Below are 55624 nucleotides of genomic sequence, written 5' to 3'. Positions count from 1 at the left end.
GCCGCTTTCGCTACCCCTATAGGACTCCCCTCGAATCTGAGCCACGTGATTCCAGACGTCCGCGCAGGTGGCGATCTCGAGGTTGCCCCGGTGGCGGCACTCGCGTTCGCCGTCCTCGCGGCGAGTACGAGCGCGATCCTGATTCGCTGGAGCGCCGCCCCGAGTTCGGTCGCGGCGTTTTACCGGGTACTGTTCACGACGGCTATCGTCGCCCCGGTCGCGCTGGGATTCCACCACGAGGAGTTCGGTCGGCTCTCGAGACGCGACCTCCTCGGTGCGACCGTCGCGGGGGTCGCCCTCGCGGCCCACTTCGCGTCGTGGTTCGAGAGCCTGTCGTACACGAGCGTGGCCGCGAGCGTCACGCTCGTCCAGACCCAGCCGCTGTTCGTCGCCGCGGGTGCCGCGCTCGTCCTGCACGAACGGGTGACGAGAACGACGGTCGCCGGCATCGTTGTCGCCATCGCCGGCGCGGCCGTCATGTCGTTCGGTGACGCCGGGCAGGCCCCGGTCGCGGACGCGACGCTCTACGGGAACGCGCTCGCCCTCCTCGGCGCGGTGACGGTCGCCGGCTACGTCCTCGCGGGACGGTCGATCCGCCAGCGCGTCTCGCTGTTTCCCTACGTCACCGTCGTCTACGCCGCCTGCGCGATCACGCTCTTCGTCCTCGTCGGCGTCCAGGGCCACGACTACGTCGCCTACCCGCCTCGAGAGTGGGTGCTCTTTCTGGCGATGGCCGTCGGACCCGGCATCCTGGGCCACACCGTCTCGAACTGGGCGCTGAAGTACCTCGAGTCGGTCGTCGTGAGCGTCGCCTGGCTCGGCGAGCCGGTCGGCTCGACGGTGCTAGCGCTCGCCCTGCTCGGAGAGATTCCCGACGTTGCGACGATTCTCGGTGGACTCGTCGTTCTCGCCGGGATTGGCTGGACCACGGTCGACCGACGTCGCCGGGAGGCGCGACTCGGTGAGGAAGGACAGGCTTAATACAGGGACTCGGGAACGTGGTTATAGGTATGGGGTCGGGGGAAGACAGCATGGTTTCGTCGTTTCAGACAGCGCCAAGCCTCGCCGTCGTCGAGGCGGTGGCTCGTGCGGAGAACGTCCCCGTCGAGGAACTCGCTCCACCGGCCTACCCGCCGCTTCACGAGGCGATCGATCCGCAGGCGCTCGATCAGTTGCTCGAGTCGACGTCACCAACCCGGCAGCAAAACGAGGTCACCGTGCAGTTTCAGTACTGTGGTCGTCAAGTCGCCGTCGACAGCACGGGTGAGATCACCCTCGAGTCCATCGCGGACTGAACTCTCACGAGACCGTCCTACCAATCCGGCGGACGGAACACTCTTTTTACCGAGTGACTTTCAGTGTGGTATATGGAGAGCCACTACGAGGTCCTCGGTGTGTCGCCAGAGGCCGACACCGAGGAGGTCCGACGTGCCTATCGGGCCCTCCTCAAGCGGCACCATCCCGACCAGGGTGGCTCTCGCGCGCGGTTTCTGCGAATCAAGCGCGCCTACGAGACGATCACGGGCGAGCAGGACGCCACACCGGACGGCGTGCACGCCGAGTTCTACGATACTACGACCCGAGACGTCACGCCACCGGTCGGCCCGACCGTCGACGGTTCGTTCCTGACGCTGTCGCTCGTCGGCCTCGTCGACGACGTCGGCCTCGGGGCGCTCCTCGAATACCCCTCGAGTTCGGAACGAGGGTGACAGCCGCGTTTTTCACTGCCCAGAACAGCAGTGACCGTCCCCTCGCGTGGCGTGGACGTTCGAACACCAGTTTCGTCGGCGACGACGGGTTCCTCTACCAGGGGTCGAACGTCCTTCGCCCACACGCCGCGAACCTCCCCTCGCGCTGGTGCGGTACCGACGCCGAGATCCCGCCGAACCTGGCGCTCGACGCGGTCGTCGTCACCCAGACCGTCCCCGAGGGCGTCTCCATCGAGAAGGTGGTCTACACCCAGTCGGGGCCCGACGGGAGCACGGAGCGATACCTGTTCGACATTCGCCCGCGGCTTCGCGAGACGCTCGATCGGGTGCCTTACGAGCGCGACCGGAAGGAACCCCGAGAGTAGCTACGCTCGCTCGGCGGCCCCCCGAAGCCGCTCGAGGACCGCCGGACGGCCCGTACATTCCAGGACGACCGTTTCGTCGCGGTACGTCACGTCCTTGACGGCCGTCCGATCGTAGGCTCGCGAGACCAGCGCCATCGCCTCGTCCCCGGCGGGCATCTCGAGGCGGAGACGTTCCGTCGGTATGTGGTCTTCGATGCGTTCTCGAAGCGCCTCGAGGTTCGTCCCTTCACGAACGCTGACCGGAATCGGGTCCAGGCCTACTTCGTTGGCGAGGGCGACGCGAGCCTCCCGTTCGCCGGGCTCGAGGCGGTCGATCTTGTTCAGCGCGGTGACGACCCGATCGGGGTCGACGTCCTGTTCGGCGAGTACGTCGAGAGACACCCGCAGCCGTTCCTCGACGGTATCGAGGTCGTCGCTCGCGTCGACCATCAGGACGACGACGTCGGCCGCGGCCGCCTCCGAGAGGGTCGCGCTGAACGACGCGACGAGGTCGTGGGGCAACTCGTCGACGTAGCCAACCGTGTCCGTGACGAGCACGGGCCGGTCGCCAATCGTGGCTCGTCGGGTCGTGGTCTCGAGCGTCTCGAACAGGCGGTCCGCGACGCTGGCAGTAGCGTGTTTGTTCGAGCCGTCGGTGGGCTCGTTCTCGGAATTGTCTGCAGACTCGGACGTCTCGACCGATAGCTCGTCCGCCAGTCGGTGCAACAGCGTCGACTTCCCGGCGTTCGTGTAGCCAGCGATGGTCACGAGGTCGAAGCCCTCCTCGCGGCGACGCTCGCGGAACTGTTCGGCCGGATCCGGGAGTTCGGCCAGTCGGCGCTCGAGCCGAGAGATTCGGTCGCGGACGTCGTAGACTGGCGTCCCGCTCTCGGTTACCCGGTTGAGCATCCCCTCGTCGCTCGCGGCGACCAGTCGGGGCAGATCGTAGCGAAGTTGGGCGAGTTCGACCTGGAGGCTCGCTCGGCGGGAACTCGCCCCCGCCTCGAAGATGTCGAGGACGAGTCGGTAGCGATCCAGGACGCTCGTTTCGTCGGGCAACGTCGATTCGATGGCGTGGTGTTGACCCGGGGTGAGTCGGTCGCCGACGACGACCGTCGACGCGGCGCTCGAGGCGACCGTTTCGGCGACGTCGTCGAGCCGACCCGCCCCGAGGTACGTCCCGGAATCGGGGTGGCCGGGCTGGGTGACCGCGTCGACGACGCCGTAGCCGGCGCTTCGGGCGAGCGATTCGATTTCGGCCGTTTCGACCGGCGTCGTCGGCTCGCGGGCGACGACGACGGCGGATTTTGGCGGGCGGTTCGTGGACGTGTTTGCACTCGGTCGTGACATGTGTCGACGGTGGGTGACCAGGTCGCCACGACCTGGTCGGAAACGGTTCGGCGGCGATAGATTCGTCGCAATCTGCGCGAATGGGAACGCTGCCGCTCGAGACGTCCTCGAGTCCGGGGTTCTCGACGCGAACGAGTCGTGCGGATCAGCGGGCGAGCGACTTGCGACCGACTAGCGATAGACTAGCGACCGACCGATGCCGCTACGGGCGGTAGCCGAACGCGCCGCGCGGATCCCGTCGGGTGAGAATCCCGGTCAGTGAAAAGAAAGGGTCTCCATTCGTCTCGACTCGAGCCTCGACGGGTACCGTAAAAACCGTTGGGGTAGTGTGCAATCAGTTTGCACGCTCTGGTCGGGGTTCACCGTCAAAAATTCGCTCGAGGCGCCGCTCACTCGCCGAACAGGTCGTCGACCGCCGACCGGGCGGCGAGGGCCGCCTCGTCCGCGACGGCATCCGGGTTCCGTTCGCCCGCGTCGTCCGGCACGTTCAGGTAGACGTCGACTTCGAGGACGCTCTCCTCGAACACGACGGTGACGTCGTAGTCGCGGACGGCCGACTGCTTGTACGCCGAGAAGATGACGTCTTCGGCGGCGTCAGCGGCGGTCTGGACGACCGCCTCGTCCTCGGGTGCCGATTCGCTGGTCGGCATCTACGCGCCGCCGGCGCCCGGGCCGCCCGGACCGGCGGGCCCGCCCATGCCGCCACCGCCCAGCAGGTTCTGGAGTTCCTCCTGGAGGCTCTCGAACTGCGTCTGGACGCGCTCTTCTTGCTTCTCGAGGGTTTCGAGACGAATCTCGAGGGTGTCGGTTTTCTCCTCGAGCTGGTCCTGGGCCTCGTCGTACTCGGTCTGGACGAACAGTTCGCCGACCTGGCGGTACATCGTGGTGTCGTCGTCGACGTCCTCGAGTTCCTCGAGGGCAGCCTGCGCGTCGTCGAGCGAGGACTCGGCTTCCTGCTTCTGGACGGCGACGGTCTGTGCCGTCTCCTGCAGGTCCTGGAGCTGTTCGATCTTCTCCTGTGCCTCCGGTGGCAGATTGCCTTGCATGTCTCGACGGTTGCCCTCCGCACTGATAAAGCCAAGCTTTGCGTCCCGTGAGTCGATTCACCTCCCGTCGCTGCGTTCGACGGGAGTCACGTCACCCCTCGAGACGGTCACGAACGGACGGTGGGACGGCCGCGACGACGGACGCGGATCGACCGCGGTCGAGCCACACAAGTGTCGTCTCGCCCAGCGACCGCGCCCGAACCCGTTGGATCGACGCCCGATCGATCTCGAGCGTCGTCTCGAGTGTGCCGAACCAGCGACTGCCGGCGGCCCCCTCGTGGGGAAACGACGTCACGACCAGGACGTCGTCGGTGAGGCGACTGGCGGTCGGCAGCCACCAGCGAACGGCGACGAGGATTGCATACACGGCACCGACGGGGAGCAGGTACCAGAACGAGGATCGCTCGAGACTGAGAACGAGTGCGAAGCCGCCCGCGTGGATCACGGCGCCGACACCGGCGAACGCGACGAGCGATCGGATCGGCGCGTGTTCGACGACGGATCGGGTCGGATCGCTCGGTTCCGGCGCGCGAAGTCGGAGGAAGGTGCGGCCGTGTCGACAGCGAACGAGTCGCGTGAGGAGCCAGCCAAATCCGGCGAGGGTGACGACGAGGGCGACGACCACGACGACTGTGAGACCCGGCATCGAACCTGCACGCGAAGGAACCGCACCCTCGAGGGCGAGAAACGCGGAGAGCGTGGCGAGCAGGACGACGAACCCACCCGAAATCGTCCAGGAGGCGTACAACAACCCACGGAGAAGTCTCGAGTTCGTCGGCGTCAGCTGCCAGGTTTCGATGGGGTGGGACGTCGAGTCCTCGGTCGGGGGCCGCTCGAACGGTGAGCGGGTGGCGTCGTCAGCCATCGCCGTCGTGGCTGTCGTGGCTGTCGTCGCCACCCGAACGATCCGTCTCGTCCGCCTCGTTCGTCTCGAGACTCCGGTATCGCTCCCCGACCGCCGTCGCTCGCTCCGCGACGTCGACCAGTGAGAACCAGGTGTTGAGCGCCGCCCGGAGCGCCGTCAGGTCGCGAGCGACGACCGAAACTGTCACCGTCTCTGTATCGCGGTCGATCGTCGTCCGCGAACGATCTTCGTCGATCTCGCCGACCTCGCGGGCGACGGCCTCGGCGACAGTCGTCGCTCGAGTCGGCGACTCGTACTCGAACTCGAGGGTGGCGTCGTGGGGAAACACCGGAAAATGCCTAGTTGACGTCGACGGTCTTGACGTCTCGACTGCGCTCTTTGAGGAGCACGCGGTGACCGCAGTAGGGACAGCGGACGCCCCCGTACTCGTCGAGCTGTACGTCGCGTTTGCAGCGGGAGCACTTGTAACTCATGTGAGGTGGTGTGGTCTGGGTTTCCGGACTACTCGTCGGATTCCTCGCCGAGAGCGGCTCGGATCGAGCGACGGACGGTCTCGCCGGCCGGGGTCTGGGGGCGGTAGGCACCGCCGGTGAAGACCTCGCCGGTCTCCTCGTTCTCCCAGATGCCGGGGCCGAGGCGTTTGACGTCGTCGCCGTCGACCTTCGAGGACTGCATGTCGTGTTCGATCTCCGAGACGCGTCGTCGAGCGACGCGTCCGTATCGCGCTCCGAATCGGCCGGCACTCCCGACCTTTCCTCGCTTCTTTTCGGCCATAGTATCGGTTTCTATCCCCCTCGTTCTGATAAAGGTGTTGAGTTGGAGCTGTCACTCCTCCCGCAAGCCCGCCTCGAGCAGCGCCTCGTTCAGATCGTCGCGGACGACCTCGCCCAGTTCACGGTCCCGGGCCGTCGTCACGATCCGGTTCTCCTGGACGCTCGAGCCGTCGCGCAGGAGCATGCGGACGTTTCCGCCGGCGTCGGCCCGGGTGACCTTCGCCCGGAGCCCCGACTGGGAGCCAGTGCCGCCGGCGTCGATGGGGCCGGGAATCACCTTCTTGACGTGGGGGTGGCCCGCGACGGTCTGGATCGCTCGCATACCCGCCCGCCCGCCGATGAGGGTGGTGTGGCTCCCGCCGAGTTTGTCCGCCGGCGCCGTCTCGACCACGTCGAGCGCTCGGTCACCGCGTCGCTCGAGGACGGCTTCGACGGGGTCGTCGTCCTCGACGCGGTAGAACGCGTAGTGGGTGTCCTCGCGAACCCCCTGGATCACGTCCCGGTCGCCCGCGGCGTAGACCTCCTCCGGGCGCTTTCGGCGGAGTTCGTCCCCGAGCAGGCTCGCGAAATTTCTGAATTCGACGACCTCGAGGTCCCCCTCCTCGGGCGCCGTCGTGATCGTCGTCTCCCCCAGTCGCGTCTCGTCGTCGAGCATCGTCAGCGTCGCCCGGTCGCGGGCGGCCTCGAGGACCACCGTGTCGGTGTTCCCGGTGCGACAGACGAGACAGAAGTCGCCGGGTTTCTCGAGGGGCGATCCGCAGTGGCGACACTCCATGGGCGTGGTTGCCGGCGAGCGCCTAAAACTGCGGTGTTTCGAGTCTGGGGCCGTGTCGGTGTCCGGAGCGGATTGCCGGCACGGAGGTCGCCACCTGTACGGGTCGCGGCCACCGCATCCGCGGACGATGCCGGGGGAACAGGTATCAGTAACCGCGTCGTTCACGAACGCATGCCACCAGAGTCCGGCGACGTACGCGCGTGGCTCGTCGAGCGCGGCTACACCGATCGCGACCTCGTGATTCTCAAGTACGCGACGCTCGAGGGGAATCGAGTCTACCGAAGAGAAATCGCCTCGCAGGCGCTGGGTGCGGTGACGGCCGCCAAAGACGTCTCGGCCGAGGACCTCGGCACCGTCGAGGAGCCCGACCTGCAGGAACGGTACGCCGCCGAGGCGAAACGGATGGAATCGACGCACGACCCTGACGACGAGGTCTGACCGCCGGCTTCGAGGGTGTCTTGACGCCGTTTCACGAGTCACGAGCCACGGTTAGTGAGTCGTGAATCAGCCTGGTGGGACCAATCTCACCCGAGTGCGAGCGGGTCGCTCTTGAGGTACTCGCGCATCACGACCGTCGCGTACGACCCCTTCGGCAACGAGAACGAGAACGTCAGCGGATCCGGTTCGACGGCGAGCGGCGTGCGAACGAGGATCGCTCGCCTGGTTCCGGTCGAATCGAACTCGCCGGGCAACTCGAAGTCCGACGGCTCGAGGTCGAGATCCGCGAGCACCCGCCGTTCGATCTCGCCCGGTTCCCCGTCGGCTAGTGTCGTTTCCGTGCCGACCAACGGCGCAGTGACGAACGCCCGGCCACGTTCACAGTGGCGAGTCACCGACCGTACCCGGCGCTCGTCGACGCGTTGGCTTCGGTCGACGTCGGGCAACTCGAGCCCCTCCGGCGCGTCGAGATCGGCGAAACAGACGACGTCGCCGGCGACCGGTCTGTCGAACGGGAGGCCAGCCTCGAGGCGTTCGCTCAAAATGCGGTTGAAGACGAACGACTGGGCGGCGTGGACGAACAGCCGCTGGAGGTTCGAGGGGAGGCGCTCGAGGGCGTTTCGGAACGTCTCGGGGGACGGTTTCTCGCTGCCGCCGCCGTCTCCGCTCTCTCCCTCCCCGCTCCCGTCCCCGCTCCCGTCCCCGTCGCCGTCACCGTCACCCTCGGCCAGCTCGTGGAGCATCGATCGCTCGTACTGGAGCCGGTTCGGAAAGCGCTCGAGCGCTTCCTGCCAGTCGCGAGTCTCCTCGACGAACGCCCGCGCGGTCTGGGTGTCTTCGGGTTCCGCGTCGGTCGGCCGGCCGAGGTAGGCCATGACGGCGCCTTCCCAGTCGCCGCGGACGATCTCGAGGCCGACCTCGTGGGTGATCGGGCGCTTGCTCCCGAAGCGTTGCTGGCCGAAGACGTTGGGGACGCCGATGGTCGGCTCACTGTCGTCGCTCCCAATCCCACCCCCGTCCTCGCCCTCGAGCCCCGCAAACGCCGCCAACTCGTCCGTGATCGCCTCGGCCCGCTCGAGCGCGCCCTCGTCGGGGTCGCTCACGACCAGTTCGAACGCGTTGCCCGCCAGGTCGCCGAACTCGAGGGAGCGTCCGGCTCGTCCGAGCACGTCGATGTCGGCGCGGTTGAGGTCGGGGAGGTCCGCGGGGTCGGCGCCATAGACCGAGAACAGCTGCGTCGTGATCGCCCGCTTGTCCTTCGTTCCGGCCCAGGACACTCGCTCGCGGGAGACACCGAGTTCGTTCGAGAGTCGGCGCGCGAAGTCGTTCGTGTCCCAGCCACGGAGCGTCGCCCGGAAGACCAGGTGCGGGTAGGCGTCGGTCGAGGCGTCGACCGGCTCCGTGGCGAACCGCTCGAGTTCGCGCACCCGAAAGTGCTCGTCGCGGTCGCGGAGGTGGCCGCCGATGCCGTCGGTCTCGGAGACATAGTGCTCGATGCCGACGGCCTGCTCTATGGGGTGGGCCTGGCGCATTCGTGCGTCGTTCCGTGGTGACGGCGCAAAGTCTCCACGGTTTTCGTCGGTTCCTCGCTCGCACCGAGACGTCACCGCAAGAGCAATTTAGTATCGCAACGCACGAGTTACCACTACCGTGAGGAGTCCCATCAGTAGCCCTCGGCCAGCCCCATTCGCCGTCGATACCAGTCTCACATCGAGCACAGGGACTCCTCTCGAATGACCGCCGACGACCGATCCCCTCGAGGCCGCCCCCGCGTGCTCTGCGTGAGCGAAGCCCTGGAGACGCGGGCCACCCTCACTCGAGCGCTCGCCGACGCGGCCGTCAACGTCGTGCTCGCCAGAACGGCGGACGCAGCGATCGAGCAACTCGAACACGAACGGGTCGGCGTCGTCGTCCTCGACGTGGAGACCATCTCCCGGGTGTCGTCGCTGCTCGAGACCGTCGAGACGCGGTGGCCGGGGACGCCCGCGTTCGGCTACTGCGGCGGGATCGACGCTTCGGGCGTCAACGATCACGACGACGGGTCTCTCGAGGGCGTCGACGACACCACCAACCTGCCGACGTTCGAGGAACCGCGAGCACTCACCAGCGCGGTCGCGGCGCATCTCGAGGACGGCGCCGCCCAGGTCGCACTCGTCACCAATCGGGTGAAACGACGACTCGCGGACGCCCGGACCGCGAGCGAGATCGAGCGGGCGATTCGGGAGCCGTTTACGACCCGGGATCGCTACCTGTTCGCCTGGGTCGGCGAGTACGACTCCGGCGAGCGGGCGATTCTCCCCTGGATACCCACCGAGACACCCGTCGACTGGCCGCTCCAGCGAACGTTTTCGATCGGGGACGGCACGCACCCGCTGCTCGAGTACGCGCTCCGATCGCGAACGTCCGCCGTCCGCCACGGACTCGACGAGCCGTCGACGGTGTCGGCCATTCCGTTCGGAGAGGTGGCCGTCGAACGCGGGGCATCCTCCGTTGCGGTCGCCCCGCTGGCGACCGCAGACGATCGGTACGGCGTCCTCGTCGTGTACGCCGAGGGTCCGCTGAGCGAACACGAACGCGAACGCGAGGCGATCGATTCGGTGGCCGAAACCGCGTCCTACGCCCTCGAGTCGATCGCGATCCGGGGCCAGCTCTCCCAGCAGACCCAGTCGCTTCGCCGGTACGAACGGCTGGTCGAGACGGCCGGCGACGGGATGTACGTCGTCGACGCCGACGGCCACTTCACGACGGTCAACGACGCGCTCGTCGAGATGACCGGCCACACCAGGGAGGGGGTCCTCGGAGAGCACCACTCGTTCCTGTTCGAGGAGCCAGACGACGAACACCAGGGCCAGGACGGGTCGTCCCCCCACCCGCTCGAGCGATTACCCGACTCGGGCGAGACGGCGACGACGTTCGAGACGGTCCTCGAGACGAGGGCCGGCGAGCAGATTCCCTGCGAGACGCAGGCGGCGGTCGTCGTCGACGACGACACCTTTCGTGGCACAGTCGGAGTAGTTCGCGACATCACCGACCGAAAGCGACGCGAACGTAAACTCCGCGAGCAATACGAGCGCCTCGACGCGTTCGCCCAGATCGTCAGTCACGACCTTCGAAACCCGCTCGGCGTCGCCCAGGGGTATCTCTCCCTCGCCGAGGAGACGGGCGCCCCGGAAGATTTCACACAGGTCCGCGACGGACTCGAGCGCATGGAGGCGATCATCGCCGACGTGCTCACCGTCGCGCGCGAAGGCGAGTGGGCGAGTGATCTCGAATCGATCGACCTCGAGACCGTCACCAGGGAGGCCTGGGAGAACGTCACTGCCGAGAACGCGACTCTGACCGTCGAATCGTCGGTGACGCTCGAGGCAGATCGGTCGCCGATGCTCCGGTTGCTCGAGAACCTGTTTCGCAATGCGATCGAACACGGTTCGGCCGACGACTCGAGCCCGCTCACGATCCGCGTGGGGCGACTCGAGTGGGGCGACTCGTCTGACGGATTTTACGTCGCCGACGACGGCCACGGGATACCCGAATCGCTCCGCAGCGAGGTCTTCGATTCGTCCGTGTCGACCGGTTCGGAGGGGATCGGCCTCGGCCTCTGGGTCGTCAGAGAGGTCGCCCACGGCCGGTCGGTCAACGCGGTCGAGAGCGAGGAGGGTGGAGCGAGGTTCGAGTTCGAGTGTGGGGTCGAGGCGTAACAGAGGTACGCCAAGGTTTCGCTTAGAAAGCGTAAGCGACGCCTTCAGTTTTCGGTCTGGAGGTCCTGGAACGCGCCAACGAAGTCGTCGTGGGTAGACATTCCGGAAATCGTCTCGTCGACCTGCTCTCGGAGCGTATCGACACGACTACTGAGTTCCTGGTACTCTTCGTGATCTGCGAGTTCGCGATCCGCCTTCTCGGACTCGAGGAGCGCTTTCTTCGAGACCAGGGCGTAGTACTCCTGGATGTCGGTCTTGTACTCGGATCGGGTCGATACCTCCTGGACCATCTCGAGGAGTTCGTCTTTCGAGACCGGCTTGACCAGATAGTCGTCGAAGCCCATCTCGATGATGTCGAAGTCGGGGTCGACGGCCGTAACCATCACGACGCGACAGTCGTATCCATCGTCACGGATCTGCTGGAGGACTTCGTCGCCGGAGAGCCCCGGCATGCGACGGTCGAGGAGTACGACCTCGACAGAGTCGGCCATCTTCTCGAGGGCTTCCTCGCCGTCGTAGGCGGTGGCGACGGGACGGTCCGCTCCGAGCCAGGCCGCAAAGAGATCGGCGAGACGAGACTCGTCGTCGACGACGAGAACCTCGGGCTCGTCGCTCACGGAAAGACCACTCCGTTCTCGTCTTCGATTGCAGGCACGCGTCACAAATGGTGGCTCTAGTTGATAAATCTCGCGACCACTAATCAAGAATTTGATGAATATCGACTATCTCGAGAGTGCCTGCCGAAATCCGTTTCCAGTAGGGGGGTCGAGCAGTCTTCACCCTCGAGCACTGCCATTCTCGTTCGCTTCATCGACCGAACCGATTCTAGCGGACGAAGGCATCGATAGAACCGCTTTCAGCGCGAGCAGCGAAGGAGGTGACACACCGTGCGTATCTGATTCCCTGCAATCTTCTCATTATTGGCATTCCTCAAAACTCAATGGCCAATATATTTTGGATTCACCTCCCGGTAGCGCTATCGACGCCTCGAGAATGGTGGTCGACTCGGCGCGGCGAACGCGATCGCCGATCGGTTTCGTGCGACGGACGCGACCGGCAGCAGATCGTCAACGGGTAGTGAGCGACATCAGCCCGCCCGACCGACGTCACGCCGCGATAGCGACAATCCCTCCAGAGCGACTTCGGGAAATAGTTACAACAACCGGCGACGGAGATGCTGTCAATGAGCCAATCATCGGACCGTCTCGAGCCGTCGCCGGGGGCCGATCGCGACCCTCAAGCGAGTCGGTCCTCGAGCGCCGAATCGACGGCCAATTCCCGGTCGACCGAGCCGATCCTCTCGGCAACCGGCCTCACGAAGACGTACGGCGACGGCGACGACGCCGTCGAGGCCGTCGACGGGATTGACCTCGAGGTCAAACGTGGGACCGTCGTCGGCCTGCTGGGGCCGAACGGGGCCGGCAAGACCACGACCATCAAGCTCTTGCTGGGATTGATCATCCCCGATGCGGGGACGGTTCGGGTCGACGGAACCGATCCCATCGACGACCCCCGCGCGAGCTACCGCTCCGTCAGCGCCATGCTCGAGGGCGCGCGAAACAGTTACTGGCGGCTCACCGTCCGGGAGAACCTCCGTTTTTTCGCCCGACTGGCCGATCGACCGGCCGACGCCGACCGGATCGACGCCCTCATCGAGCAGGTGGGGCTCACCGCGAAAGCGGACACCACGGTCAACGAACTCTCTCGCGGGATGAAACAGCAGGTCTCACTCGCGTGCACCCTGATCCGGGACACCCCGATCGCGTTCCTCGACGAGCCGACGCTCGGTCTCGACGTCGAGAGTTCACTCGAGTTGCGGCGCCAGCTCCGCGACCTCGTCGAACGAGAGTCCCGAACCGTCGTCCTCTCGAGTCACGACATGGACGTGATCGAGGCCGTCTGCGACCGGGTGATCATCATGAACGACGGCCGGATCGTGGCCGACGGGACGGTCGACGAACTCGTCGACGTGTTTCAGACTCGCACCTACCGGTTCACGCTCGAGGCCCTGGTACCGGACGCCGCGAGGCGGACCCTCGCGGAACGGTTCGGCGTCGACGAGTGGACCGAACGCGGCCCGGAGCGGTCGTTCGAGGTGGCGCTCCAGGGCGACGCGTTCTACGACCTCGTGGCCGTTCTCGAGCGGACGAACTGTACGTTCCTCGGCGTCGAGACCATCGAACCCGACCTCGCGGACGTGTTTCTCGAGGTGACCGGCGGCGGGGCTACTACCGACGACGTCGGATCGAGGCAGCGCCACACATTCGAAGGGCGCGGAACCGGACGGCCCGAGGAGTCCGGCGGAGAGCCGCGGGTCGAGCACAGGGAGAACCGATGAGCTCTGCAACCGGCTACGTCGGGCTGACGCGAGCCATCTTCGAGAAACAGCTCATCCTCTTGCGTCGATACTGGATCAACACGACGATGATGCTGGTCGGCTTCTACCTGTTTTTCGCCGTGATCTTTTTCGGCGGTCAGGCCGCCGCTGGCCCCGCCTTCGACGGCACCCTCGACGGGCTCGTGGTCGGCTTCTTCCTCTTTCTCGCGGTGACGGCCGCCTACTTCGACGTCGCCGGCAACGTGATGCGGGAAGCCCAGTGGGGCACCCTCGAGCAGCTGTTTATGTCGCCGTTCGGGATCGGCCGGGTGTTGCTCGCCAAGACGCTCTTCAACGTGGTCTTCAGCACCACTATTGCGATGGCGCTGCTCGCGATCATGTTGCTGACGACCGACCGAACGCTCACCGTCGACCCGCTGACGATCGTCCCACTCGTGCTCGTGACGATCCTCCCGGCGATCGGCCTCGGCTTTCTCTTCGCCGGACTCTCACTGTTGTACAAGCGGATCGAGAACGTCCAGCAACTCCTCCAGTTCGCCTTCATCGGGCTGATCGCCGCCCCCGGTGCGCTGGACTCGAGCACCCTGCTGGTCGTCCCGTTCAGTCTCGGGAGCGACCTGCTCTACCGGGCGATGGTCGACGGCGTCCCCCTCTGGTCGATGCCCGGACTCGAGCTCGCCGCGCTGGCACTCAACGGGGTCGCGTACCTGCTGGCTGGGTTCGCGGTCTTTCACCTTCTGGTTCGTCGGGCCCGGCGGCTCGGGGTGATGGGACACTACTGACGTTCCCTCGTCGAGAATAGTGAACCGAGGGAGTCACGGTCGTACCGACCTGCCTCGGAGCGGGCGTCTCAGGCCGCCGTCTGCCAGGTCCGGACGCGATCCTCGCTCACGCCCTCGACCGTGCTGGCGAGCGACTCCGGATCGGCCTCGAGCAAGTCGTCGATCGACTCGATCCCGGCCGCGGTGAGTTTTTCGACGGTCTTCGCGCCGATTCCTTCGATCGACTCCAGGGCCGACCCGCTCTCGGCCTCTCGAGCCTGGAACTCGCGGTAGTTACAGATGGGGCAGCCCAGTTCCCAGGGCTCGTCGCCGTTGTGGACGACGAGTTCGGGCAGGTCGTGTTCGTCACAGCGCTCGTCGGTGACCTCGATGTCCCCCCGGCGCGGGAGGGGCAGGGAGTACTCGCAGTCGGGGTAGCGGGTACAGCCGACCAGCCGGGAGCCGTTCTGGAGCGTCTTGATCGCGAGTTCGCCGCCGTGTTCCTCACCACAATCGGGACACGCACCCAGCACCGGCCCCTCGCCGGCCTCCTCGGCCTTGCAGAGCGGACAGCCGTGGACGAACGTCTGTCGCCCGGCGAGCATCTTCACCTCGTGAAGGTCGTGGTCGTCGCAGGTCTCCTCGAGGATCAGGGGCTTGCCCGTCGAGGGGAGCGGCAGGGTAAACTCGCAGTCGGGGTAGCCGTCGCAGCCGACGAAGTACGAGCCGTAGCGACTCCGACGAACGAGCAGGTCCTCGCCACAGTCGGGGCACGGACCGAGTCGCTTGTCTGCCTTCAGCGACTTACGGAGGTGATCGCCGACCTCGTCGCGGGAGGCCCGCAGCTGCTCGAAGACGGCCTCGAGCATCTCGCGGGATTCGTCCGTGACGTCCTCGAGGGTGGCCTCGCCCGTCGCGATGGCGTCCATGTCGGCTTCGAGCTGGGCCGTCATCTCCTCACTGACGACGCGGTCGGCGTAGTTCTCCGCGGCGTCGACGACCGCCATGGCAAGCTGGGTCGGTCGTGGTGGGTCGTTCTCGATGTACCCCCGGTCGTAGAGCTTCTCGAGGGTGTTGTGTCGGGTACTCTTCGTTCCGATACCGAGGTCCTCCATGGTCTCGATGAGGCGTGACTGGCCGTATCGCCGCGGTGGCTGGGTCTCCTTCTCCTCGAGTTCGACGTCGCCGATGGCGAGTTCCTCGCCCTCCTCGACGGCGGGGACGTAGTTCTCGGAGGTATTGAAGTACGGGTAGACGTCGTGGTAGCCCGCTTCGACGAGTCGCTTGCCGTTGGCCTTGAGCTGACGGCCGTCGGCCTCGGCGACCACCTTGAGGTGCTCCCAGATCGCCGGCTCGGCGACCGTCGCGTAGTACCGACGGACGACCAGTTCGTAGACCCGCCACTCGTCCTCGTCGACGTCTCCGCCGCGGGCTGGAATCTCGCCGGTTGGATGGATCGGCGGGTGGTCGGTCGTCTCCTCGTCGCCCTCCGTGGGAACAAGGTCGCCGTCGCCCTCGAGCAAGTCTTCGGCGGACTCGCCCAGGACTGGGTGACCGACGAACGAATCGAGCAGTTCCTCGGCCTCGAGGTCGTCGGGGTAAACGGTGTTATCAGTCCGAGGGTAGGTGATGTAGCCGGCGGTGTAGAGGTCCTCCGCGATGGACATGGCCCGCTTCGCGGAGAAGCCGATGGCGCTCGCCGCGCGGATGAACTGCGTCGTGTTGAACGGCGCCGGCGGTGTGTCCGTCCGCGTTCGTGCGTTGACCGACGTGACCGTCGCCGAGTCGGCACTCGAGAGCGTCTCGTAGGCGCCCTCGGCCGCCGATTCCTCCCAGACGCGTTCGGCCTCGTTGTCGTCCTCGTCGAGGTAGAAGTACTGGGCCTCGAACGGGTCGTCATCCTTGATCAGGTCGGCGAACAGCTCCCAGTAGGTCTCGGGGTCGAAGGCCTCGATCTCCCGCTCGCGGTCGACAATTAGCTTGAGGGTGGGGCTCTGGACTCGCCCGACGGAGATGAAGTCATTGCCGAGCTGGCCCGACGACAGCGAGAGAAACCGGGTGAGCGCGGCTCCCCAGACCAGGTCGATGATCTGGCGCGCCTCGCCCGCCGCGGCCAGGTCGAAGTCAATCTCGTCGGGTTCGGCGAACGCACTCTGGACTTCGTTTTCGGTGATCGAGGAGAATCGAACGCGGTCGATCGGAACCTCCTCGTTGACCTCGCGAACGATCTCGTAGGCTTCCTTGCCGATGAGTTCGCCCTCGCGGTCGTAGTCGGTCGCGATGGTCACGCGGTCGCCCTGGCGGGCCAGGATACGAAGCGTCGCGACGATGTTCTCCTTCGTGGGCGTCTTCTCGATCGAGGCGTCGACGAGTTCGACGGGTTCGACGTCACGCCAGTCCGAGTACTCCGGCGGGAAGTCGACGCCGACGACGTGGCCCGACAGCCCGACGCAGCGCTTGCCGCCCCACTCGTAGACGTTCACGCCGTTTTCGCGGGTCGCGTCGGCAGACTCGCCGCTCAGAATGTCCGCGATACGTCTCGCCGCGTTGTCCTTCTCCGTGATAATTAGCTCCACGGCGTCTCACCTCCCGGTCCTCGAGGCACGATCATTGGACCCCGGTACGACCGAGCCCCGGATAACCCTTTCGGGGAAACCGACGGACGCCGCGGCTGTACGTGCCTGCGAGCACGTGAAGCGTCAGTCGTCCGCCGGGGCCGGAGCCGACGCCGGATCGCTCGAGTCGGCGTCGGCCTCGGTCTCGATCAGGGCCGACCTGGCGTCGTCCGAGAGTCGATTGCGGACGGCCCGCCCGTCCCGCTCGCGGACGACGAAGCCCGCCTCCTCGAGCGTCGAGAGGTGGTGGGAGACGGTGCTCGGATCGAGGTCGAGCGCCTCGGCGAGGCGCCCGTTGGGTGCGTGTTCGAGTATGGCCAGTTCCTCGAGCACCCGTCGGCGGGCCGGTTCGGCGAGGATGGCGTATCGCTCGTGGTCGGCCCCGTCCGTCCTGCCCACTCCGTCCATCCCGTCTGTCCCGTCCGTCTCGATCGGGAAGTAGCGCCGCTTACCGCCGACCTTGACCGAAGTGAGCAGATTCTCGTCCTCGAGCACCCGGACGTGGTGGCGAACGGTCGACAGGGCGACGCCGCTTCGGTCGCTGAGCGCCGAGAGGTACAGTCCCGGCTCCTCGGTGATCGTGTCGAAGACGGTTCGCCTGTGGTCGTTCTCGAGCGGATCCGAGTCGTCGTAGCGGCTGTACCGGAGCAGAGCCAGCGCCTCGATCGGAAGCACGCCCCGGAGCAGGGCCAGCCATCGACGAGGCTGGCGGCCGGTCCAGCTGGCGACCGCGCTCGTTGCGCTCGCACTGGCACTAGCACCTACTCCGGCAGCAGCGCCGGAACCGGCACCGGCACCGGCGCTAGCTCCCATTCCCGACACGGCTATCGCACCGAGTAACCCAACGAGCACACCGTTGACGGCATTTTGTGACTCGGGACTCGAGGCGGAGCCGAATCCGGATCCGCTATCGTCGGTGATGGTCGTGGCGTCGTCGTCTCGATTCTCGCTGCCTTCGGTGGTTTCGTTCCTGTCAGGTGCCCCGTCGACCTCCGTCTCAGTTCCCTCGAGTGATTCGTCTGCGTCGTCATCGGAGTCCGTGTCACCGACGGACGCGTCGACGCTCACATCGGCGTCGAGTCGCGTCTCGAGCAGGGGAGTGCCCGTGAGCGTTGTCGTGGTCGTGGTCTCGAGTTCGATTACGGGGTCGATGGTCGTGGTGTCATCAATCTCGTCGGTCGTTTTCTCGATTGCGCCAGTGGTCTCGTTAGTCGTCTCCCCGATTACCTCAGTGGACGCGTTAGTCGTATTCTCGATCGAGTCAGTCGTCTCGTCGGCCGTGTCCTCGATTGCGTCGGTCGTCTCGTCAGTCGCATTTTCGACGGTGCTGACCGTCTCGTTGGCGGTGTCTTCGACGGTTTCAGTAGTGTTTTCTGCCGTATCGGCGATCGTCTCTATCGAATCGGTCGTATTCTCGACCGTGTCGCCGGAGTCGTTGGCTGCCTCAGTGGTCCCGTCGGTCGTGTTTTCGACAGTATCGGTCGTGTTCTCGACAGTATCGGTCGTATCGGTAGTCGTCTCTTCCGTCGTATTTTCGACGGAGTCGGTGGTATCGTCAGCACCCTCAGTTACGTTTTCGCTGACGTCAGTCGTGTCGTTGTCCGTCTCGTTCGTCGTCTCCTCGAGTTCGTCGTCCAGATCGTCGTCTAAATCGCCATATAAGTCGTCGTCCAGGTAATCGACTGACAGGGTCGCCGAGTCGAGGAGCGTGCCTGCACTCGAGCCATCGCTACTGTCGTCTTCCGCGGCAATCGCCGCGGCACCGGCGACGATTCCCGTGACACTGACCACGGTCACGACGAAGACGAGAAGAATACTGATGACGAGACGGGTACTCGACGAAACCATACCTTCAGATAGCCAGTTATTCGCTATCCACTATATGTTTTCTCTAGCGACCTCCCAGACAGATCACGAGGGAACGACGCTCTCGAGGCTCGAGGGGCGCACGACGGGTGCACCGATCGCGAACGCCGTGAACAGGCCTGCAACGAGACTCGCGGCCAGCGCGGGAACCCGGGTAAACGTCACGATGGCGAGGAGGGCTGCGCCCAGCGACAGCACCGCGATCAGCGCGCGACTCGAGACGGGGCGACCGAACGGCGTCATCCGGATCCGGCTGCCGTCGATTCGGGTCGCCTGCCAGCCGATGAACGCGCCGAGAGTGGCTCCGGCCAGGAGTACTGCGTCCGGCTCGGCGGCGCTGGTGTACAGGTAGAACCCGCTACACAGGATCGCCAGCCCGAAGGTCGCCGCGGGTTCGTCGGTGTCGACGCGAGAGAGGACGAGGTGCGTCCCGGCCAGCAGCGTCAACCCGAGGGCAACGCCGGCGACGACGTCCTGGAGGTAGTGGACACGGAGGACGACGCGAGTCGCTGAAACGATAGCGACGAGGGCGGCGGCAGCGGCGTATCGCGTCCGTCGGCTTCCGACGGCGAGGACGCCTGCCAGGCCGAAGTAGAGGATCGTGCTCGTGGTCGCGTGACCGCTCGGGAACCCGTAACCCGACGCGGTCGCGGTCGCCTCGTACAGCGGCTGGACCATCGTCGAGACCGTCTCCGGGTCCCGGAGCGGCTGATCCGGACGCGGAATCGCGAATAGCGACTTGAAGCCGCGATAGATACCGATACCCGCGAGCATCACCCCGGCGAGTGTAGCGACCTGGCGGCGTTTCGACGGGTGGAACCAGTACAGCCCCAGGAGGACGGCGACGACGAACCAGACGTCGCCGAGCTGGGTGAGCAGAGCAACCACGATGGCCTGCCAGTCCGGAATCGCTGACTGGATCGGATCGAGAGTATCGATTCCGAGGGTCATTGGTTCCTCCTTCTCGATGGAGCCTATAAACGCTTGTTCCAACCGGAACGACAGAGGAACCTTCTCACACGAGGCCCATCACGCCGAGGGCGAGAAACAGCATGCCGAAGCCCGCGAGAACGAGGCCGCTGACGAGCGCCACCGCAGGGGCGAAAGCGTCGACGCGTCGACCCGCTCGAGCCAGGGCCGCGGGGTAGGTCGTGATCCAGAGGACGATCCCGCCGAAAAAGCCGACAAGCAGGGCGAAACTGCCGGTTTCGACGACGAACGATCCGGCGAGCGCATCGCCGATTCCGGGTACGTGGGCGAGCACGTCGAGCGTGCCCGGCTTGATGAGACCGACGCCGACGGTGAGCCAGAAGCCGATCTGGAACGGGTTCGTCGCGGCGAGGACGAACGCCTTCTGGAAGCCGGTTGCTCCCGCCTCGAGGTCGTCGGTGAACGATGCGGCACCGCGGGCCTCCTGCCAGGCGCCAACCGCGAAGACGAGCATGAGGACGCCCCCGAGGAGGTAGAGCGCCGACTGGAGGGCGCCGTAGCGTTCGACGACGGCGACGACGCCGACGAACGCGAGGACGAGAAAGAGCACGTCGGCGATCATCGCCCCGAGGCCGGCCCTGAATCCGGCGCCCCAGCCTCGAAGCACGCTCTCTTCGGCGATAATCGCGTTCATCGGGCCGGGCGGTGCGGCGAGGGCGATTCCGAAGACGACGCCCGCAGCGAGTGAGGTGAGAGTCGGCGACACAGCTACCGTCTCTCGTGTCGGCAGCGATAAAAGTTCGTCGGGGTCGCCCGTTTTCGCCTCGAGTTCGTCCTCGCACGCCCGAATCCTCTTTCCTCGAGTTCGTTCTCGCTCGAGTGATTCCACGCAGCGCGACAAACCGTCGATACTTAGGCCCCCTCGATCGAATCAGTCTCCTATGACGAAGGCAGCGGCGGACGACGCAGACGGGGTGGCCACCGACGAGCCATCCGCCGACCGCGAGGGTATCGACCGGACCGCAGACGCGTCCCGCCCGGGGACGGACGAAGCCGCTCGAGACGCGGACGAGGGGTACACACGGAAGCGATGCGTCCTGATCACCGGCTGCTCGTCCGGAATCGGGCGGGCGACCGCCCGCGCGTTCCTGGACGAGAACTGGCGGGTCGTTGCGACCGCTCGCGATACGTCCGACATCGAGGACCTCGCCGACGCCGGGTGTGAGACGCTCGAACTGGACGTCACCGATCCCGACCAGGTCGCTCACGTCGTCGAGCGGACAGTCGACATTGGCGGCGCGATCGACTGTCTGGTCAACAACGCCGGCTACGCCCAGATGGGGCCGATCGAGGACACGTCGACGGCCGACCTCCACCACCAGTTCGACGTGAACGTCTACGGCCCACATCGCCTCGCTCGCGCAGCACTTCCGCATATGCGAGCGCAGGGGTCCGGCCGGATCGTCAACGTCTCCTCCGTACTCGGTCGCCTCTCCTTCGCCGGCACCGGCCCCTATTCGGGGTCGAAACACGCGCTCGAGGCGATGAGCGACGCGCTCCGCGCGGAGGTCGAGGATTTCGGGATCGACGTCGTGGTGATCGAACCCGGGCCGGTCGAGACCTCGTTCACCGAACGGGTCGAGGAGGAAGTGCCGGACGACCAAACGCCGGCGTACGAGTCGCTCTACGAGATCATCGAAGAGAGCCAACTTGTCGGCGGTGGCGGGCCACTCGCTTCCGATCCCGAGGATGTGGCCGCGGCCATCGTCCACGCGGGAACGTGTCCCGAGCCGCCGGCCCGGTACCCGGTCGGCCCGCTCGCCGAGTACGGCCTCTACGCGCGCTTTCTTCCCGACAGCCTCCGGGACGCCGCCTACGGGCTCGTCAAGAAGCTGGTCTGAGCTGATCTGTATATGTCTGAGCTGTCCTGAACAGCTCTCTGCTGGTCTGAGTGCCCCAACGCTCGCACAGAACTCTCGTGATGGTCGATTGTCGAACTCGATTCGCTCTCAACGTGGCGCCTCGAGTCCCCTGCCGACGCCGAGCCAGAGGACTCCACCCACCGCTCCGAGCGCCGCGACGACGCGGTGGCCGACCTCGATCAATACGCCCCGGTCAGCCGTCGGTTCGTGACGGAAGAGGAGCCAGTTCCCGTCGCCGTCAGCGAGTACGACGGCACCCGAATCGAAGGCGAGCGAGGCGAACACGAGGACGACGAGCGCCAGCGCGAGGACGACGACCGTTCCGACGGTCCCGACGAGAAAGGAGTGGACGACTCGAGCGGGCGACCTCGATTGGGGGATTGCGGAACGGCTGTAGATTGCGAGTGCTCCGTCCTCGTCCCTATTCTCGGCCCCATCTTCGTCGCCGTCTCCACCTTCGTTCCCGCCCCCATCGGCCGGCGGCGGCCCAACGCGAACGCACTCGGGGTACTCGAGCAGCCGGCTGGCCATCCAGCAGTCCCCGACAGATCCCGCGACGTTGGCGGCGAGGAGGACGAGCGGCCATCGGGCGTCCAGGCCGACCGCGAGCGCGAATCCGACGACCGAAATGACGACGATGGGGGCGACCAGGATCGCGACCATCTGGTTGCGGCCGTAGTCGGTTTGCGTTTCGGCGTAGGCGTAGGGAATCCCGAACCGGGCCGTCCGGATGCCGTAGCGCGGTCGGCCGCCGAAGTAGCGCATGACCGCGCCGTGGAGGAGTTCGTGGGGAACGGCGACGACGAAGAACGCGCCGACGACGAGCGCGACGACCTCGAGTCCACTCGCCAGGGCCGACGGATCGACGACGACGCCGTCGAACGGACGGCCGAGAGCGGCACCGTGGAGGTCGAGTGCGACGTACCAGCTGTACAGGAAGGCGACCGCCGAACAGAGCGCCCAGCGGCCGGCAGCCGATCGCGGAGCCCGCAGGCTCGAGAGGTGCTGGTAGGCCGATCGGTCGTCGGTAGCGGTCACGGCTGCGAACAGGTGGCAGTTCGTGACGAACGAGTTAGGGGTATCGGTTCGGATGGCTGTCGCTTCGACGAGACAGTGGTCGACTCGAGTGCGCTTGTGTCGCGCTCGCTGTTCGTGCTCTGGTGTCCGTGTTCCTGTCCGTGTTTTCGCGTCCACGACGAGTTCCGAGCGCCGGCTACGCGTCACCGCCGTCGGAAACGACGTCGATGGACCCGCGCTGGCCCCACGAAGCGTGCAGGTCGCAGACGTATGCTGCCGCATCCGCGGTCGCCTCGAACGTGAGCGACTGAGACTCGGCGTCCGTTGGTTCAGTTCGGTAGTCCTGGACGACGTCCTCGTTCTCGTCCCGGATTTCGACGTTGTGTACGTGTCCGTCCGCGTTGTTCCAGGTGATCGTGTACCGCTCTCCCTCGGTGAGCACGAGCGTTGGGTTCCGTTCGTCGGCGATGGCGGACGGCTCGAGCCCCGTGAAGTGAGACGTCCGGGCCTCGAAGACGAACTCGTCGACGTCCGCCGGGGCCCTCTCGTCGGAGCCATTCGTTTCTCCCGTTTCATCGCTGTCGCCATCCTCGGTATCACCGTTCGCGTCGGATTCGGAATCCGACCGGCCGTCGTCCTCTGCCGTTTCGCCGTCGCTATCGGATTCGTCGTCGCTATCGGATTCGTCGTCGTCCGGTTCGCTCTCACCGGTCGCAGAGTCGCCATCAGAATCGTTCGATTCGGTCGTTGTGTCGTTGCGTTCGTCCTCCGGACTGTCGTCGGATTCCGGGTCTCCCTCTGCCAGACACCCGGCCACTAGCGACGAACCCGCAGTCGCTCCGAGGAGGGCCACGAACCGGCGTCGCGAAACGAGTTTCGAGCGCGTCATCGGATCGACACTCGAGAGCCGGTCGAATAAGTACGGGATCCATACTCTCGTCAAGGACTGATTATCACGCGATTCGACACCACTGTCGAGACGAGTCGGTCGTTTGTCCAGGAACCCGGAACCGATACCTTCGCGTACCCGGCCCCGGAATCGCGTCGTATGACCGACGAGCGAGGGGATGGCGACGGCGACGCTGACGCCGAAACACGTGCCGAGGCGAACGGAATCACCGCGGCCTACAGCGAAACGGACGACGAACGGGTGCTCGAGTTCGACCGCGACGGAACGACGGCGGCGGTCGCCCAGAACCGCGAGGGATACGCGATGCTCAAGGTTCGACCGACCGCGACGGGCGACGAACTCGAGCGCTACTACGGGTTCGACATGGCCCTCGATCACGTCGCCGAGCGCCTGGGGGTGGCGCCACACGAGCTACCGGTTCCGGAGCCTGCAGCGGACATGGGGATGTAGGCGTTCGAGAGGCCCGCTACCGAGTCGCCGACTCGAGCACTGTCTCGATCCGTCGCTCGAGCCAGGCGAACGCCTCGTCGCTGACGGCGTGGCCGGTGTCCGGCGTGGCCATCACCTCGACGTCACCGCCTACTTCCTCGAAGATCGTCGCACTCGCTCGCGCGGCCGCCGGGGAGACGGACGGGTCGTCGTCGCCGAACGCGAGCAAGATTGGGGTTCCCTCGAGCGTGTCGTCGGGTGGCCGAGACCGCGGCCGAGACCGAGACCGCGAATGGCGATCCGGCGGTCCGTCGGACTCGCCCGAGGTGCCAGGAACGGTTCCCGCGAGGATGCCGGCACCGCCGTAGCGTCGAGGGAACTGGCACAGAAATTCGGCCACGACGCGAGCCCCCTGGGAGAAGCCGACGAGCACCGTTCGTTCGGCACCGACGCCGACACTCGCCGCTCGTTCGAGGCACGTCTCGACGCGGTCGACGCTCGCTGTGAGCCAGGGGTCGTCCGGCTCGAGTTCCGTTCCAGGCGTCGACGGATACCACCGGCCTCGGAACGCCTGAGGGGAAAAGACCGCGAGACCGTGGCGCGAGAGGGGCTCGAAGAGGTTGATTGCCCCCTGTGCGGTCGCGCCCCGGCCGTGAACGACGACGAGGGCACCACGGCTCGCTCTCGCCGGTGCTCCGGCCTGGAGAATCGGCTCGGTTGCGTGCGAGGGGGCTCGATCTCGGCTCACGACCGATCGACCTGGTCGCCGGTCTCGTCTGCCACCGCCTCGTCTGTCTCATCGGTCCCTGATTCATCCTCGGTACGCCCGTCGCCACCGGGGATCGTCACCGGTGGTAACTGGCTCTCGATGAGCTCACGGTCGGCCTCGAACCGAGGCGGCAGGTACAGCGCGTCGGGACTCGAGTCGGCGACGTCGAAGCCGGGCGACTCGGTCGCGAGTTCGAACAGCACGCCGCCTGGCCCGCGGACGTACAGCGAGTGATAGAAGTGACGGTCTTTCACCCGGGACGTTTCGTACCCGCGTTCACGGAACAGGTCGTGCCACTCGTAGAGTTCGTCGACGCTCGCGGCCCGGACGGCGACGTGGTGAATCGTCCCCGGGCCCTCGCGGCCGTAGGGCATGGATCGGTCGAGAATATCGATAACTCTCGCGTGGGTTCCTTCCGCGCGATAGCGAATTCGGTCCCCCTCCTGGCCGACTCGCTCGAGCCCCAGGGTCTCAAGCGTGGCTGCGGTCGCGTAGGGGTCGACCGGCGTGAGCGTCACGCCGTGGAGTCCGCGGATGCCGACGGACGACGGGACGGGGCCGTCCTTCCGGGCCTCGATCGGTGAGGACCCCGCGATCGCCGACGACCGCTCGACGAGTTCGATCGGCGTTCCGTCGGGATCAGTGATCGAGAGCACGCGTTCGTCGAACCGGGTTTCCTCCGCGACCTCGTGGCCCCGATCCGCGAGTCGCTGCCGCCAGGACGAGATCGAACCCGACGGGATCGTGAAGGCGACGGCCGTCGGCTGGGGCGCACCGAGGCGTCCTGGATCGACGTCGCCGTAGGGAAAGCACGTCAGGATCGCTCCCGGTGTCGCCGACGGATCGCCGAAGTAGAGGTGGTGAGCGAGGATGTCCTCGAAGTTGACCGTCCGACAGCACAGGGTCAGCCCGAGCGTCTCGAGATAGAAGTCGAGCGTCGGCTGGGGCAGGCCCGTGATCGTCGTGACGTGGTGGAGTCCGGGAGTGTCGGTGAGCATCTTCAGTTTGGTTCGTGTTCGAATTTCCCTCGAGTGACCTCGAGCGAACGCGGAATCAGGAATCCGTTCTCGGCAACTCCGCCGAGACGTACTCGAGGAACTTCTCCGGGTGTTCGGCGTGGGGCATCTGCGTCGCGTAGTCGATGACGACGAGGTCGAGGTCGGCGGCGTCCGCGAGCTCCCGGCCGTCCCGGAGCGGAACGAGTTCGGCGTCTCGCCCCCAGACCAGCGTGGTCGGGGTCTCGAGGGCCGCGAGTTCGGTCGCCAGGTCGAAGTCGGAATCGGGGTCGAGCGTGCCGGCGACGAACGAGGCCGGCGCGTACTTCGCCCCGGGCTGGTGGGCACTCTGCCAGGCGTACTCGAGGGCTGCGGGGTCGATCCGGTCGGCGTCGTAGTACCCGTCGCGTTCGTAGAAGTACCGGGTTGAGGGTTTGCTCACGAGGACGTTGAACAGCGCGGTGCCGACGAGCGGGGTCCGGAACAGGGACCGGATCCACGGCCGGCGCTCGGTGGTATCGGCCAGCGGGCAGATCAGGATCAGGCGCTCGAGGTCGAGGTCGACCTCGGACGCGGCGTCGACGGCGAACGACGCCGAGAGCGAGGAGGTGACGACGATCGGGGTCTCGGTCTGGTCGCGGATGAACTCCTCGAGAAACTCCGCGTAGAGTTCGGACGAATAGACGAGCGGCGGACGGTCGGAGCGCCCGAATCCGGGGAGGTCGACGACCGTCACGCGGTAGGTGTCCGCGAGCTCCTCGACGACGTCGGCGAACTCTCGCCCGCTCGCCGCGGCGTGGATGCCGTGGACCAGCACCATGTCCGGGGCGTCCGGCTCGCCGGCGACCGTGTACCTGACGTCCATCCCTCGCCAGTGGTAGGTTCGCTCGACGCCGGGAACGGGGTTCTCGAGGGGGCCGGCGCGGGACGCCAGGAGGCGGTTCCCGAGTGCGGTCAGGCCGACGGTTCCGACGGCCGCTCCGAGGGCGGATCGAAGCTTCATGGGGTATTCTTCGACGCCCGTGCCCTTATCGATAGGGTTTGTGTATCCCGGGCGTCGGTGTATAAGTAGCGTCCGAAAAGGGAACGCCCTTAAACCAGGGTGCCCAACAACCGGGTGCCTGCGTGGTTGGTCTAGCGGCTATGACCTCAGCCTTCCAAGCTGATGACCCGGGTTCAAATCCCGGACCGCGCACTTTTCGACGAACGGACGTGAGGAGAAAATGCGCGACTATGGTATTTGAACTACGCGAGACCGAACGGAATGAGGTCTCGTCATCGAGTTCAAATCCCGGACTGCGCAGTCGGTGGACGACACACATCTCAAGCAGTGGCCCTCTCTCGAGCGCGGGTGACACCTGAGAGTCCTGATCTCGAGTAATCGGGACTCGAGCAGCGCACGGATTTCGATTTACCGGTCTTTTTGAATCCCGCTACCAGATATATATTTCAGCGGTCGTGCTGAATACACAGCGCGAATGTTGCACAAGTCGAAGACTGATCAAATCGGATTGTGTTCGTTTAGTACCGGAGATTCGCTAATCGCTCAGTGGATAGGCAGCACAGCTTATGGGCCGAATTCTCGGCCTAGCGTACGATGCAGGTTGTGGTGTTTTGCGCCCGGTTTCTCGGTCACTATTCCGCATACACGAGAGTCCGCCGGCACGCGGGACAGACGTATGGAATTGGTGTGAGGGTTTCATCTGCCCGGAGGCTGCTAAGAAATCCGTCGTCTGATGCTTCTGAAACGATAGAGAGTGTTCCCATGACGTCGGTTCCTCGTAACTCCATTTGCTCTAATGATTCCTTGCAGTCCGGACAGACCTTCTCGGAGGACATATGTATAGTACTCCCACTACTTCCAAAGATTGTTTTGATTCGGCTTCTCCCTCAGTTTGGCTTGACCTGTCTCACGCCAATCGATACGCAGGCACCATCGTTGCGGTCGAAACAATTCAGGCAGTCTGAAATAACCGAACCGTTATGCTGCAGACCCTCTCTGTATCTCGCACTCCGTTACTGACAGCAGTTGAGGAGTTTATTCACCGTCTGCTGAATACAGGGCGCGGGCCGTGTTTAGACGCCGCTCAGTTGACGTCTCGACCGGGATTATGTGGAGTTGAGCGAGGAAGTAGCGAGTATGCCGTCTCAACTTGCCCGTTTCACCGACTGCTGCGTCGATTTGTCCCAGAACGCTGTCATCGACGAGCCAGCGCCAGCGATTGAGAAGGGTGATGGCGGCTACGCTGACTGGGTAATCGTCTCGATCCACTGCCTCCGAGAGTACCTGAACCAGCCCTACCGCCGGTTGCTCGACATGCTGCACGAGATGCCCGGAATCACCGCGAAACTCGGACTTTCGGTGGATCAGCTACCGGATTTCACGACCGTCTGTACGCGGAAACAGGATCTCAAAATGCGGATCTGGCGGGTGTTACTGCGGCTGTCTGTCTCACTGCACGACCTCGGCGATGTTCAAGCGATCGACGCGACCGGGTTCAAACGCCATCAAGCCAGCCGTCACTACGTCCTCCGCGTGGGCTACAATTTTGACGACATCAAAACGACGGCGCTCGTCGATTGTGACACCAGTGCTATCCTCGACATTCACTGTTCGATGAAACAGCCACACGACACACAGGTTGGACGGCAAGTGCTCAGGAGAAATCTGGCACGACTGACCACGATCACCGCCGACAAAAGCTACGACTGGGACGCTCTCCGGCACGAACTCAGGGAGGCTGGCATCCGCCCGGTGATCAAACATCGTGAGTTCTATGGACTTGACAAAGCGCACAACGCTCGCCACGACGAGAACGTCTATCACCGCCGCTCGATCGTCGAAGCGATCTTCTTTGCGCTGAAGCATCGGTTCGGCGAGACGGTGCGGGCGAGAACGTGGTTTGGCCAGTTCAGAGAGCTCGTCCTAAAGGCTGCCGTCAGAAACATTGAGCAAGCCGTGAGGCTCTGAAACCACTGATTTCGCGCGTCTAAACAAGACCCAGGGCGCGAATGTGGCACAAACTGAAAGCTAATCTGCGAGGGTAATGGTCGATAAGTACAGAGGATAAGTCTAACAGCAGGAAATCACTGAGCAACGGGTCGGGAGCAATAACTATACCTTTATGGGACTCTCCGAAACGCGGTCCCTGCCCTGCGAGCAGTTATTTCGTCACTGTCTGAGTCTCCGACAAAGAGCGTTCGCTCGGGAGTCGCTCCCAGTTTATTGACGGCGGCAAGTAGTGGCTCGGGATGCGGTTTTCGTTCAGTGACCGAGTCTCGACCGACAATCGCTCCAACGTCTTTAGAGATGCTGTGTGCATCCAACGCATCACGACACGCTGCTTCACAATTGAGCGAGCAGATGCTGACTGGAACTGTTGATTCAACGAGTTCATCCATGACCGGAAGCCGCTCAGACCGGCGTGCGCCGTCGCGTTCTGCCGAAGCTAAGTGTGGCTCAATCTCTTTTGTAGCACCAATTTCATCTACGATGGGCAAAAAGTCCAATGCATCGTCAGCATCCGTATCCCCACCGTATTGTCGAATTATCGGCTTAATCTGCTCGGCAGTCTCCTTCCAATCTACTGTGAGTTGAACCAAAGTCCCATCGAGGTCATAAACGACGGCGTCGTACGAGTCAATCATCTGTGATAATGATGTGAGGAGTATACAAATACATTCTCATCGTTCAGCCATAGTGCGGAATAACGGGTATCTCCGCACGTGTAGTGAGCGGACGGTTCACCGCTTTCGTCGTGAAACAAACGAAGTTGACGTGCTGCATCCATCCTCTCGATTCAGCAGGCAAATAGTACCATCTACGAATGATCTCAACGAAGCTGCTTTACTGGTGAACAGTCTCGAGCGGCGATTCACGATCAACGGCCAGAGCCACTTGAGTTAGAGGTCGCGACTCTCTACTGAATGCTTTGTACGAGGCTCCCGTACAGCCCGTATGAACGTCCTCGTTACCGGCGCGAACGGTACAGTCGGCACCGCGCTCCGTGAACACCTCGAGTCCGAACTCGACGCAACCCTCGAGCCCACCTGGATCGACATCGAACCCCACCCCGAGTACGAGACGACAATGGGGGACGTCACCGACTACGCGACCGTCCGAGAGGCGATGGTCGGCCAGGACGCCGTCGTCCACCTGGGGATGCCCGACTTCCTCGGTGGTCCGGGTTCGCGCTCGCTCGCCTGGAGCGAGGGATTCGCCGCGAGTTGCCAGGCGATCGGCAACGTCCTCGAGGCGGCGACCAGTGAGGGTGTCGACACGGTCGTCTACGCCTCGTCGAACCACGCGGTCGGCATGTACGAGGTGCAGAACGCTCCCGAGATTTACGGCCTGGATTTCGACCTCGAGATCGATCACACTGCCCCGCCGCGGCCCGACTCCCGCTATGGCATCGTCAAGGTCTTCGGTGAGGCGATGGGACAGCTGGCGGCGGACGCCCACGGGGTGAACTGCTATGCGATTCGGATCTGTTCGGTTCGGGACCCGGAGTACGACCACCCCTACGGGGACGCCGAGCGCGGCGTCGACCGGGGCGAGTACGAGCGAGACAGCGGTGCCTACGAGGAGCAGGTCGCCCGCCAGAAGTGTATGTGGCAGTCGCGTCGGGACCTCGCCCGGGAGGTCGCTCGCTGTCTCGAGCGTGGGGCGGAGGTCGCTCGAGCCGAGACTGACGACGAACGGGGCGAGTTCGACGTCTTCTACGGCCGCAGTGCGAGCGACCGGAGCTGGTTCGACCTCGAGCACGCACGCGAGGTCATCGGCTATGACCCGGCTGACGACGCGACGGCGTGGCAGGGACCACCGGAGTGACGATCGAGGAGATCGACGGGCGGTGACTGACGTTACTCGTCGACCGCCTCGGCCTCGAGCACTCGTCCGACCATCGACCAGCCCTCCTCGTCCCCCTCTTCCCTCGACGCCCGCCGACCGACGAGTACCGACTCATTGTCGGCGCTCGAGACGAACCGGTACTCGGCGTCGGGTTCGTCCTCGCGGCTTCCTTCGGCTTTGAACTCCTGCTGGAAGAACTCGACCCAGTCCATCTCGAACACGGCCTCGGTGCCGTCCTCGAGGGTGAGTCGAACCGGCCTGGGCGAGACGTTGTGGATGCGCTTCGCGATGGGATTCAGATCGGCCATGTGCGGGTTGACGAACGGATTCAAATAAACGGTTCCGGTCGTACTCGGGTGAGGTTCCCCGCTCAGCGTTCCCTCGAGGGGGCTCGAACCGCGGTGATTCGAGTTCGCAGCCCCTATCGACGTCCGACGACGTGAAGCAGGTAGGCCGCCCAGATCGCGAGCAAGATGGCGTACCCGGGGGCCTGGATGGGCGCCGCCCAGAACTGATCCTGGTAGAAGAAGCCGATGCCCACGGCGACGACGGCGACGTTCCAGAGGACCACGGTCCAGGTGGTCATCACCGAGGAGACGCCGTTGTCGAGACGGCGACCGCCACGTTCTCCATCGGTTCCATCGGTTCCAACCAGCGGTCCGCTCTCGTCGACGAAGAGCAGGACGCCCGCGAGCGCGATCGGGAGCGCCCACCCCAAGAAGAAAAAGTGGAGCGCGCCCGTTTCGATCCACGGTTCCGGAATTCCGAGCGGGACGCCGAACAGGATAAACGGGGCGAACCCGGCCGGGCCGAGGATCCAGAGCTGTGCGACGAGCACCGAGAGGGCCGTCCCGTTCGACGTCCCGGCCCGGTACGTCTTCGTGAGCGTGTAGACGTAGAGGAGGTACCCGGCGGCGTACAGCACGAGTCCGGTTCCGGTTACAGTCTTTCCCATGCCGAGCACCGGGCCGATGACGAGGGGGAAGATACCGAGTGCGAACAGCGGGAGGGAGTAGCGCTTCAGCTGCTCGCTGTACAGGTCCGCGTCGACGAGTCGGGGAAAGACGTCGTACAGGGTGCCGATCGCCGCGAGTCCCAGAAAGCCCCAGGCGTTGGCGTGAACGTGCGCCTCCCGGAGTCCGTACCAGCCGCCGGGAACGTCCCAACCGTGGCTGAACAGGCCGAACGCGAAGAACAGGCCGATCAGGTAGACGAACGGAGAAAGGACGTAGAATCCGACGGTCGCATCGCGCGTCCGGTCGCCGTCGCTCCGACGAACCATTCGAAGCAGCGTGAGGAGGAGCCAGAGCGTGAGGAGCCAGAGCGTCGCGAGCCCGACGTCGAACCACAGCGAGTGACCGAAGGCGCGACCGTACCAGGCGACGACGAGGGCGCTGTTCAGTCCGAGAAAGATTGCTCCGTTGACTCGCGGCGACGGAGTTGGGTGCTCGAGTTTTTGGGCCATCAACTGCGGGAGGGTGCCGAAGAGCAGTTGGGTGAACGCGCCGACGGTGACGAAGTGGATGTGCGTCCAGGTGATCCACGACACGCGCGGCACCAGTCCGAACTGCTGGAGTCCCTGATAAAGCGCCAGTCCGAGACCGACGAGCAGGAAGCCGATACCAGCGACGTGAAACGGAGTCATCGTAAGCGGCGATCCGTCAACACGTCGATGTCCAGTGGCGAACACGCGTCGGCGCTCGGTCGAGCCAGTGGTCATACGCGTTCGTTCGAGTAGCTTGCCCGTATCGGTTCCCGCGGACGCGTCACCCTCGATCGAACATGTTCGAAAGGTCGGTTACCATCGTCGGCGTCCAAGCGTCGGTATCGATGCCACGAGCGAAGCTCGCCGTACACCTCCCGGAAGGTATCTGGATCCACGGGATTTCGACGGCCAATCCCGACGTGACGTTTCGAGTGAGTTCGGTAATGCTGGGATCGAACAGCGCAACTGGAATCGTCGAGCTGACAACCTCGAACCCGGTTCCAATACTCGCCGCGATCGACGACCGAGCGGACGTCGAGAAACTCGAGCTTCTGTGGAAACACGACGAGATGGTAATTCTACAGGTCGAAACGACGGATCCGTCGCTGCTAACGCCGATGCAGCGAGCGGGCGTCCCGATTCGGACGCCGTTCGAGGTCGAAGACGGGACGGTCCGCTGGGAGCTGACGACGAGCTCGGATCGGCTCTCCGCGCTCAATACGGCGCTCGAGAAGAACGGAATTCAGTACAACCTCGAGTACGTTCACGAACTCGAGTCGGGCCGCGCTCGTCGGCTCCTGACCGACCGACAACTCGAGGTCTTTCTGACGGCGATGGAACTGGGATACTACGACGTCCCACGGGGTGCAACGCTCACGGAGGTGGCGTCCACCCTCGACGTCACGAAGTCGACCTGCAGCGACGTGCTCCACCGTGCCGAGTCGGCGGTCGCTCGCTGGTTCGCTGAGGAGTGTGTCGACTAGGCGTCACGATAACTCGGCGTCACGGTGACGGTCGAACGACCGCGTAGCAGTTCCCGCTCGAGATTTCGAGGGAAACGATCTCGAGAGCACTCGCCTCGAGATCGGCCTCGAACTCGCCGGGGTCGTAGATGTGATAGAAGCGGTCGACCGCCTCACCGCCGGGAAGGGTCCACTCGACGGTCGTGTCGAAGCCCGCGGTCTCGTCGAAGGCGTCGTGGGCGGTGCTCCAGGCGCTCACGAGGGCTATGCCCCCGGGGGCGAGCACGCGAGCGAGTTCGTCGAGGCTCGCCACGCGCGCCCTCCTGGTCGGCAGGTGGTGAATCGTCGCGACGTAGACGGCGGCATCCACGACGTCGCTTCGGAGCGGAAGGGACGCGGCCTCGCCCTGCACGAGATCCACCGAGAAGTTACGCTCGAGGGCGCGATCCCGACCGGTCTCGAGTAACCCGCGGCTGACGTCCAGACCGACGACGCGCTGAATCCGCTCGGCGAGCACCTCGGCGTGCCGGCAGTTGCCACAGCCGAGGTCGAGACCGAATTTCGGGCTGTCTGCACCGCCGACGTCCTCGTCGACGAACGCTTCCACCTCCGGCCAGGCGTACTCGCGCGTGGACGCGAAGTGGGTAGCGATCCGGTCGTACGTCTCCCGTACCTCGCTCCGTCTGTCCATCTGGCTCGAGGTCAGTGGCGTCGAACCAAAAACGTTCGTTCCTGCCATGATAGGGCACGTTCGAACGCGTCGGTCGGTGTGCAGCGTCGACACTGCCAGAAGTCGTGGACTCCATCGACTTCTCCAGCGGGTAGCTAACTGCTCCGTTGCAAGCACAATCCCTACACCCGCTCGTGGCGCACATTTGCCCATGACCGACGCTGTCGACGACGACCTCGAGATCCAGCGCGATCTCGGCGAGGCCACGATCGTCTACGAGGAACCGGACGAGGGAACCGTCAGAAAGACGATCCCGAACGAACACGTCGCGTACTTCCAGGACCACTGGATCATCAAGACCAACGAGGACGAGGAGGGCCACGACATCGTCCGGCGGATCCCGACCCGTCGCGTCCACTACGTCGAACGATCCGTCGAGGAGTTCGAACAGGAAGTCGAGACGCTGCTCGACCGGGTGCAGTCGTTCGCCAGCGAGTTGCAGACGAAGATTCCGGTCGGCGGGAGCAAGGGCGGGAACGACGAACCCGTCGAGCCGCGGCAGATCACCGTCGACGATTCCGATTCCGACGGTCACACTAAAGAAGAGTGACTCGAGTACGCCGTCGTGGAGAGCGTAGAGAGGGTGACTCGAGTACGCCCCCGACGAACGGGAGGCGGTAGCGGCAGCTCTGGAACGACGTCCCTGACCCAACTCTCGTTAACTCCCGACGGCGACGCAGGCTTCAGATCACGACCACGAACGCTACCTCAAATAACGACCACGAACAGCACGAACGAGAGCGCGACCATCGCCACGGCGTGTTTCACCCCGGCTTTCAGGTCTCCTGTACTCAACTGCCCGGCGATCAGCCCCGAGAGCGCCCCCTGAATGAGCGTCGCGTGGTAGAACAGGAGCGTGTACGTCGAAGCATCGACGTTCCCGAGCCCCGACAGCCCGTCGACCTGGGACGCCTCGAGCGACTCGCCGCCGCCCTCGACGGCGGCCGCCTGGAGCGTCGGGAGCATGTAGCCTGCTAGGACGGCGATGATGAACAGGAAGACGAGAAACGAGATGTAGACGACGACCATGTACTCGAGCATCGCCTGCTGGCGGGCGCGCTTGAGCCGCCGGTCGGCCGCGGCCTGCCGGGCGGCGATTCGCAACACGGTGGCGAGGTTCCCGCTGGCGTTCATCGCCTCCGTCAGGAGCGTCACGACGCGGGAAGCCGCCCGCGTCCGAACTCGCGCACCGAACCGGACCAGCGCCGTCTCGAGGTCGGCCCCCCACTGGACGTCCGCCCAGATGCGCTCGAGTTCGACGTCGAGCGCGCCGAGGTCCGACTCGCGAAGGCGACCGATCGCCGAAACGAGCGCCACCCCGGCCTCGTTGACGCTCGCAAGGCGGTCGAGGAAGTCGGGGATGGCCGCTTCGACGGCGTCGACCCGCCGCCGGTGAATCGCATACAGGACGGCGAACGTGGTGCCCACGAGGAGGCCGGCGACGACCAGGACATCGTCGATGACGGCCGCGTCGATTCCGGTCTCGGTCGTCGCCTCGGGGAGTCGCCAGGCGATCAACCCGAGCGCGACCGGCCCCGTCACCAGGAGCGAGCGTGCCGGCCGCTCGAGTAGCGTCTCGAGCGGGGATCCCAGTCGCTCTCGAACCGCTCGGAGACGCTTGTAGATGTGAATTCGCTCGACGTTCGGCGGGGTGTCATTTCGGAATCCACCGTCGGTTTGGGCGAGGGCCTGCTGGTACGGTCCCGGGTCGTCGACGTCGCCCTCGTTGATCGTTCGGCCGGGGTTGACCGAGTCGGTAACCATGCTCAAGTAGACGATGAAGGCCAGGTTGCCAAACGGCAGGATGACGTAGATCAACCCCCGCATGGGGCCGAGGGTGTCGCCGACGGAGATGCCGATGACGAACAGGATCGTGATGAGAAACAGCGGCCCGGCGACGAGGACGGTGACGTACGACTCCGCGAGCGTACCGAGCAAGTCGAGCATGCGTTCTTGCTGGGACTCCGACTCCTCCTGGTAGTCATGATACTGGCGCTCGAGGAACGACGAGAGGCTGTGGCCGCTCTTGAGGACACTGATCAGGTTCTCGGAGAACTCGCGGAACTGGGGGCTCGGGGAACGTCGGTTCATCGTCTGCAGCGCCGTGATCACGTCCGTCCCGAAGGTGTCCATGTTCCGGACGGCGACGCGAAACTCGCTCGCGGCCTCCCCATAGGTGTCGTCGTGAGCGGCGACGATACGGACGACCGTGGGGAACTCCATCCCGCTCTGTGAGAGAGCGTAAATGAACGCGACGGTCGATGGCAGGGTGTACTCGATCCGTCGTGCGCGGTTGTCGGCGACGTAGCCCGGGTACCACCACCGGAACCAGTAGGTGCCGACGCCGGCGAGCACCCCGAGGGTCAGACAGGAGACGAGCAGGAGCCCGAATAACTCGAGCGCCGAGAGCGCCGGGATGCCGGCGACGTTCGCGAGAAAGAAGAGCGCACCCGGCAGCTGCTCGCGCATCACCGCGGGTTCGATCGAGAGGACGAGCAGGAGTCCCCAGCTGACGTAGATGCCGAGAATACTGCCGACGACGGCGAGCAGGCCGGCGTAGAGGAGGGACTTCGCCCCGTACTCGCGGTAGGTGGTCGGGATGTGTGCCGCTCGAAGCGCGTCCTGTCTTCCGGGGTGTTCGGACCTGAACTCCTCGACGTAGGGGCCGAAGAACCGGTCCGCCATCCGGGCGAGGAGGGTGTCGACCCCCCGGTTGACGGCCGCAAGCAGGATCGGCGAACAGAGAACGACCGCGAACGCGAGCGGGAGGAAGTTTGCGCGGGTCATGGTTGTGGATGCGGTCGATCTCTCCGTGTCAGTTCGTCTCGAGCGAGTCGCCCGGTCGGTTCGGTGGTGTCGCGTCCGTGTCGTTCTTGTTTTCGTCGCTCTCGGTTTCCCTGCCCTCAGTTTCGCTGTTCTCGCTCGCGTCCTCGATCCGCTCGAGTACGCGTTCCTGGTCGGCGTAGTACTCGTTGACGAGCGCCGTGAATCGTCGGTAGTCCGAAATCTCGTGTTCGAGCGCGTACTCGAGGAATCGTTCCCGGTTGCGTCGTTCGGTCAGGAGTTCCCGCTGGGTCCACCCGCGTTCGTGTTGAATCTCGGCCACGACGTGGCTGGTTTCGGCGGTGAACGTGTCCGTCTCGCCGTCCCAGGAGTAGGCGGTGGAGTAGTCCAGTTCGCCGGTTCGCTGGTCGATGCCCTCGATCTCTGCGAAGACCTTGTTCCGCCGGACGCGCTCGCCGCCGAGCCTGGTGAGCGTCTGCACCGAGAGGATGTCCAGGCTCTGGACCATCGCCCGGGGCACGTTGATCGGCTCGTTCTCGAGGCGGTTGATGACCGTTTGCACGGAGTCGGCGTGCATCGTCGAGTAGGTCGTGTGGCCGGTGTTCATCGCCTGGAAGAGCGTGATGGCCTCCTCGCCGCGAACCTCCCCCACGACGATGTACTCGGGGCGGTGGCGAAGGGCCGACCGCAGGAGGTCGTACATGGTGACGTTCTTTCCCTCGTGGATGCGCTCGCGAGTGACCGAGGAGAGCCAGTTGTCGTGGTGCAACTGGAGTTCGCGGGTGTCCTCGATGGTGAGGACCTTCGAGCGCGGCGGGACGAACATCGAGATGGCGTTCATGCTCGTCGTCTTCCCCGAGGCGGTCCCGCCGGCGAAGAGCAGGCTCTTGTTGTGCTCGATGGCCAGCCAGAGGTAGGCCATCTGCTCGACGCTGAACGTCCCGTACCGAACGAGGTCGACCGGCGTGAGCGGTTCATCGGCGTACTTCCGGATAGTGAACGCCGACCCGCGCGGCGTGACCTCCGTTCCGAGGGCGAGTTCCGCCCGGGAGCCGTCCTCGAGGGTCGTCTCGACCATCGGGTCGCCGATGGAGATGTGGCGCCCGGAGTGCTGGGCGAGGCGGACGACGAACCGATCGAGTTCGTCCTCGCCGAAGCTGACGTCGGTCTCGACGTCCGTGTACTGGCCGTGGTAGACGAAGATGGGGAGGTCGTACCCGTCACAGGAGACGTCCTCGACGTGGGGGTCGTGCATGATCGGGTCGAGCCGTCCGTATCCCCGGAAGTCCCTGAAGATGTAGTAGAAGAGCCGGTAGAACGTCGCCATGTCGACCTCGGCGCCGTAGCGTTCGAGGTACTCGCGGACGGTGGATCGAAGCAGTTCCTCCACGTCTTCGTCGTCCGTCTGTCGGTAGAGGAGCGGATCGCGCACGTCCTCGAGCAGCGTCTCGAGCACGAGTCGTTCCTCGTCGGTGAGGATGGGTTCGACCGTTCGGTAGCGGTGGTGGTTGGCCGCCTCGTCGTACTGGATCACGACGAACGAGAAGGGGGCGTTCACCCAGTAGCGATCGACTTCCTCGAGGTCGTCCGCGTCGTCGAACGTGACGAGCGGGCCATGCGCCGCAGGATCGTAGGCCGTCACGTCGATGTGAGAGCCCTGCAGTACGTCGACTACTCGACGTAGCGTGCGCCGAATCTGGTCGAATGTGAACTCGAGCGTCGAGTCGGGAGGGTGTGTCGCGTCGTCATCGACGTCCGAGGGGATTTCGTCGGTTCCGGCGTTCCCGCCGCTCCCGGCATCCTCGGCGATTCCGACATTTCCGGCGTCCTCGAGGCCCGCGGCCGTCGCATCGTTGGCACCGCTCTCTTCGTTCGCGTCGGTTGCCGACCACGTGTCGCTCGCGGGGGCATTCGCGTTCTCGGTAGTGTCCGCGGTGGTGTCGAGTTCGGCCCCTGCATCGGTGTCGCTGTATGGTTCCATCGTCTCTGTTCGCAGTCTCTTCTAGGGAGAGACCGTATCGTCTTAAATCAGATGGCCACCTGCCGAGTATCCGACGCACGGATTCGACGGACGTCAGCACCGTCTCCCCGCTGGACTGTTTTGTCCGGATGTGCAGAAAACGCACAATGGGCGTTACGTTCATACCCCGTGAGTGCGAAGTCGTCGTTGCGTAATGAAGCGCGAGCACTTCACGCTAACTGCCAGCAACGTCGACTGGATCGAGACCGACAGTGATCCGAAGAAACCCGCCGTAACAATCGACTGTACCGGTCCAGCGACACTTCTCCAAGATCGTCTCACTGACCCCGATGGCGAGCCACTCAAGGCTAGCCAGACGGACGCCGCGCTTCGACTCCAGGGTCCGGTCGATGCCGAGGATACCGACGGCGTCGTCAGCGTCACGAACCGCGTGACCGGCGAGTTCGTCCTCGAACTCAACGTCCCCGCCCAGGACGTCTTGCAGTTCATCCGGGCCGCTCGCGGCTACGGCGAGGACACGACCGACGACGGCGGGCGCTACCACGTCACGATCACCCTCGACGGCGAACCGTTCGTCGAGTACGACAAGCGCACGTTCCTCGTCTACGACGACGACGGCGACCTGCTCCGGCATCGGAGCCTGATCCCGAGCGGCGTCGAACTGTAGTCGCTCGCCGGGACTCAGTTCCGACCTGCCGGGAACGGACCGGCAGCTATAAGTGATTTAGGGTAGCCTAAACTAACGAAGACAGCGGTTGCCAATGGCTCACGAATCCCTGCTCACGTCGACGGCCGACGACCGACTCGCGGACGCACCGCCGACCAGCGACGTCGTCCTCGAACTCGAGGGCGTCGCGAAGCACTACGGCTCCGAGGCGGTCATCGACGACCTCTCACTCACCGTCCGCGAGGGCGAGATCCTGACCCTCCTCGGCCCGTCCGGCTGTGGCAAGACGACGACGCTCCGGCTCATCGCGGGCCTCGAGCGACCCAACGGCGGCCAGATTCGTCTCGACGGAACGTCCGTAGCCGGGAACGGCTCGTTCGTCCCGCCGGAAGAACGTGGCGTCGGCATCGTGTTCCAGGAGTTCGCGCTCTTTCCGCACCTGACGGCCAGGGAGAACGTCGCGTTCGGGCTCACCGACTGGCCCGCGGACGAGCGGGAGGCCCGCGCCGACGAACTGCTCGCCCTCGTGAACCTGAGCGAGCACGGCGACGACTATCCCGAGGAACTCTCCGGCGGCCAGCAACAGCGGGTCGCGCTCGCTCGCTCGCTCGCCCCCGAACCCGAGATGTTGCTGCTGGACGAACCGTTCTCGAACCTCGACGTCGACCTCCGCGTCGAGATGCGTGAGGAGGTTCGGCGCATCATCAAAGAAACCGGCGTAACGGCCGTCTCGGTCACCCACGACCAGGAGGAGGCGCTCTCGGTGTCCGACCGGGTGGCCGTCATGAACGACGGCGACCTCGAGCAGATCGACGAACCCGAACGCGTCTTCCAGCACCCCAAATCGCGGTTCGTCGCGGGCTTTCTCGGGCACGCGAGTTTCCTGTCGGGAACCGTCCGCGGCGATCACGTCTCGACGGCCCTGGGTCGCGTCCTGCGAGCGGACGTCGACGGCCTCGTCACCGAGTACGACGGGACTGACGTCGACCTCCTCCTCCGACCCGACGACGTGACGGCTTACCCCGCGAGCGGCCCCGAGGCCGACGGGACGGTCGTCTACCGGCGCTACCTCGGCCCGACGATCCTCTACCGCGTCGAACTCGACGACGGCGAGACCATCGAGTGCATGCACAACCACTCGGATCGGATCGACCTGGACGAGCGCGTCGCCGTCAGGGTGACCGCCGACCACGACCTGGCGTGGTTCCCCGCCGACCAGCGCGTCGACGCCGTCGAATCGACCTCCGAGACGGCCTCGAGTTCGGCAGACTGACCGCTGCTTAGATCGAGTCGGTCTCGTGGCGAAACGTCTGAAACTCGAGCGTCCGCCCGTCCGGATCCTCGGCGAAGAACTGGTAGATTCGATAGCGGTCGTTCTCGACCGGTTCGCCGAGTGCTCGATCCGTGAGGCGGTCGTACATCGCGTCGACCTCGTTCACGGTGTCGAAGACGAACGTGATCGTGCCGTCCATGTCGGCGTTCTCGCGGGCACAGAACCCGATCAGGAGGTTGTCGTAGGTAAGGATCGTACAGTCGGGCTGTTCGAGCCACCGTTCCGCGCCGATTTCCGCGACGTAAAAGTCGACGATTGGCTCGAGCGATTCGGTGCCGAAGAAGACGATGCCAGCCATGGCCAAATCGAGTGCGGGTGACGGAAAAACCGTTGGGGTGCCGGAGTATTTATACGACGTCCATCGACAGTGACAGGTATGACGAAGTCGGGAGGGCGGCGGATGGCGACGCTCGTCGTACTGCTGTCGGTGGTGCTCGCCGGCTGTGCGGCGCCGATGGCAGACGTGGGTAGCGTCGACGGCTCGACGGGTGACGACCGCGCGACCGGCGAACGCACCCTCGAGGTCCACGGAGACCTGCCCCTCGACGCGAACGCGACGTTCGACCGGGTGCAGTCGCTCCTTGCAATCGATCTCCGGCCGCCGACGGTATACGTGGACGAGCCCATCGAGCGGCCGCCACGAGCCGTCCAGGACCCCTCGAGTTTCTACGCCGTGATGGGAATCCCGGCACCCGATCCGACCGACGGGGCCGAGGAACTCCGGGTCGGTGGCGTCTCGAGTGCGATGCAGGCGGTGTACCTCCTGCCCGAGGCGGACGCCTCGCCGGCGGAGATCGAACAGGTGTTCGTTCACGAACTGGTCCACACCGCGCAGTTCCAGCGAGGAGCCCCGCAACGAGTCCAGGCGGAGATCCCGGCCGAACACCGCGGAACGACCGACGCCAGGCTGACGGTGACGAGCCTGATCGAGGGAAGCGCCGTCTACGTCTCGAGCGCGTACACCGAGGCCTACGACCTGCCCGTGACGCCCGAGGACGACCTGCTCGAGTCGCTGTATCCGAACGCCAGCCCGGGAACCAGGCTTTCCTGGGGGCCGTACCACCACGGCGGTCGGTACGTCGCAGCGGCCGCCGACTCGCCGGCGACCCACTGGAGCGTCTACGAGACGCCGCCGGTGACGATGCAGGAGGTTCGCCGCGGCGAGCCCGCCATCGCAATGGGCGAGGCCGAACTCGAACCGTTCGAGATCGAGGTCGGCGTCGACGCCGAATCCGCTGGCTGGGAGAGCGACCCTACCGGGACGGACGTCGTTGGGTCGTTCGTCCTCGAGCAGGTACTCGCGACGGAACTCGACACGGACGCGGCGAGAGACGCTGCCGCTGGCTGGTCGTACGATCGCGTGCGACGGATCTCGAATGACGGGGCCATGGCTGGCGACGATAGTAGCGGTGACGAGGTCGACAGTTACGCCTGGGCGATCAGATTCGAGGACGAATCGAACGCCTCGCTCGCGACGGACGCGATGGCCACGGCGCTTGAGCGCCGGGCGACGAGCCTCGAGGCCGAGTCCGGAACCCACACATCGAATCGCACGCCGACGACGACGCGCTGGCGAACCGAGTCGTACGCCTTCAGCCTCGAGCACGCCGACGACCAAACGCTCGTCCTGTTCGCCGGTGACGAGGCGTTCGTCGAGTCGGTGAGCCTCGAGGAGGTTTCGGCGACCGGCGACGTCCAGGTCGCGTTCGACGAGCGGGACTCGACGGCGTCGTCGGCCGATTCGAGTCGACGCCTGTCCTCGAGCGAAGTGACCGAAACGACCCAACCGGCAGTACGGCCGGCGCGTCCTTCGCCTGGCGACGCGCTGTCGGACGCACGATCGACGGCTCGCGACGCCGTCCTCGCCGGAGGTGCGCGATGACCGATCGCCGGACGCTGGCGATCCGCTGTGGCGTCGCCGCTCCGAACGTCGCGCTGGCCGGAATCGTCCTGTCGACGTTCGTCGCGGCGCCCGAGACGTTCACCTGGCAAACGCGCGCGCTCTCGGACATGGGCCGAGTCACCGCGCGGACTTTCTGGCTCTTCAACGGCGGGCTGATCCTCGGCGGCCTCCTCGGTACACCGTTCGTCGCCTTGCTCTGGACGGGCGCTCGCAATCGGCTCGAGCGAATCGGCATCGTGCTCACCGGCGTCGCCGTCCTCGGCATGGTCGGTGTGGGAATCTTCTTCCTCGGACACACGGCGTACTACCTCGAGTCGAGCCTGCACGGCCTCGCCGCGCTGATGGTGTTCGGCGTCGCCCCGATCGCTCAACTGCTCACCGGGACGGGACAGGTGCTGGCCGGCGATCGGTGGATCGCGGTCGCGTCGATCTGGCTCGGCGTCGCCCACCTGGCCGGCTGGCTCGGCTGGCTCCTCGTTCGATCCGCGGCGGCAGACCCGGGACACTGGTTCGCCGTTCCAGAGTTCGTCGCCGCCGTCGCCTTCGGCGTCTGGATACTGATCCTCGCGAAAACGGCCGCTGTTCGGTCGGGGACTCGAGACGGCTCGAGAACGACTACTGGTTCGCGCCGAACCGGGTGAACAGCCCGGAGAACCCGATGCGATCGGCCCACGAGGACTGGTCGTCGCCGAGGGCGGCGATGCCGCCGGGGCCGGCGGTACACAGCAGGCCGCTCGCGACCGTCAGCCCCTCGAGGGCCGCCCCGGTTTCGGTGTCGTATCGCCACCGGGCCGCGCCGTCGGTCGCATCCAGCGCGTAGATGACCCCCTCGTCGGTACCGACACAGCAAGTGCCGTCGACCACGGCCGGCGCGGTCGGCGTCGCGCCACCGGTGTCGAACCGGAACCGCTCGGCGCCCGAGACCAGGTCGACCGCGTACACGCTCAGATCGCCGCTGGCGACGTAGACTGTGCCGTGGGCGACCGCCGGGGCCTCGAGGGCGCCGCCGGTGTCGAATCGCCAGCGAATCGTGCCGTCGGCCGCCTCGAGGGCGTAGAGACTGTCACCGTCCGTGGCGACGACGAGATCGCCCGTGGCGGCTATATAGTTGGTTCTCTCGTCGCCTGGGCCAGCGTCGACGTCGCCGTCACCGTTGCCATCGACGTCGACCGCTATCTGGAGGTCGCGCGTCCACTCGAGCGAACCGGTTTCACCGTCGATGCGTCGAACGACGCCGTCAGTGGTTCCGGCGAAGACGCCACCGCTGGTGACGGCGACCTCCGCGACGGCCGCGGTCTCGTCGGTCGCGAGCGTCCACTCGACGCGTCCCGATTCGGCCTCGAGAGCGTACACCGATCCGTCGTCGTCGGCGGCGTAGACAGTTCCGTCGGCGACGACTGGAGCGACCCGGCAGGTCGCGTCCAGCCGGTACTGCCAGCTTCGTTCGCCGGTCTCCCGGTCGAGCGCGTACACCGTCCCGTCCGCGCTCGCGGCGTAGACCTCGTCGGCGACGACCGCGGGCGACCCGGTCACGATGCCGTCGGTCTGATACCCCCAGCGCTCGTCGCCGGTCTCGAGCGAGAGCGCCAGCACGCGACCGCTGTCGGTGCCGACGTAGACGGTGTCGCCGACGACGGTCGGTGCGGCCGTTCGCACGTCCGGGTCGAACCGCCACTGGACGTCGACTGCCGACGAGAGCGGGTTGCCGTCGGGAACGGCCCCGGTCCGCGCGGCGTCGGCTCGAGCGGCGCTCCAGTCGCCCCAATCGTCGTGGTCGTCGATTGGTTCGCGCGCACTCGTCGCCCGGTTCTGTGCCCGCACGGCCGCCTCGGCGACGGACGGAACCGGATCGGCTCCGAGCGGGTCGAGGGTCGACGGCTCGACGGCCACGAACCCGAGGCTGTGACACGCCTGTTCCCTGACGCGGCTATCGGGATCGGCCAGTCGAGCGACGAGGACGTCGACCGCCTCCGCGAGGTCTACGTCCCCGCGAGGCGCCAGTGTGGAGAGCGTGCGAGTCGCGAACGCTCGAACGCTGTCGTCCTCGTCCTCGAGCGCGTCGACGAGTGCCGAGACGCTGGAGTCGAACCCGTTGGAGTCCTCTTCGGCGACCGCCGCGAGGGTTCGGGCCGCCGTAACCCGAACCACGGGTGAATCGACGGCGAGTCCGGCGGCGATTTTCGAGATCGCCGTGGGTCGCAACCGCTCGGAGCACTCGGCGAGCACCGACAGCGCCAGCACTGCGATTCCGGCCGCCCAGGGGTCGCCATCGACGCGGCGGCCGAGTCCAGAGAGTTGATTGTTGATCGCGTCCGTGTGCGTCGGCGTCTCCCCACCGGCTACGAGCGACGCGGCGTCGACCAGTCGATCCTCGACGGCGTCGGTTTCCGTCTCGAGCGTCGAGTCGTCCTGGAGGACGGCGACAGTTGCGAGCGAGAGCGTCGCGTAGCCGCGAACGGCCGGCGTCTCGTGCTCGAGGAGGTCGGCGACGGCGTCTGCGCTCTGGCTCACTGCCTCGGGTTCGACCACGGCGAGCGTTGCGATGTCGGCCGCGACTGCCTCCATCGGTCGATCACCTGGGCGATCGAGGAGGAGCGCCACGACGGACCGACCCGACCCATCGGCGACGGCCGAGAGGGTTCGAAGGTGGGCCTGGCGTTCGAGTCGTCCGGCGTTCGCCAGTCGCTCGAGCAGGCTCGAGGCGAGCGGTTCCACGATGGCTGTATCGACGCGAGCGAGGTCGGCCAGCGAACGGGCCAGGGTGGTCGTCCTCGCCGTCGATCCGTCGTCGAACTGGTCGAGAACCGCCTCGGCCGGCGTCGGATCGGTCTTGATGGGTCTCGTGAGGAGGGTTTCGAGGGCCTCGAGCGCGGCACTCCGTTCGGCTGGTCGACAGTCGTCGGCCAGTCGATCGAGGACGGCGTCGACGACGACGGCCGTCTCGTCGCCGGTCTCCGGGAGCAACACGCCGAGGGCCTCGAGTGCGCCGGTTCGAATCGTCGCGTCGTCGGCGGTCGTTTCGGCGACGGCCAGTGATCGGGCTGGCGAGCGAACGTGATCGCCGTCGGGACCGATCGTGGTGAGCGCGGCGACGACGTTCGTCCGGACGGTCCGATCGGGGTCGTCCACCGATCCGAACAGCGCGCCCAGCGCCGACCGGACGTCCTCGGGGTAGGCCTCCCCCAGTCTCCGGAGGGCGATCGCGGCGTTGTTGCGGACGCTCGCGTCGTCGTCCTCGAGGCGAGCCGCCAGCGGTTCGACGGCCGAACGGACGTCTCGCGGCCGTTCCGTGGCGACGCCGGCGAGGTCGCGGGAGGCCGCTCGCCGAACGGTGACGGCGTCGGCTGCGAGTCGGGTCGAGAGGGATCGAACGGCCGGGTGGACGCCCGCGACCTGCTCCTCGGCGACCTCCGCCAGCGACCGGGCGGCATGGCCCTGTCGCCACGCGTCGGTCTCGTCGCCTCGCTCCTCCTCGAGCCGTGCGAGGGACCGTTCGACGACCGCCTGGTCGACGTCGCCGTCGCTTGCGACGGCACCGAGCGCGTCGGCAGCCGGTCGTCTGACCGACTCGTTCGGCTCGTCCAGACACGCGGCGAGGGAGGGAATCACGACGCGAACGGCATCGGGGTCGGCCACCGCGACGGCGGCCAGGGCTCGAGCGACGTCTGCCCGCACCGACGTCCCCTCTTCGTCCTCGTCCTCGAGGCGAGCCGCGAGCTCCGCCACGACGGGCGCAACGGCGTCGGGATGTTCTTCGGCGACGGCCTCGATTGCGGCGGCAGCGTGTTCGCGGGTTTCGATCGCGTCGTCTTCGAGAACGGCAGCGAGCGCGACGACCGACGACCGAACGGTGGCTGGCCGTTCGTCGGCGACGGCGCGCAGGGTCGCCGCCGCGTCGGTTCGGACGGCCGTCTTGACGTCGGCCAGGCGATCGGTGACGGCCGGAACGGACGACTCGAGGCCCGCCAGCGTAGGATCTGCAGTGGCGACGTGCCGGAGTGCGCGGATGGTCGGTTCGCGAATCGAAGGGGCATCAGCGAGCGCCGCCGTGAGCGGATCGAGTGCGGTCGACGCTCGCTCCGGCGTCTCGGTTGCGACCGCCATCAGCGTGATCGCGGCGTCCTCGCGGATACCCTGGCTCTCGTCGTCGAGCCGTTCCGCGACGGGTTCGACGGTGATCGGTGCGGGATCGTCTTCGACCGCGAGCGCGCGGAGTGCGGCCATCGCGTCGGCCCGGATCACTCCGTCGTCGCCGAGTCGCTCGAGCAGGGGCGAGGCGGCGTCGGTCGTCTCGGCGAGCGCGGTCGGGTCCGATTCGGCGACGGCCCGCAGGGCTCGTACGGCGTGTCCGCGAACTGCCTCGTCCTCGTGGTCGGCGGCCGCGGCGATCGAGGCTGCCACGGGCCTGACCGCCTCGGGGTCGACGTCGGCGACGGCCGCCAGTGCAGCGGTCGCTCGCCGGCAGACGAACGTGTCCTCGTGTTCGTCCTCGTCCTGGTCCTCGCCGGAGACGATCGCCGCGAGCGCGTCGACCGACTCGAGCAACGTCATCGGTTCTGCGTCACCGATCGCTGCGAGCGCGTCGACGGCGTCGGCGCGGACGACGGTCGATCCCTCGAGTCGATCGGTCAGCGCCGGAACGGCGGCCTCGACTTCTGACGGGTGGTCCCGGGCGATTGCCGCGAGCGCCGCCGTCGCGTGGGAACGAACCGACGGTTCGTCTTCGAGTCGATCGATCAGTGCCGGAACCGCCGAACAGACCTCGCGCGGTCGATCGGCCGCCTCGTCGGCGAGCGTGCTGGCCGCGTACGTACGAACGTCGGGGTCGTCGGCCGAGAGAAAAAGCTGTAACTGGTCGATCCCGAGGGTGACCTCGAGGTCGTCGTCCGGCTCCCCGAGCACGGGGTCGTCCGGGTTCGAAGGGTCGTTTCGTGGCATAGATGCGTGATGGACGCGAACCGTGCTGGTCCAGCACGGTCCACAACTGATTGGGAATCCGTCCGGGGGGAGTTAATTCTATCCCCACCGTTTTGGTGCCTAAGACTGTCAACCAGCGCTGTACCTCGAGTCTCGGGATGCGATTGATCGTCTCGAAGTATGGATTTAGGCGTGAGCGTGGCTGTGAGCATCGGTGTGAACGTAGCTGAACGCGTTGGCTATCCATTGACGACGGGGGCGAGGCGCAGAACGGGCGAAAACGTCTACTTCCGCCAAAACGGAGTGGGGAGGTCGCTGGATGGGGAGACCGTCTGCTGGTCGGCGTGCTCGACGTAGCTCCGGGTCAGATAGTACGCCGCGACGTAGCCGACGCCGGCGAGCACCACCGCGAGGATGAGGTTCCCGATGAGGAGCAACTGGATCACGAGCAGGGCCGTCTCGAGATGACTCCATTCGGTTACGATGAGTGGGTCGGTGCCGAAGAGGACGGCCCCGACGTAGATGCTCCCGGCGTAGACGGCAGGTTTGATGGCGGGGTTCAACACGGCCACGGAGGAGAAGATCGCGGGCTTCGAAATCCAGGACCACCAGTACGCGAACAGGAAAAACGAGCCGATTCCGAGCCCGCCGGTCGGCAGGGCTGTAACGAAGATGCCGATAGCGAAGCTCACTCCGACCTCGTGTGGCGTGTGGTCCTCTTCCCACGCCTCTCGGAGCGCACGGCGTACTCGGTCCTGTACGCGCATCACTCGGTCACGGAGCATCTGCTAACAGCGCCACCTCAGCCGCGGAGAGAGAAAAGCGTATCGTCAGGTGTCAACTGTTCGCACTGTGCGGGATCGGCCAGTACGTTTCCCGCGAACGTTCCCCGCCCCGTTGTTCGAGTGAACCCACGTCGACGGTCTCAGGAGTCGTTCCCCTCCCAGAGCGGATACAGGTCGTCCATCACCGGGTCGGTGATCGATTCCCCGTCCAGGACGAGCGACGGTCGTTCGGCGTCATCGAGAGCCCGAACGCGACCGACGACCGCCGCCTCAAGGTCGGCCGCCGAAAGCGCGTCGAGACACGCCTCGAGGTCGTCGTCGGGGACCGTCGCGAGCAGGGTTCCCGAACCGAAGATTCGCAGCGGATCGACGCCGGCGGCCCCACAGAGGGTCGCCGTCTCCGGCCGGACCGGAATCGCGTCGCGGTCGACCTCGAGTCGAACGCCCGAGGCCTGCGCGAGTTCGAGCAGGCCGGCCGTCACGCCGCCCTCGGTCGGGTCGTGCATCGCGGTCGCGTACTCCCGGAGGACTCGGGCGTCGGAGACGACGCTGACCTCCGCCAGGAACGCCTCGGCGCTCGAGCGCGTCGCCTCGTCGACGTCGAGTTGCTCGCCGAAGTCCGCCGCCAGGATGGCCGTCCCCTCGATGGCGGCGGCCTTCGTCAGGAGTACGTGGTCGCCAGGTCTGGCGCCGCCGGTTTCGAGGACGCGTTCGGCGGCGCCCATCGCCGTCAGCGAGACTAGCGGGCGCTCGAGGGCGTCGACGTACTCGGAGTGGCCGCCGACGATGGTCGCCCCCAGCGAGCGAGCGGCCGCGTCCAGGTCGCGGGTGACGATCTCGAGGGTGTCGTCCCCGTCGTCGGCCGCCGACGGGGGGAGCAAGATGACGGTCGTGAGCCAGCGGGGGTCGGCCCCGCTGGCGGCGACGTCGTTACAGGCGACGTGAACGCCGAGGGTGCCGACTTCGCTGGCAGCGAGCGAGATGGGGTCGGAACTTACGACGAGGTGGCCGCCGGGCCAGTCGATGGCCGCCGCGTCCTCGCCCGTCGCCGGACCCTGCAGGACGGCGTCGTCGGCGTCGCCGGTTCGGCCGAAGACATGTGCCACGAGGTCGTCGGGGTGGACTTTGCCGGGCATACGACGAACGTGGGCGATGGACGGCTTGTAGCTGTCGAAGGACTCGAGTCGGTCGTCAAATTCAGGATCAGCTTCTGTTGCAGTCCACAACGCGTACCTGTTTGATACTGTCAATTATCAGTAGAGCGTGTTCAGCGAACGGTTGCCTATTCCAGCCCCGCTTTTAGGCCGTAAGATGCTGGAACAGTGAGTGATGGTGTTAACTCAAATCGACCACGTAGGTGAGAACGACCAGATGGGCGAGTGCATCGATACCTGTCTCGAAGCCGCGCAAGCGTGTGAATGGTGCGCTGATGAATGTGCTGGTGAAGGCGAAGGGATGGCCGAGTGCCTCCGTCTCTGCCGGGATGTCGCCGATCTCACGACGCTGCACGCACGCTTCATGGCACGGAACTCGAACTACAGCACGCAACTCGCAGAGGCCTGTGCTGGTGCATGCGAAGAGTGTGCCGAGGAGTGCGAACAACACGATGAAGAACACTGTCAGGTCTGTGCTGACGTGCTTCGCGAGTGTGCCGAATCCTGCCGGGAGATGATGTCGACGTAGAACTCGCAACCATTCCTGCCCGTCCACAAACCCCTTTGTTTTCGTCACCAGCGCATTGTCGGCCTGAATAACCCTGTACGATGCTAGAAATCATACGCTATGGCTCGTGAGACAGCACCACCCACCCGAGAGGAGATTGAAAGTCGCATTCAACAGATTGGGAAATACTCCCGCGCGGTCCGTATAGGATTGATAATCATCCTCACTGCGTTTCTGTTGGCCGTTGGTGTCGTCCTTCCTGCAAATCTTGACAGTCCATCACAGGCAATCGAGTCGATACTGATGCCGCTTACGTTCGTTGGACTGGGGACCATCCTGTACGGCATTGGAATGCACCTTCACTTGATGCATTTGAATCTCGTCCGCCAGTTACAGCCAGAGCCGACGGACGACCAGCGGTCAGCACCCGACTCAGATGACTGATTTCAGGCGAAAGGCAGTATCGGGTATGCACAGCTCACATCCGCAGTGACCGGAAATCCACCCCGTGAAGCATCTACCGAGGAGAGTTTCGACGGAGCCCAAAATCTATCGAAGGTCGCGCTACGAGCGACGAACGGTCACTCGCTGATCGTCTCGAGTCCGTCGACCGGATTGACCGAGTAATCGACCGAGAGCACGTCCTTGGTCGCCCGGATTTTGCCGACGAACGTCGAGATGTCCTCGAGCGAGCCCTCCAGGACGAACAGTTCCATGCAGAAGTGATCGCCGACGTGGCTGTGGAAGTTCGAGGCGACGAGCGACTCGTGTTCGTGGCGAAGGCGCATCATCCGCTCCTCGACGCTGGTCGTCTCGTAGTCGAACATGACGGTGACGATGCCCATGAGTTCGCGACCCTCGAGTCGAGTGTCCTCGAACTCGCCGAGGAGGTTTCGGGAGGCTTCCCTGACGACTTCGCTCCGACCCGTGTACCCGTGATCGTCGGCGAACTGATCGATTCGCTCGAGCAACGCATCCGGCATCGAGACGCTTACGACGGCCATGTAATAATTCGGCACCATGGAATTGTTAAGCCTTATTATTCCGGCGTAATTCGTGTTCAGCGTCAGAGACAGGTCCGGATTGAGATTTGAAACCGGATTTGGATTGGGTAGTCGGCATTACCGCTCGAGTCGACGGGTCGACGAACGATGAACGATAATCGAGACCGATAATTGGCAACCGACGACCGAAAACTAGCAATCGACGACCGACGGTTCCGTAGTCCCAGAGAACCTCTCGTTACACTTCCTCGCTGATGTCCAACGGTATCTTGTCCGGAAATCTGTCGACAGCGACGGGCGTCGACGAACGACGTGAGCCGAACACTCCTGGCGAAACGCGGGGTCGGAACCGTTCCATTCCGTCCTCGAGTCGGCGTCTGGATTTCTCGACGAGTAACTCGAGATTACACGCCGGAAGCGACGGGGCTGGGACGTGTATTCTCTCTATTACAATGGCCGGTCCCCGCACACGAGTGCACGTTATGTCTGGAAATCGGCCCCGAAACGCGCCACGCTCGCGGGTCTCCCGTCGGACGTTCGTCGCCGCAGCGGGTGCCTCCGGTGCGGTAGGACTCGCCGGGTGCATCTACGGCAACGGCGGTGGCGACGGCTCCGAGGGAGCCATCTCGTTCGGCTTCGACCCGAGCGCGGCGAACGAAGTGGGTGACGAGATTGAGAACCTGTACCACGAGAACGGGCTGAGCGAGGACATCGAGATCGAGTTCCGCCCCGGGGCGGATAACAGCGACGAACGCCGGGACAACTACCAGACGGCCCTCGACACCGGCGAGGCCGAACCCGACCTGATGCTGATGGACAACGGCTGGGTCAACGTCTTCATCCAGCAGGGACTCATCGCGAACCTGACCGAGGAACTCGAGGAGGAGGACGTCCAGCGCGTCAGCGACGAGTACTTCGAGGGGTTCACCGCGACGGCTCGCGATCCCGAATCCGGAGACCTCTACGGCGTACCGCTCTTTCCGGACTTTCCCGTGATGATCTACCGGAAAGACTACGCCCGCGAGGCCGGCTACGAGGACGGCGACTTCGAGTCCTGGGCCACTGAACCGATAACCTGGGAGGAGTGGTCGAACCTCGTGGAGGAAGTCGTCGGCGCCTCCGACGCCGAGTTCGGCCTCTCGACGCAGTGGGACGTCTACGAGGGGACCTCGTGCTGTACGTTCAACGAGGTGTTGAGTTCGTGGGGCGGCGCCTACTTCGGCGGCCGAGAAAACCTGTTCGGCCCGGTCGGCGAACGGCCGGTCACCGTCGACGAACCGGAATTCGTGGACTCGCTCCGGATGATGCGGACCTTCGTCGATCCCGAGTACGGCGACGCGCTCGAGGGCTACGCATCCGGCGTGGCCCCCTCCGACATCACCTCCTGGACCGAGGACGAGTCCCTCCCCGAGTTCGAGAACGGCAACGCGGCGTTTCACCGCAACTGGCCGTACGCGATCCGCGCCGCCGCCGAGGAACACGGGGTCGACAACGTCGGCACGATGCCGATTCCCTACGCCGTCACCGAGGACGAGGCGAACCAGCCCGGTACCGGCGGCACAACCTCCGCCCTCGGGGGCTGGCACATCGTGCTCAACCCGAACTCGAACCGCCTCGAGCAGGCCCGCGAGGTATTGCGGGTGTCGATGGAGGACGGCTTACTCCTCGGCATCCTCGACATCTGGGGCTGGCTCCCGCCCAAACCCGAACTCTTCGAGTCCGAGGAGGCCGAGAGCGCCGAGCCGATGGGCGCGTACATGAACACGCTTCGCCTCGCCGGCGAGAACACGATGCCCCGCCCCGTCACGGAGGTCTGGGGTACCGAGTCGACGCGGATCGCCGAGGAGGCCAACAGTGCGGTCTCCGGCTCGAAGGATCCAGAGGCCGCCGCCGCTGACCTCCAGTCCGCGCTCGAGGACATCGAGTCGGGGTGACGTAACCTATGAGCACCGAACAAGGATCGAGCGGCCCGACTCGCGAATCGAAACGATCGGGGCCGCTCGTCGCACTCACCAGGTGGATGGAGAACCTCGGCGAGACCGGGTTCGCCTACCTCCTGTTGACGCCCGTCTTCGTCCTTCTGGGGGCCATCGCGCTGTACCCACTCTTGCGAACCTTCGAGATGTCGCTGTTCACGGACCTCATCGGCGCGGGATCGGGAGAGTTCGTCGGCCTCGATCACTACGTGAGTCTGTTCACCGGCGATGCGGACCGGTGGCTCCCTGGGTCGTCGACGTTCCTGCCGACCGCTCTCACCGGCAGTGCGATTTTCCGGAGCGCCCTGATGGTGACGCTCATCTTCACGTTCGTGAGCGTCTTCTTCGAGACGATCATCGGGTTCGGCCAGGCGCTCGTTCTGGACCAGGACTTCCGGGGCCGGAGCTGGGTTCGCGTGGCGATCATCATCCCGTGGGCGATCCCCATCGTCATCCAGGGGATGATCTTCTACCTCATGTTCCACCCGAGCACCGGCTTCGCCGCCGACCTGGTCGCCGCGCTCGGCATCGTCGCCCAGGAGAACACGCTGAACGATCCCTCGAGTGGGCTGATCATCGTCACCGTCGCGGACATCTGGAAGACGTCGGCGTTCATGGCACTGTTGATTCTCGCGGGGCTCCAAAGCATCGATCGGAGCCTTTACGACGTCGCGAAGGTGGCGGGCGCCACGCGGTGGCAGCAGTTCAAGCTCATCACGTTCCCGCTCATCGTGCCGACGCTGGGAATCGCCATCCTCTTTCGAACGATCGACGCCATGCGCGTCTACGGGCTGATCGACTCGACTGCCGGCTGTACGGCCGTGCCCTCGCTGACGTGCATGGTCGTCGCGACGTTCACGAACCAGCGCGGACTCGCCTCGGCGATCGCGTTCGTCACGGCGGGCATCATCGGCGCGGTCGTGTTGATCGTCGTCTACCAGCAGTACAAGGAGGGATTGTAGATGGGGTCCGAATCAGGAACTGGAACGCCGCCTCGAGCCGAGTCCGGAACCCCCGACGCCGTGTCGGAAACCCGGCGCAGACAGGACGAAGATGGCGGAGGGGGGCCGCTCGAGCGCTGGACGCAGTCGGTGCTCACCGACTCGGGGAGTCGGGACCGCCTCTACCGGGCGCTGTTTTACGTCGTCGCGATCTTCTTCCTGGCGACGACGCTGTTCCCGTTCTACTGGCTGCTCGTACTCGCGCTGACGCCCAACACGGAGATCATCGCAGGCGACTGGACGCTCTCGTTCCTGGGCCTCGAGATCCCGTTCCCGACGCCGCAGGCGTTCCGCGTCGAGTCGTTCGTCCAGGTCTTCGAGGTGATCCCGTTCCACCTCTACGTCTTCAACAGCTTCGTGCTGGCATTGATCACGACCGTCATCGTCATCATGATCGCGAGCCTCGCCGGCTACGTCTTCGGGCGCCTCGAGTTCCCCGGTCGGGGGGCGCTGATGCTCGGGATCCTGGCGATTTCGTACTTCCCGCCGGCGGCATTTCTGGTGCCGCTGTTCGAGGCGTTCACCGGCAACGCCGTCGTGATTCCGTTCCTTGGCGTCGAACTGTTCCAGTCGCCGCGGCTGGTCAACAGCCCGCCGTCGATGGTCCTGCCGTTCAGCGCGCTGTTCTTGCCGCTGGCGATCTTCATCCTGACGACGTTCTACGCCCAGATTCCCGACGGCCTCGAGGATGCGGCGCGCGTCGAGGGGACGACGCGGCTGGGAGCGCTGTTCCGGGTGATCATGCCGCTGTCGGCGCCCGGCGTGGCGACGGCGGCCGTGCTCACCTTTATCGCCGTCTACAACGAGTACTTCTTCAGTTCGATCATGGCCATCGGGAACGAGCCCCAGAACTGGTCGCCGCTGGTCGGGGGCATCCTGAGCTACCAGACCCAGTACTCGACGGAGTTCAACCTGATGGCGGCCGCGAGCATCATCGGGGTCCTGCCCGTCGTGATCCTCGTCGTCGTCGCCCAGGAACGCATCGTCAGCGGACTGACCGCCGGCGCACTCAAGGAGTAAATCATGGCACGCGTAACACTCGAACACGTCACGAAACGCTACGAAGACGTCACCGCAGTCGACGACATGAACCTCGAGATCGAAGATGGGGAGTTCGTCTGCCTCGTCGGTCCCTCGGGCTGTGGGAAGTCGACGACGATGGAGACCATCGCTGGCCTCACGAAGCCCACGGAAGGGACGATTCACATCGGCGACGTCGACGTCACGAACTTGCCGCCGAAGGATCGCGGGGTGTCGATGGTCTTCCAGAACATCGCGCTGTTCCCGCACATGGACGTCTACGAGAACATCTCGTTCGGCCTCCGGCTCCGGAAGTACGACAAGGACGAGATCGACCGCCGGGTCGACCAGGCCGCCGACATCGTCCAGCTCGAGGGCATGCTCGATCGGATGCCCGACGAGATGTCCGGCGGACAACGCCAGCGTGTGGCAATTGCGCGGGCAATCGTCCGCGAACCGGACGTCTTCCTGATGGACGAGCCGCTGGCGAACCTCGACGCCAAGCTCAGGGTACACATGCGGACCGAACTCCAGCGCCTGCACAAACAGCTCGAGACGACGATCATCTACGTCACCCACGACCAGGCCGAGGCGATGACGATGTCCGATCGCATCGCCGTCATCAACGCGGGCGAACTCCAGCAGATCGATCCGCCGCTGATCTGTTACAACGAACCTGCCAATCTGTTCGTCGCCGGCTTCATCGGCTCGCCGTCGATGAACTTCGTCGAGGGCGAACTCGCCGAGGACGGATTCCGAAGCGAGTGGTTCGACGTCTCGTTCGACCCGTCCGCGGTCGAGGGCGTCACGGTGGGCGACCCCGTGACGCTCGGCGTCAGGCCGGAGGACGTCCACCTGGCCGATCGAACCGAGTCGCTCTCGACCGCCACACGGGAGATCCCCGTCACCACGGACGTCCTGGAGCCGATGGGCAACGAGGTGTTCGTCTACCTGCGCCTCGCGGACGGTCCGAGTCGAACGATGGACCAGGACGTCGCCGGGGCATCGATG

The 55624-nt window shown here is 65.3% G+C and carries 54 protein-coding genes and 1 tRNA gene (1 of these 55 only partly in view); 25 read left to right on the top strand and 30 right to left on the bottom strand.

Going from position 1 to position 55624, the window contains the following annotated elements:
- Nucleotides 1-45 precede the first annotated feature (45 nt).
- The 4 genes from NGM29_RS15540 to NGM29_RS15525 all read left to right on the top strand — a co-directional run bounded on the left by NGM29_RS15540 (nt 46) and on the right by NGM29_RS15525 (nt 2074).
- Complete coding sequence (locus NGM29_RS15540; RefSeq protein WP_254157383.1) at nt 46-981, top strand: DMT family transporter; 936 nt, start codon at nt 46-48, stop codon at nt 979-981.
- Between the two features lie 29 nt (nt 982-1010).
- Complete coding sequence (locus tag NGM29_RS15535) at nt 1011-1295, top strand: HalOD1 output domain-containing protein (RefSeq protein WP_254157381.1); 285 nt, start codon at nt 1011-1013, stop codon at nt 1293-1295.
- A gap of 72 nt (nt 1296-1367) precedes the next feature.
- Nucleotides 1368-1709, top strand: coding sequence for a J domain-containing protein (locus NGM29_RS15530; RefSeq protein WP_254157379.1), 342 nt, complete (start codon nt 1368-1370; stop codon nt 1707-1709).
- Complete coding sequence (locus NGM29_RS15525; RefSeq protein WP_254157377.1) at nt 1706-2074, top strand: hypothetical protein; 369 nt, start codon at nt 1706-1708, stop codon at nt 2072-2074. The genes NGM29_RS15530 and NGM29_RS15525 overlap by 4 nt, the downstream gene beginning before the upstream one ends.
- Here NGM29_RS15525 and hflX read toward each other — a convergent pair whose 3' ends face one another.
- The 8 genes from hflX to NGM29_RS15485 all read right to left on the bottom strand — a co-directional run bounded on the left by hflX (nt 2075) and on the right by NGM29_RS15485 (nt 6862).
- On the bottom strand, nt 2075-3403 hold the full coding sequence (gene hflX / locus NGM29_RS15520; RefSeq protein WP_254157375.1) for a GTPase HflX: 1329 nt from the start codon (nt 3401-3403) through the stop codon (nt 2075-2077).
- A gap of 389 nt (nt 3404-3792) precedes the next feature.
- Nucleotides 3793-4053, bottom strand: a complete 261-nt coding sequence (locus NGM29_RS15515; protein WP_254157373.1) for a DUF3194 domain-containing protein — start codon at nt 4051-4053, stop codon at nt 3793-3795.
- Entirely contained in the window at nt 4054-4449 is a 396-nt protein-coding gene (locus NGM29_RS15510) for a prefoldin subunit beta (RefSeq protein ID WP_253436928.1), read from the bottom strand. It abuts the gene before it with no gap.
- A gap of 91 nt (nt 4450-4540) precedes the next feature.
- Nucleotides 4541-5314 carry a hypothetical protein gene (locus NGM29_RS15505; protein WP_254157372.1) on the bottom strand — a complete coding sequence of 258 codons (774 nt, stop codon included), beginning with the start codon at nt 5312-5314 and terminating at the stop codon, nt 4541-4543.
- Nucleotides 5307-5642: a KEOPS complex subunit Pcc1 gene (locus tag NGM29_RS15500; protein WP_254157370.1), complete on the bottom strand. Its 336-nt coding sequence runs from the start codon at nt 5640-5642 to the stop codon at nt 5307-5309. Before NGM29_RS15500 ends, NGM29_RS15505 begins: the two co-directional genes overlap by 8 nt.
- Before the next feature lie 10 nt (nt 5643-5652).
- Nucleotides 5653-5787, bottom strand: a complete 135-nt coding sequence (locus NGM29_RS15495; RefSeq protein ID WP_252700721.1) for a DNA-directed RNA polymerase subunit P — start codon at nt 5785-5787, stop codon at nt 5653-5655.
- Between the two features lie 28 nt (nt 5788-5815).
- Nucleotides 5816-6088, bottom strand: coding sequence for an eL43 family ribosomal protein (locus tag NGM29_RS15490; protein ID WP_253436920.1), 273 nt, complete (start codon nt 6086-6088; stop codon nt 5816-5818).
- A gap of 51 nt (nt 6089-6139) precedes the next feature.
- Nucleotides 6140-6862 (bottom strand): DUF2103 domain-containing protein, encoded by a 723-nt coding sequence (locus NGM29_RS15485; protein ID WP_254157368.1) that lies wholly within the window; start codon nt 6860-6862, stop codon nt 6140-6142.
- Nucleotides 6863-7033: 171 nt separating this feature from the next.
- Here NGM29_RS15485 and NGM29_RS15480 point away from each other — a divergent pair, with 171 nt between their 5' ends.
- Nucleotides 7034-7300: a DUF7967 family protein gene (locus NGM29_RS15480; RefSeq protein WP_254157366.1), complete on the top strand. Its 267-nt coding sequence runs from the start codon at nt 7034-7036 to the stop codon at nt 7298-7300.
- Nucleotides 7301-7386: 86 nt separating this feature from the next.
- Here the strand turns inward: NGM29_RS15480 and truD are convergent, their stop codons facing one another.
- Nucleotides 7387-8832 (bottom strand): tRNA pseudouridine(13) synthase TruD, encoded by a 1446-nt coding sequence (truD, locus tag NGM29_RS15475; RefSeq protein ID WP_254157364.1) that lies wholly within the window; start codon nt 8830-8832, stop codon nt 7387-7389.
- 201 nt (nt 8833-9033) lie between these two features.
- Between truD and NGM29_RS15470 the strand changes: the two genes are divergently transcribed.
- Nucleotides 9034-10998, top strand: coding sequence for a PAS domain S-box protein (locus tag NGM29_RS15470; RefSeq protein ID WP_254157362.1), 1965 nt, complete (start codon nt 9034-9036; stop codon nt 10996-10998).
- Nucleotides 10999-11042: 44 nt separating this feature from the next.
- On the opposite strand, the gene NGM29_RS15465 is transcribed toward NGM29_RS15470, so the two are convergent.
- Nucleotides 11043-11615, bottom strand: a complete 573-nt coding sequence (locus NGM29_RS15465; RefSeq protein WP_254157360.1) for a HalX domain-containing protein — start codon at nt 11613-11615, stop codon at nt 11043-11045.
- Nucleotides 11616-12181: 566 nt separating this feature from the next.
- On the opposite strand from NGM29_RS15465, the gene NGM29_RS15460 reads away from it, so the two are divergent.
- Nucleotides 12182-13336: an ABC transporter ATP-binding protein gene (locus tag NGM29_RS15460; protein WP_254157358.1), complete on the top strand. Its 1155-nt coding sequence runs from the start codon at nt 12182-12184 to the stop codon at nt 13334-13336.
- Complete coding sequence (locus NGM29_RS15455; protein WP_254157356.1) at nt 13333-14118, top strand: ABC transporter permease; 786 nt, start codon at nt 13333-13335, stop codon at nt 14116-14118. The genes NGM29_RS15460 and NGM29_RS15455 overlap by 4 nt, the downstream gene beginning before the upstream one ends.
- Nucleotides 14119-14186: 68 nt before the next feature.
- Here NGM29_RS15455 and NGM29_RS15450 read toward each other — a convergent pair whose 3' ends face one another.
- The 4 genes from NGM29_RS15450 to NGM29_RS15435 all read right to left on the bottom strand — a co-directional run bounded on the left by NGM29_RS15450 (nt 14187) and on the right by NGM29_RS15435 (nt 20274).
- Nucleotides 14187-16673, bottom strand: a complete 2487-nt coding sequence (locus NGM29_RS15450; protein WP_254157354.1) for a DNA topoisomerase I — start codon at nt 16671-16673, stop codon at nt 14187-14189.
- A 123-nt stretch (nt 16674-16796) separates the two neighbouring features.
- On the bottom strand, nt 16797-18560 hold the full coding sequence (locus NGM29_RS15445; protein ID WP_254157352.1) for a metalloregulator ArsR/SmtB family transcription factor: 1764 nt from the start codon (nt 18558-18560) through the stop codon (nt 16797-16799).
- Nucleotides 18561-18623: 63 nt separating this feature from the next.
- Nucleotides 18624-19529 (bottom strand): phosphatase PAP2 family protein, encoded by a 906-nt coding sequence (locus tag NGM29_RS15440; RefSeq protein WP_254157350.1) that lies wholly within the window; start codon nt 19527-19529, stop codon nt 18624-18626.
- Between the two features lie 64 nt (nt 19530-19593).
- Nucleotides 19594-20274, bottom strand: a complete 681-nt coding sequence (locus NGM29_RS15435; RefSeq protein WP_256548167.1) for a LysE family translocator — start codon at nt 20272-20274, stop codon at nt 19594-19596.
- Between the two features lie 175 nt (nt 20275-20449).
- On the opposite strand from NGM29_RS15435, the gene NGM29_RS15430 reads away from it, so the two are divergent.
- Complete coding sequence (locus NGM29_RS15430; RefSeq protein ID WP_254157348.1) at nt 20450-21409, top strand: SDR family oxidoreductase; 960 nt, start codon at nt 20450-20452, stop codon at nt 21407-21409.
- A gap of 108 nt (nt 21410-21517) precedes the next feature.
- Here the strand turns inward: NGM29_RS15430 and NGM29_RS15425 are convergent, their stop codons facing one another.
- Together NGM29_RS15425 and NGM29_RS15420 are read right to left on the bottom strand one after the other, a co-directional pair.
- The gene (locus NGM29_RS15425; protein ID WP_254157346.1) at nt 21518-22624 is read right to left on the bottom strand and encodes a DUF3267 domain-containing protein; all 1107 of its coding nucleotides are present in this window, start codon (nt 22622-22624) and stop codon (nt 21518-21520) included.
- 19 nt (nt 22625-22643) lie between these two features.
- Nucleotides 22644-23336, bottom strand: a complete 693-nt coding sequence (locus NGM29_RS15420; RefSeq protein ID WP_254157344.1) for a cupredoxin domain-containing protein — start codon at nt 23334-23336, stop codon at nt 22644-22646.
- 159 nt (nt 23337-23495) lie between these two features.
- Between NGM29_RS15420 and NGM29_RS15415 the strand changes: the two genes are divergently transcribed.
- Complete coding sequence (locus tag NGM29_RS15415) at nt 23496-23807, top strand: DUF7111 family protein (RefSeq protein ID WP_254157342.1); 312 nt, start codon at nt 23496-23498, stop codon at nt 23805-23807.
- 16 nt (nt 23808-23823) lie between these two features.
- Here NGM29_RS15415 and NGM29_RS15410 read toward each other — a convergent pair whose 3' ends face one another.
- Genes NGM29_RS15410 through NGM29_RS15400 form a run of 3 tightly spaced genes read right to left on the bottom strand, consistent with a single transcriptional unit; the run spans nt 23824 to nt 26553 of the window.
- Entirely contained in the window at nt 23824-24534 is a 711-nt protein-coding gene (locus NGM29_RS15410; protein ID WP_254157340.1) for an alpha/beta hydrolase, read from the bottom strand.
- Entirely contained in the window at nt 24531-25553 is a 1023-nt protein-coding gene (locus NGM29_RS15405; RefSeq protein WP_254157338.1) for a VOC family protein, read from the bottom strand. The genes NGM29_RS15410 and NGM29_RS15405 overlap by 4 nt, the downstream gene beginning before the upstream one ends.
- A gap of 55 nt (nt 25554-25608) precedes the next feature.
- On the bottom strand, nt 25609-26553 hold the full coding sequence (locus tag NGM29_RS15400; RefSeq protein ID WP_254157336.1) for an alpha/beta fold hydrolase: 945 nt from the start codon (nt 26551-26553) through the stop codon (nt 25609-25611).
- 120 nt (nt 26554-26673) lie between these two features.
- Here NGM29_RS15400 and NGM29_RS15395 point away from each other — a divergent pair.
- Nucleotides 26674-26745, top strand: a tRNA-Gly gene (locus NGM29_RS15395).
- Between the two features lie 945 nt (nt 26746-27690).
- A complete protein-coding gene (locus NGM29_RS15390; RefSeq protein WP_254160595.1) occupies nt 27691-28521 on the top strand; it encodes an IS5 family transposase in 831 nt (276 codons plus the stop codon).
- Nucleotides 28522-28673: 152 nt separating this feature from the next.
- On the opposite strand, the gene NGM29_RS15385 is transcribed toward NGM29_RS15390, so the two are convergent.
- Nucleotides 28674-29198 carry an HAD family hydrolase gene (locus tag NGM29_RS15385; protein ID WP_311136831.1) on the bottom strand — a complete coding sequence of 175 codons (525 nt, stop codon included), beginning with the start codon at nt 29196-29198 and terminating at the stop codon, nt 28674-28676.
- A gap of 310 nt (nt 29199-29508) precedes the next feature.
- Between NGM29_RS15385 and NGM29_RS15380 the strand changes: the two genes are divergently transcribed.
- A complete protein-coding gene (locus NGM29_RS15380; protein ID WP_254157334.1) occupies nt 29509-30381 on the top strand; it encodes an NAD-dependent epimerase/dehydratase family protein in 873 nt (290 codons plus the stop codon).
- A 32-nt stretch (nt 30382-30413) separates the two neighbouring features.
- On the opposite strand, the gene NGM29_RS15375 is transcribed toward NGM29_RS15380, so the two are convergent.
- Complete coding sequence (locus NGM29_RS15375) at nt 30414-30710, bottom strand: DUF8072 family protein (RefSeq protein ID WP_254157332.1); 297 nt, start codon at nt 30708-30710, stop codon at nt 30414-30416.
- Between the two features lie 113 nt (nt 30711-30823).
- Nucleotides 30824-32122: a hypothetical protein gene (locus NGM29_RS15370; RefSeq protein ID WP_254157330.1), complete on the bottom strand. Its 1299-nt coding sequence runs from the start codon at nt 32120-32122 to the stop codon at nt 30824-30826.
- A 110-nt stretch (nt 32123-32232) separates the two neighbouring features.
- On the opposite strand from NGM29_RS15370, the gene NGM29_RS15365 reads away from it, so the two are divergent.
- A complete protein-coding gene (locus NGM29_RS15365) occupies nt 32233-32871 on the top strand; it encodes a helix-turn-helix domain-containing protein (protein WP_254157328.1) in 639 nt (212 codons plus the stop codon).
- 19 nt (nt 32872-32890) lie between these two features.
- On the opposite strand, the gene NGM29_RS15360 is transcribed toward NGM29_RS15365, so the two are convergent.
- Nucleotides 32891-33541 carry a class I SAM-dependent methyltransferase gene (locus NGM29_RS15360; RefSeq protein ID WP_254157327.1) on the bottom strand — a complete coding sequence of 217 codons (651 nt, stop codon included), beginning with the start codon at nt 33539-33541 and terminating at the stop codon, nt 32891-32893.
- A 190-nt stretch (nt 33542-33731) separates the two neighbouring features.
- On the opposite strand from NGM29_RS15360, the gene NGM29_RS15355 reads away from it, so the two are divergent.
- Entirely contained in the window at nt 33732-34130 is a 399-nt protein-coding gene (locus tag NGM29_RS15355; protein ID WP_254157325.1) for a hypothetical protein, read from the top strand.
- Nucleotides 34131-34288: 158 nt separating this feature from the next.
- Here the strand turns inward: NGM29_RS15355 and NGM29_RS15350 are convergent, their stop codons facing one another.
- A complete protein-coding gene (locus NGM29_RS15350) occupies nt 34289-36367 on the bottom strand; it encodes a type II secretion system F family protein (protein WP_254157323.1) in 2079 nt (692 codons plus the stop codon).
- Nucleotides 36368-36395: 28 nt separating this feature from the next.
- Nucleotides 36396-38345 carry a type II/IV secretion system ATPase subunit gene (locus NGM29_RS15345; protein WP_254157321.1) on the bottom strand — a complete coding sequence of 650 codons (1950 nt, stop codon included), beginning with the start codon at nt 38343-38345 and terminating at the stop codon, nt 36396-36398.
- 193 nt (nt 38346-38538) lie between these two features.
- Here NGM29_RS15345 and NGM29_RS15340 point away from each other — a divergent pair, with 193 nt between their 5' ends.
- Both NGM29_RS15340 and NGM29_RS15335 read left to right on the top strand, forming a co-directional pair.
- A complete protein-coding gene (locus NGM29_RS15340; protein WP_254157319.1) occupies nt 38539-39012 on the top strand; it encodes a DUF5793 family protein in 474 nt (157 codons plus the stop codon).
- A 94-nt stretch (nt 39013-39106) separates the two neighbouring features.
- Nucleotides 39107-40285: an ABC transporter ATP-binding protein gene (locus NGM29_RS15335; RefSeq protein WP_254157317.1), complete on the top strand. Its 1179-nt coding sequence runs from the start codon at nt 39107-39109 to the stop codon at nt 40283-40285.
- Nucleotides 40286-40292: 7 nt separating this feature from the next.
- On the opposite strand, the gene NGM29_RS15330 is transcribed toward NGM29_RS15335, so the two are convergent.
- The gene (locus NGM29_RS15330) at nt 40293-40643 is read right to left on the bottom strand and encodes a VOC family protein (RefSeq protein ID WP_254157316.1); all 351 of its coding nucleotides are present in this window, start codon (nt 40641-40643) and stop codon (nt 40293-40295) included.
- 78 nt (nt 40644-40721) lie between these two features.
- On the opposite strand from NGM29_RS15330, the gene NGM29_RS15325 reads away from it, so the two are divergent.
- Nucleotides 40722-42227, top strand: coding sequence for a hypothetical protein (locus NGM29_RS15325; protein ID WP_254157314.1), 1506 nt, complete (start codon nt 40722-40724; stop codon nt 42225-42227).
- Nucleotides 42224-42889, top strand: a complete 666-nt coding sequence (locus NGM29_RS15320) for a DUF998 domain-containing protein (RefSeq protein WP_254157312.1) — start codon at nt 42224-42226, stop codon at nt 42887-42889. The genes NGM29_RS15325 and NGM29_RS15320 overlap by 4 nt, the downstream gene beginning before the upstream one ends.
- On the opposite strand, the gene NGM29_RS15315 is transcribed toward NGM29_RS15320, so the two are convergent.
- From NGM29_RS15315 to NGM29_RS15305, 3 genes are all read right to left on the bottom strand, one after another.
- The gene (locus NGM29_RS15315) at nt 42864-47186 is read right to left on the bottom strand and encodes an outer membrane protein assembly factor BamB family protein (RefSeq protein ID WP_254157310.1); all 4323 of its coding nucleotides are present in this window, start codon (nt 47184-47186) and stop codon (nt 42864-42866) included. The two genes, NGM29_RS15320 and NGM29_RS15315, sit on opposite strands and share 26 nt — an antisense overlap.
- 263 nt (nt 47187-47449) lie before the next feature.
- Complete coding sequence (locus NGM29_RS15310; RefSeq protein WP_254157308.1) at nt 47450-47932, bottom strand: DUF2062 domain-containing protein; 483 nt, start codon at nt 47930-47932, stop codon at nt 47450-47452.
- A gap of 158 nt (nt 47933-48090) precedes the next feature.
- Entirely contained in the window at nt 48091-49086 is a 996-nt protein-coding gene (locus NGM29_RS15305) for an AIR synthase family protein (RefSeq protein ID WP_254157306.1), read from the bottom strand.
- A 193-nt stretch (nt 49087-49279) separates the two neighbouring features.
- Here NGM29_RS15305 and NGM29_RS15300 point away from each other — a divergent pair, with 193 nt between their 5' ends.
- Both NGM29_RS15300 and NGM29_RS21495 read left to right on the top strand, forming a co-directional pair.
- Entirely contained in the window at nt 49280-49633 is a 354-nt protein-coding gene (locus NGM29_RS15300; protein ID WP_254157304.1) for a four-helix bundle copper-binding protein, read from the top strand.
- A 99-nt stretch (nt 49634-49732) separates the two neighbouring features.
- Nucleotides 49733-50056: a hypothetical protein gene (locus tag NGM29_RS21495; protein ID WP_425499160.1), complete on the top strand. Its 324-nt coding sequence runs from the start codon at nt 49733-49735 to the stop codon at nt 50054-50056.
- A gap of 137 nt (nt 50057-50193) precedes the next feature.
- Here the strand turns inward: NGM29_RS21495 and NGM29_RS15290 are convergent, their stop codons facing one another.
- Complete coding sequence (locus NGM29_RS15290) at nt 50194-50616, bottom strand: CopG family ribbon-helix-helix protein (RefSeq protein ID WP_253436824.1); 423 nt, start codon at nt 50614-50616, stop codon at nt 50194-50196.
- 482 nt (nt 50617-51098) lie between these two features.
- Between NGM29_RS15290 and NGM29_RS15285 the strand changes: the two genes are divergently transcribed.
- The 4 genes in view from NGM29_RS15285 to NGM29_RS15270 are tightly spaced (at most 8 nt apart) and all read left to right on the top strand, a layout consistent with a single transcriptional unit that may run on beyond the window.
- Nucleotides 51099-52550 carry an extracellular solute-binding protein gene (locus NGM29_RS15285; RefSeq protein ID WP_254157301.1) on the top strand — a complete coding sequence of 484 codons (1452 nt, stop codon included), beginning with the start codon at nt 51099-51101 and terminating at the stop codon, nt 52548-52550.
- Between the two features lie 8 nt (nt 52551-52558).
- Entirely contained in the window at nt 52559-53554 is a 996-nt protein-coding gene (locus NGM29_RS15280) for a carbohydrate ABC transporter permease (RefSeq protein ID WP_254157299.1), read from the top strand.
- Entirely contained in the window at nt 53555-54613 is a 1059-nt protein-coding gene (locus tag NGM29_RS15275) for a carbohydrate ABC transporter permease (protein WP_254157297.1), read from the top strand. It begins immediately after the preceding gene.
- 3 nt (nt 54614-54616) lie between these two features.
- Nucleotides 54617-55624: the 5' portion of an ABC transporter ATP-binding protein gene (locus tag NGM29_RS15270; RefSeq protein WP_254157295.1), read on the top strand. 201 nt of this gene lie beyond the right edge of the window; 1008 of the gene's 1209 nt are visible here — the first part of the coding sequence; the start codon lies at nt 54617-54619; its stop codon lies off the right edge, out of view.

Origin of the sequence: Natronosalvus rutilus (assembly GCF_024204665.1) — an archaeon.
GTDB classification, from domain to species: domain Archaea; phylum Halobacteriota; class Halobacteria; order Halobacteriales; family Natrialbaceae; genus Natronosalvus; species Natronosalvus rutilus.
The sequence above is the reverse complement of the archived record's forward strand: the minus strand, read 5'-3'. Positions and strand labels throughout refer to the sequence as shown.

Bases quoted from the DNA above. Each gene is read 5' to 3' on its own strand.
- NGM29_RS15535 (WP_254157381.1), top strand. From the start codon at position 1,011: ATGGGGTCGGGGGAAGACAGCATGGTTTCGTCGTTTCAGACAGCGCCA.
- NGM29_RS15530 (WP_254157379.1), top strand. From the start codon at position 1,368: ATGGAGAGCCACTACGAGGTCCTCGGTGTGTCGCCAGAGGCCGACACC.
- hflX (WP_254157375.1), bottom strand. From the start codon at position 3,403: ATGTCACGACCGAGTGCAAACACGTCCACGAACCGCCCGCCAAAATCC.
- NGM29_RS15515 (WP_254157373.1), bottom strand. From the start codon at position 4,053: ATGCCGACCAGCGAATCGGCACCCGAGGACGAGGCGGTCGTCCAGACC.
- NGM29_RS15510 (WP_253436928.1), bottom strand. From the start codon at position 4,449: ATGCAAGGCAATCTGCCACCGGAGGCACAGGAGAAGATCGAACAGCTC.
- NGM29_RS15505 (WP_254157372.1), bottom strand. From the start codon at position 5,314: ATGGCTGACGACGCCACCCGCTCACCGTTCGAGCGGCCCCCGACCGAG.
- NGM29_RS15495 (WP_252700721.1), bottom strand. From the start codon at position 5,787: ATGAGTTACAAGTGCTCCCGCTGCAAACGCGACGTACAGCTCGACGAG.
- NGM29_RS15490 (WP_253436920.1), bottom strand. From the start codon at position 6,088: ATGGCCGAAAAGAAGCGAGGAAAGGTCGGGAGTGCCGGCCGATTCGGA.
- NGM29_RS15485 (WP_254157368.1), bottom strand. From the start codon at position 6,862: ATGGAGTGTCGCCACTGCGGATCGCCCCTCGAGAAACCCGGCGACTTC.
- NGM29_RS15480 (WP_254157366.1), top strand. From the start codon at position 7,034: ATGCCACCAGAGTCCGGCGACGTACGCGCGTGGCTCGTCGAGCGCGGC.
- truD (WP_254157364.1), bottom strand. From the start codon at position 8,832: ATGCGCCAGGCCCACCCCATAGAGCAGGCCGTCGGCATCGAGCACTAT.
- NGM29_RS15470 (WP_254157362.1), top strand. From the start codon at position 9,034: ATGACCGCCGACGACCGATCCCCTCGAGGCCGCCCCCGCGTGCTCTGC.
- NGM29_RS15460 (WP_254157358.1), top strand. From the start codon at position 12,182: ATGAGCCAATCATCGGACCGTCTCGAGCCGTCGCCGGGGGCCGATCGC.
- NGM29_RS15455 (WP_254157356.1), top strand. From the start codon at position 13,333: ATGAGCTCTGCAACCGGCTACGTCGGGCTGACGCGAGCCATCTTCGAG.
- NGM29_RS15445 (WP_254157352.1), bottom strand. From the start codon at position 18,560: ATGGTTTCGTCGAGTACCCGTCTCGTCATCAGTATTCTTCTCGTCTTC.
- NGM29_RS15440 (WP_254157350.1), bottom strand. From the start codon at position 19,529: ATGACCCTCGGAATCGATACTCTCGATCCGATCCAGTCAGCGATTCCG.
- NGM29_RS15430 (WP_254157348.1), top strand. From the start codon at position 20,450: ATGACGAAGGCAGCGGCGGACGACGCAGACGGGGTGGCCACCGACGAG.
- NGM29_RS15420 (WP_254157344.1), bottom strand. From the start codon at position 23,336: ATGACGCGCTCGAAACTCGTTTCGCGACGCCGGTTCGTGGCCCTCCTC.
- NGM29_RS15415 (WP_254157342.1), top strand. From the start codon at position 23,496: ATGACCGACGAGCGAGGGGATGGCGACGGCGACGCTGACGCCGAAACA.
- NGM29_RS15405 (WP_254157338.1), bottom strand. From the start codon at position 25,553: ATGCTCACCGACACTCCCGGACTCCACCACGTCACGACGATCACGGGC.
- NGM29_RS15400 (WP_254157336.1), bottom strand. From the start codon at position 26,553: ATGAAGCTTCGATCCGCCCTCGGAGCGGCCGTCGGAACCGTCGGCCTG.
- NGM29_RS15390 (WP_254160595.1), top strand. From the start codon at position 27,691: ATGCCGTCTCAACTTGCCCGTTTCACCGACTGCTGCGTCGATTTGTCC.
- NGM29_RS15385 (WP_311136831.1), bottom strand. From the start codon at position 29,198: ATGATTGACTCGTACGACGCCGTCGTTTATGACCTCGATGGGACTTTG.
- NGM29_RS15380 (WP_254157334.1), top strand. From the start codon at position 29,509: ATGAACGTCCTCGTTACCGGCGCGAACGGTACAGTCGGCACCGCGCTC.
- NGM29_RS15375 (WP_254157332.1), bottom strand. From the start codon at position 30,710: ATGGCCGATCTGAATCCCATCGCGAAGCGCATCCACAACGTCTCGCCC.
- NGM29_RS15370 (WP_254157330.1), bottom strand. From the start codon at position 32,122: ATGACCACTGGCTCGACCGAGCGCCGACGCGTGTTCGCCACTGGACAT.
- NGM29_RS15365 (WP_254157328.1), top strand. From the start codon at position 32,233: ATGCCACGAGCGAAGCTCGCCGTACACCTCCCGGAAGGTATCTGGATC.
- NGM29_RS15360 (WP_254157327.1), bottom strand. From the start codon at position 33,541: ATGGACAGACGGAGCGAGGTACGGGAGACGTACGACCGGATCGCTACC.
- NGM29_RS15355 (WP_254157325.1), top strand. From the start codon at position 33,732: ATGACCGACGCTGTCGACGACGACCTCGAGATCCAGCGCGATCTCGGC.
- NGM29_RS15350 (WP_254157323.1), bottom strand. From the start codon at position 36,367: ATGACCCGCGCAAACTTCCTCCCGCTCGCGTTCGCGGTCGTTCTCTGT.
- NGM29_RS15345 (WP_254157321.1), bottom strand. From the start codon at position 38,345: ATGGAACCATACAGCGACACCGATGCAGGGGCCGAACTCGACACCACC.
- NGM29_RS15340 (WP_254157319.1), top strand. From the start codon at position 38,539: ATGAAGCGCGAGCACTTCACGCTAACTGCCAGCAACGTCGACTGGATC.
- NGM29_RS15335 (WP_254157317.1), top strand. From the start codon at position 39,107: ATGGCTCACGAATCCCTGCTCACGTCGACGGCCGACGACCGACTCGCG.
- NGM29_RS15330 (WP_254157316.1), bottom strand. From the start codon at position 40,643: ATGGCTGGCATCGTCTTCTTCGGCACCGAATCGCTCGAGCCAATCGTC.
- NGM29_RS15325 (WP_254157314.1), top strand. From the start codon at position 40,722: ATGACGAAGTCGGGAGGGCGGCGGATGGCGACGCTCGTCGTACTGCTG.
- NGM29_RS15320 (WP_254157312.1), top strand. From the start codon at position 42,224: ATGACCGATCGCCGGACGCTGGCGATCCGCTGTGGCGTCGCCGCTCCG.
- NGM29_RS15315 (WP_254157310.1), bottom strand. From the start codon at position 47,186: ATGCCACGAAACGACCCTTCGAACCCGGACGACCCCGTGCTCGGGGAG.
- NGM29_RS15310 (WP_254157308.1), bottom strand. From the start codon at position 47,932: ATGCGCGTACAGGACCGAGTACGCCGTGCGCTCCGAGAGGCGTGGGAA.
- NGM29_RS15305 (WP_254157306.1), bottom strand. From the start codon at position 49,086: ATGCCCGGCAAAGTCCACCCCGACGACCTCGTGGCACATGTCTTCGGC.
- NGM29_RS15300 (WP_254157304.1), top strand. From the start codon at position 49,280: ATGGTGTTAACTCAAATCGACCACGTAGGTGAGAACGACCAGATGGGC.
- NGM29_RS21495 (WP_425499160.1), top strand. From the start codon at position 49,733: ATGGCTCGTGAGACAGCACCACCCACCCGAGAGGAGATTGAAAGTCGC.
- NGM29_RS15290 (WP_253436824.1), bottom strand. From the start codon at position 50,616: ATGGCCGTCGTAAGCGTCTCGATGCCGGATGCGTTGCTCGAGCGAATC.
- NGM29_RS15285 (WP_254157301.1), top strand. From the start codon at position 51,099: ATGTCTGGAAATCGGCCCCGAAACGCGCCACGCTCGCGGGTCTCCCGT.
- NGM29_RS15280 (WP_254157299.1), top strand. From the start codon at position 52,559: ATGAGCACCGAACAAGGATCGAGCGGCCCGACTCGCGAATCGAAACGA.
- NGM29_RS15275 (WP_254157297.1), top strand. From the start codon at position 53,555: ATGGGGTCCGAATCAGGAACTGGAACGCCGCCTCGAGCCGAGTCCGGA.